The following is a 56,192-nucleotide window of genomic DNA, read 5'->3' as shown; positions in this document are numbered from 1 at the left end:
AGATGTAGTAATCGCGGTTGTAATTGAAGGTGTGGATGATGACTGCAGCCAGCATCGCGACGAAGCCGAGACCGGCCACCAGCCACATTTGCCAGATCAGCGCAAAACCACAGGCCGCAGCCAGCGCAGCGATGATGAATCCGGCACTGGTGTTCTTCGGCATATGGATCGCCACAAAGCCAGCTTGCGGCCGGGTGTAACCCTGGCTCTTCATGTCAGTCCAGGCGTCGTTGTCGTACACCTTCGGCGTGAAGGCGAAGTTGTAATCCGGCGGCGGCGACGAAGTCGACCATTCCAGAGTACGCGCACCCCATGGGTCGCCGGTGGTATCGCGCAGTGCATCGCGGCGGCGGTAGCTGACGATCAGCTGCACCACGAACGAGGCGATGCCAAGTGCGATCAATACTGCGCCAACCGCGGCGATCTGGAACCAGATCTGCAGCGACGGATCTTCGAAGTGGCCGAGACGGCGGGTCACGCCCATCAGGCCCAGCACGTAGAGCGGCATGAAGGCGACGTAGAAACCGATGGTCCAGAACCAGAAGCAGCACTTGCCCCAGAAATCATCCAGCTTGTAGCCAAAGGCTTTCGGGAACCAGAAATTAATCCCGGCAAACATGCCGAACAGCACGCCGCCGATGATCACGTTATGGAAGTGAGCGATCAGGAACAAGCTGTTGTGCAAGACGAAGTCGGCTGGCGGCACTGCCAGCAGCACGCCCGTCATGCCGCCGATGACGAAGGTGATCATGAAACCGATGGTCCACAGCATCGGCAGTTCGAAGCGGATGCGGCCGCGATACATGGTGAACAGCCAGTTGAAAATCTTGGCGCCGGTCGGGATCGAGATGATCATCGTGGTGATGCCGAAGAAGGAATTGACACTGGCGCCGGAACCCATGGTGAAGAAGTGATGCAGCCACACCAGGTAGGACAGGATGGTGATCACCACGGTGGCGTAGACCATCGAGGTGTAACCGAACAGGCGCTTGCTGCTGAACGTCGAGACCACTTCCGAGAAGATGCCGAACGCTGGCAGAATCAGGATGTATACCTCTGGGTGACCCCAGATCCAGATCAGGTTGACATACATCATGGCGTTGCCGCCCATGTCATTGGTGAAGAAGTTGGTGCCGACGATACGGTCCAGCGACAGCATCGCGAGCACCGCCGTCAGTACCGGGAATGCGGCAACGATCAAGACGTTGGTGCACAAGGCGGTCCAGGTGAATACCGGCATCTTCATCATGTTCATGCCGGGCGCGCGCATCTTGACGATGGTCGCAATCAGGTTGATGCCGGACAGCAGCGTCCCTACCCCGGCAATCTGCAAGGCCCAGATATAGTAATCGACCCCCACATCCGGGCTGGCAAGGATGCCTGACAGCGGCGGATAAGCCAGCCAGCCGGTGCGCGCGAATTCACCGACGAACAGCGAGGCCATGACCAGGCCGCCGCCGAAGGTAGTCATCCAGAAACTGAAGTTATTCAAGAATGGGAAGGCAACGTCGCGCGCGCCGATCTGTAGCGGCACCACGTAGTTCATCAGGCCGGTAACCAATGGCATGGCGACGAAGAAGATCATGATCACGCCATGCGCGGTAAAGATCTGGTCGTAGTGATGCGGCGGCAGGAAGCCGGCCGAATCGCCGAAAGCGAAGGCTTGCTGGGCGCGCATCATCAAGGCGTCGGCGAAACCGCGCAGCAGCATCACGAGGCCGAGCACGACGTACATGATGCCGATCTTCTTGTGATCGATACTGGTGAACCAGTCGCGCCACAATGTGCCCCACAGGCGGAAATGGGTCAGCGCCCACAGCACGGCGATGCCGCCGATCGCCACCATGGCGAAGGTCGCCAGCAGGATCGGTTCGTGATAGGGAATCGCTTCCCAGGTGAGACGGCCGAAGATCAGCTTGGTCAGATCAATATGGTCTAGCATCGTTACTTTCCGGTGAAAAAGTGAAACGCGACGCTTACAGCAGCGTCACTGCAGGCAGAACGGAGCGCTGCCGGCTCTTGTTGCAAGCAATTATTCATGGTGCGCGTCATGGTGCTGGGCCTTGTGTTCAGACTGCTCTTCAGCCATGTTCATGCTGTGGCCGCCGTCGGCAGCCATCATCTGGTCCATGCACATCTGGCCCGGCTCGATGCAGCGATTCAGGATGGCGTGGTACAGGCTTGGGTCAACCGCGCCGTAGTAGCGTACCGGTTCCTTCTGGCTAGGCTTTTCCAGCTGCAGGTAATCGGCGCGCTCCAGTTTCCCGCTTGCCGCCTTGGCGGTTTGCACCCAGTGCTCGAAATTCTCTGCGGTCATGCCGTGGAATTTGAACTTCATGTCCGAGAACCCGGCGCCACTGTAGTTGGCCGAGAAACCGTCGAATTCACCAGGCCGGTTGATCACCGCATTCAACGAAGTCTGCATGCCTGGCATGGCGTAAATCTGGCCGGCCAATGCCGGAATGAAGAACGAATTCATGATCGCCGATGAGGTGATCTTGAAGCGGATCGGCACATCGACCGGCGCTGCCAGCTCATTCACGGTAGCAATACCTTGTTCGGGATAGATGAACAGCCATTTCCAGTCCAGCGCCACGACTTCAACCGTGAGCGTCTTGGTATCGGCAGGAATCGGACGATTTGCATCCAGGCGCGACAGCGGCCGATATGGATCCAGGGTATGGGTGCTGATCCAGGTTATCAGGCCGAGGGCGATGATGATGAGCAGCGGCGCACCCCAGATCACCAGTTCGAGCTGGGTCGAGTGATCCCAATCCGGTTCGTAACGTGCTGCGGTATTATTTTTACGGTAGCGCCAGGCAAACCAAATGGTCAGTGCAATCACCGGAACGATGATCAGCAACATCAAAATAGTGGAAACAACGATCAGATGGCCCTGCTGCGAGGCGACGTCGCCAGACGGATTCATGAGCACCGTATCGCAGCCAGCCAGCAAAATGAGGGGGAGAAGGAGCAGTCCGCGCCGAAATATGAGTGAAACCATGGAGGAAAAGTCCCGTCGAAACTATCAGATCGTGATAATGTACACGCACTGGTATGCGTTGGCGATTGGACGTTTTGTCCTACCCTTGCCACTGTAGTGCTCCGTGCGTAATGGAGCGTCAGGATTTGCGAAGCACTACACTTTATCATTGGGAAGGGTTCGACACGGCCGGTTGGCATGGCCATTAATTAGAAACCCACTAAGAGACAAAATTATGATGACCAGCACTCATAGCCACAATGGCGGACTTTCCACCAATTTATCGTCGCATTCGGGCGTCAATGATGCTCGAAACGCCAAATCGGATCATAAAAAAATCGCCCCGGGCGAGATCGCTATCGGCGTAGTTATCGGCCGCGCGTCTGAATATTTCGATTTCTTCGTCTACGCCATGGCCTCCGTGCTGGTGTTTCCCTCCGTATTCTTTCCGTTCGAGCAACAACTGGAGGGGACGCTTTACGCATTCGTGATTTTTTCCTTTGCTTTTCTGGCAAGACCTTTCGGCACCGTGCTGTTCATGGCGCTCCAGAAACGCTTCGGGCGCGAGGTTAAACTGACTGCGGCTCTCTTCATCCTGGGGATTTCAACCGCCGGCATTGCCTTCCTGCCAACCTTCCAGCATCTCGGTTTTGCCGCGATCGTTTTGCTCTCCCTATTGCGCATCGGCCAGGGCATAGCGCTGGGTGGCTCGTGGGACGGCCTGCCCTCGCTGCTGGCGCTGAATGCGCCGCAGAACAAGCGCGGCTGGTACGCCATGCTGGGCCAGTTGGGGGCGCCGGTGGGTTTCATGATTGCCGGCGGCCTGTTCGCCTACCTGCTGTCGAACCTGACCACCGAAGACTTCCTTGACTGGGGCTGGCGCTATCCGTTCTACGTAGCCTTTGCCATCAACGTGGTGGCGCTGTTCGCCCGCTTGCGCCTGGTGTCGACCCCGGAATACGCCCATCTGCTCGATGAGCGCGAACTGGAACCAACCAACGCCCTCGAAATGACCCGCTCGCAAGGGCGTAACGTCATCATCGGCGCCTTGGCGGCATTGGCCAGCTACGCCCTGTTCCATCTGGTTACCGTATTTCCGCTGTCCTGGATCACCCTGTATTCGATGCGCTCGCTGAGCGATTTCCTGGTCATCCAGGTAATCGGCGCCGGGCTCATGGCGCTCGGCGTGATCGCCTCCGGCCTGATTGCCGATCGGTTTGGCCGCCGCACCACCCTCGGCAGCTGCGCTATCCTGATCGCCGTGCTCAGCGCCTTTGTGCCGACCTTGATGAACGGTGGCGAGTTTGGGCAGAATTTGTTCATCCTGCTGGGCTTCAGCTTGCTTGGGCTGTCTTATGGCCAAGCGGCGGGCGCTGTCACCGCCAATTTCCCGGCAAAGTATCGCTATACCGGCGCCGCTCTCACCTCTGATCTGTCGTGGCTGGTTGGCGCCGGCTTCGCGCCGCTGGTGGCGCTTGGTCTCTCCGCCCATTTCGGCCTGGCCTATGTCAGCTTTTACCTGCTGTCCGGCGCAGCTTGCTCGCTGGCCGCGCTGAGCCTCAATCGCGCCTTGGAAATTCGCGACTGATACACAGATCCCGCTCCGCGCGTCAGGCAGTATTTGACTGGGGAATCTGGCTGGAGAACATGGCGCGGACAGCGCGGGCGGTTTGCCATTGATAACAAAATGCCTGTTTTCGTATGAAAACAGGCATTTTTATTTGTGCTTAATTCGCAACTCATTCGCAACTCATTTGCAACCTCATTTGCAACCTCATTTGCAACTTATCGGGCTATTTCCATACAGTTTCCAGATACCAGCCAAAGTAACTAGTCCACTCCGCCGTCCACCCGGTTACCACGAATAACCCACCCCCGCATTGAACAGACTATGGCTACCGGGAGTGGTGCTGACCCCTAATTTGACAACGGTATCGCGGCTCACATGCGCACTTGCGCCGATTGCCAGTGCTGTATAACCGGCGTAACTGCCGATACCTGCGCCCAAGGAGAACGTTTTGCCAGCCTCGACTTGCGGCAGGCCAGACAGCGCCCCGGCCATCGCCACCCCGCTATACGCCAGGCGCTGAACATCGCCGACTTGCGAGGCAACTTGCCGCAATTGCGAAACGTTGACCGCATCGGTCGGATTGACCCCGGCAGCGACATTCGTGATACGACGTTCGTTGCCTGCAGAGCCGACTGAAACCGTATTGGCCTGATCGGCCACAGAATTAGCGCCCAACGCCACCGAATTATTGCCGGTCGCTTGCGTCCCGGCGCCCAAGGCCACGGCGTCATTGCCCGAGGCCAGCGCGTTATTGCCAATCGCCACCGTCGGATCACCTGTCGCCCGCGCGTTATAGCCAATCGCCACGGAACCAGCTTGCGAAGCCAGGGCGCGGAAGCCCACTGCCGTGGTGTTGGTATCGGTCGCTTGCGCATTCGAACCCAAAGCCGTTGCGCCATCCTTGGTCGCCTGGGCGCACAGGCCGGAACCGCTAGCATCCACGCCATGGACGCTAGCGCAGGTAGCGGCGTTCACGTTGTTGATGACCGTGCCGCTGGTGCCGCGTGTCTGCACCGTACCGTCGCTGTTGGCGCCGCCTATGGTCGTCGCTCCGATGGTTGCGCCATTGGCGGCAGCAGCATTTGCCCCATCCACCAATGGTTTCAGCGACGTCGACAACGAAGCTGTACCGGTAGTGATGCCCTGCAAGCCTGACGACAGCGACGTCACCTGGCTCAAACTGGTCGACAAGGACGCAATTCCGGTCGATGCCGAGGTAGAGAGCGATGCCGCATTGCTATTGGTCGTCGACAGTCCGGTCGACAGCGAGTTCACGTTTGAGGTATTGATCGAGAGGCCGGTCGACAGCGAATTGATGCTGCTGGTATTGCTGGACAAGCCGCTAGAGGTTGAGGTCGACAGCGAATTCACATTGCTATTCGTTGTGCTTAAGCCGGTCGAAGTCGAGGTCGACAACGACGCAACGCTGGACGAGGTCGAGGTAGACAACAACGTCAATTGCCCGACATTCACTGCATCTGTGGCTGCAGTACCTGCCGCAAGATTCGCCATTTTCTGACCACTGTTGTTGATGCCGTTGGTGGTAGTCAAGCCGGTGACGGTAAGTGCTCCCGTGGTAATCCCGGTCGAAAGTGAATTGATCGTTGTGCTGAGGCCGGTAGACAGCGATGCAACTCCGATTTGAGCGGCTCTGATGCCGGTTGATGCAGAAGTGGACAAGGAAGTCACGTTGCTGGTGGCCGTGCTGGTGGCCGTACTCAGCCCCGTCGACAACGAACCAATATTGCTGGCGTTGGTGCTGATGCCGGTCGAAGTTGAAGTCGACAGCAACGTCACATTACTACTGGCCGTGCTCAGGCCAGTCGAAGTTGAGACGGATAAGGAATTTAACTGGCTGACATTGACAGCATCTGTATTTGCGGTACCCGCAGCCACGCCTGTCAGTTTTTGGTTCGCTAGATCCAATCCGTTAATGACAGATCCCTTGCTATTAACGTTGATCGTCCCGCCAACGGAAATATTTGTAGGATCTTGAGCGCCTGCGCCTGATTGGTAAAAGAGAATATGGTTAGTCTGCGTCGTTGCAGTACTGCGATTGCAGTTCGCACTTGTTCCCCCTGTAGTTCCCCCATCTGTAACGTGGGCGCAAGTGTTGTCGTTATTATCGTTGACATAGATCCCCCCACCCGCGTACGCAACGCCAGATAACATCGTCCCGCCCCATACAAGCGATACAGCTATTGCTGTGGCCGTTTTTGTGCTGCTTCGTTTGCCACGCGCCTTGGTGTTTTCGGAGACAGCAACCCTGGCGCCAAGCGTTTCGTTGTAAACGGTGCGGTAGGCTCTATTCATGATTGGTCTTATATAAATTGACGGTGACTTGCCGTAAGGGATTACTTGATGGCGTGGACAAAACGGAAAACTAAGCGGGAAGCAGCTAGCAAATGGCAGAGAGCAAGGGTTCCGCATTGCCTGAAGAAAACACTATGCTTAGTGCAGTAACAAAGCCGGGCTGGCAAGAGTGAGTACTTTTTCTTGTGCGACGTTAAAGTCGCATGTCAGCTTGACGGCCATCATCCGAAAATTCAGATTGAATATCAATCAGCCAATCCCCAAAAGCCTGTAGGGATTTGCCTACAGCAACAGTAATTCATCATTACCGGTCTTGTTCCGGGGCTTATTCCGAGTTTTATTCCGAGTTTTATTCCGAGTTTTATTCCGAACTCGATTTAGCAGCCTGCCAACCACGACAACTCCCCACCTCTAGCACCCAAGCTCCCCCTCTTGAGCAGATCGAGCAACCAATCTTTCATACCAATGTGATTGTTGGTAATTATTGAATAGTGTTAGCACTTTTAGCCAGTTTATCCATTCAGAATTAACCGTCATGATGCATTCACTGCCCGGCACACTAATTCCCCGGAAATCAAGGGCGGCTACTTAAACAACGATAACAACGTTGACAGCGCTCACACCAACCTCAAGGAGCTTCAAATGAATCAAGCAAAAGTAAGCATCGTCACCGGATCCTCACGCGGCATCGGCGCAGCGGTAGCGCAACGGCTGGCCGGCGATGGTTTTGCCGTCGTCGTCAACTATGCCGGTAGCGCCGCAGCTGCCGAGGCCTTGGTGCAACAACTGATTAAACAAGGCAGCCAGGCTATCGCAGTCCAAGCCGACGTCAGCGATCCGGCAGCGGTGCGCGCCATGTTCGATGCGGCAGAACAGGCGTTCGGCGGGGTCGACGTGCTGGTCAATAATGCCGGCATCATGCTCAACGCCACGATCGGCGACACCGACGACGCCAGTTTCGAGCGCCAGGTCGCCATCAATCTCAAGGGCAGCTTCAACACCCTGCGCGAAGCCGCCAAACGGCTGCGCAATGGCGGCCGCATCGTCAACTTCTCGTCCAGCGTGGTCGGCATGCTGCAACCCACTTATGGCGTGTATGCCGCTACCAAGGCAGCGGTGGAAGCAATGACCAGCATCCTGGCCAAAGAGCTGCGCGGTAAAAACATCACGGTCAACGCCGTTGCCCCAGGGCCGACCGCTACCGAGCTGTTCCTCAACGGCAAACCGCAAGAAGTGGTTGATCGCCTGGCCAAGCTGGCGCCGCTTGAGCGCCTCGGCCAGCCGCAGGATATCGCCGCCACTGTTGCCTTCCTGGCAGGCGCCGACGGCGGCTGGATCAACGGTCAGGTCTTGCGCGCCAACGGCGGCATCATCTGATCATCCGCAAACCTGACAGCACATCACTTTTCGACATCAGCGAAAGGAAAACATCATGCAACAAGTCATTGTCATTACTGGCGCCTCCAGCGGCTTCGGCGCCCTCGCCGCCCGCGCACTTGCCGACGCCGGCCATACCGTCTATGCCAGCATGCGCGAGACCCAAGGCCGTAACGCGCCCCAAGTTGCCGCAGTGGCGCGTTACGGCGCCGAGCACAAGGTCGATCTGCGCAGCGTCGAGCTCGACGTCGCCAGCAGTGCATCGGTCGACGCCGGCATTGCCAGGATCATTGCCGACTGCGGCCGGCTCGATGTGGTGATCCACAACGCCGGTCACATGTCCTTCGGCCCGGCCGAAGCGTTTACGCCAGAGCAGTTCGCCCAGCTCTACGACATCAATGTGCTGAGCACCCAGCGCGTCAATCGCGCCGCCCTGCCGCAACTGCGCAAACAAGGCAAAGGTCTGGTCGTGTGGATTTCTTCCAGCAGCGCACGCGGCGGCACGCCGCCTTATCTGTCGCCCTACTTCGCGGCCAAGGCAGCCATGGATTCGCTAGCGGGGTCGTATGCCGGGGAACTGGCGCGCTGGGGTATTGAGACGTCGATCATCGTGCCTGGCGCCTTCACCAAGGGCACCAATCACTTCGCTCATTCCGGCGCACCGGCTGATATGGCGCGTGCCGCTGAGTATGACGATGGCCCGTATGCCGGCGTGCCGCAGCAGGCGCTGCAAGGTTTGGCGGCGCTAGAGCCCGCCGACGCCGATGCGGCAAGCGTCGCTGACGCCATCGTCGCGGTCATCGGCATGCCCTTCGGCAGCCGTCCTTTCCGCACCCACGTCGATCCTTCGCAAGACGGCTGCGAGATCGTCAACGGCGTCGCCGATCGTGTGCGTAGCGAGATGTTTCGACGCATCGGGCTGGAAGATTTGCTCAGTCCACGGGTGAACGCTTGAGTGCGGCCCTGCAAGCAATCCAGCAACCGCCCCCACAGCTGACAGCGGCGGCCAGCCCGAAAGCCGCTGCGTTACAAGGAGGCAGCATGAAGCCATCCATCACCTATCTGCACCTGCTAGCCAAGACACCGTTCTTTACCGGCCTCAACCGCAAGCAGCTGCAATGGGTCATCGACCACTCGAAGGAATGGCAAGCCGCCAAAGGCAATCTTATCGCCCGCAGCGATAGCGACGCCGGCAGTTTCTGGGTACTGCTTGACGGCAGCTGGCAAATCGAGACCGGCAGCCGCGAGTACCGCGTAGGGCATGCAGATCCCGGAAAATGGTATGGCGCCGACACAGTGCATGCGGCGACAGTCGCCTCGCGCCTGGTGGCGGCCACCGAGAGTTACGTGATGGAGATCCGGCTGGCAGACTTCAATGAAATGCTGAAGCAGGGATTCGACTTCAACTTACACCTGCGACAGGGCGTTGAATATTATCAGGCCATCCTGAAACCCTAGCAGCCGAGTCGCCAAGACTAACTTAAGGCGGCCTCGAATAACTCCTGTTGCACCATTCCCGCGTTCGCGGGGTTGACAGAGTTTGTAGAGCCAGCCTTAAGCGACCTTGCCCCAGGCCTTGCGCGCCCGCTCCCGCACCAGCATCCTGACGCTGTCAGGCACCGGCGTGCGCTGCTCAAGCTGCTCGGCGCTGGACCAGACGCTCTGCTCAAAATGCGTCAGCATGGCATTGGTGATGAAGCGGGTACGGTTGGCGTACACATGACGATCGCCGCCGGCGCTTTGCTGTTTAATGTAGAAACGTTGCGGCACCACCAGGTGCAAATGCTGCCTGGCGCGCGTCATGGCAACGTACAGCAGGCGCCGCTCCTCTTCGATGTCGCCATTGCTGCCGGTGCTCAAATCGGAGGGGATGCAGCCATCCACCACATTCAACAGATGCACCGATTGCCATTCCTGGCCCTTGCTGGAATGGATGGTGGAGAGAATCAGGTAATCTTCATCGCGCAATGGCGGGCCGGAGCGGTCGCTGGTGGCCTGCGGCGGATCCAGCGTGATCTCGGTCAGGAAGCGTTCGCGTGAACCGTAAGCGCCTGCCAGCTGCGCCAGTTGGCTGATGTCTTGAGCCCGCACTTCGGCGTCTTCATGCAAGCGTTCCAGCTGCGGCAGATACCAGTCGCGCACCAGCTCGATATCGGCGGGCCACACCGGCTCCGTCCGCAAGGCGCGGTACAACACCACAAAATCCGACCAGGCGGCAGCGGCGCTGGACGGCGCCTGAAACGCTTCGATCGCGGCTAGCGGATCGGCAGCAGCGCTGATGCTATCGAGGATTTTTGCCGCCGTCGCCGGCCCGACGCCTGCAATCAATTGCATCGTCCGAAACCCCGCCAGACGGCCGCCGGGGTTTTGCGCAAAGCGCAAAATCGCTAACAAATCCTTCACGTGCGAGGCTTCCAGGAATTTCAAGCCGCCGAACTTCACATAGGGAATATTCCGTCTTACCAATTCCAGTTCCAGCGCCGCACTGTGGCTGGCGGCGCGAAACAGCACTGCCTGCGATTTCAGCGCCAGGCCGCCCTCGCGATGCTCCAGGACTTTATTCAGCACCCATTGCGCCTGCTGCGCCTCGTCCGAAATCAATACCAGTTGCGGCTTGCCGGCGCCGCTGCGATCGGTCCATAAATTCTTTGCGTAACGTTCAACCGCCGCAGAAATGACGGCGTTGGAAGCATCCAGAATCGCTTGCGTAGAGCGGTAATTGCGGTCCAGGGTGACCACCGTGGCAGCCTGGCTGAACTGTTGCGGAAAATCGAGGATATTGCGCACCGTGGCGCCGCGAAAGGAATAGATGGCCTGGGCATCATCGCCCACCACGCACACGCCTTGGCCGTCCGGCTTCATGCCGGCCAGGATCGCGGCCTGCAAGCGATTGGTGTCTTGATATTCGTCGACCAGGATGTAATCGAAACGCGCCCCTACTTCAGCGCCCAGCTCGGCGTCGGCCGCCAGCTCGGCCCAGAACAGCAGCAGATCGTCGTAATCGAGCACGTTTTGCGCTTGCTTGGCGTCGACGTAGGCAGCGAACAGGGCATTCAGTTGCGGCTCCCACTCGGCGCACCAGGGAAAGATGTTCTGCAACACGGCCCCGAGCGAATCCTGGCTGTTGACTACCCGCGAATAAATCGCCAGGCAGGTGCCCTTCATCGGGAAGCGTTTGTGGCTGTTGCTGAAGCCCAGTTCATGGCGCACCAGTCCCAGCATGTCTTCAGAATCGCCGCGATCATGGATGGTGAACGACGGCTCCAGCCCGATGCGGCCGGCGTATTCGCGCAACAGCCTGGCGCCGATGCTGTGGAAGGTGCCGGCCCAGGGCAAGCTGGTGATCTGCAAGCCGCCTGCCCGGCCCTGGGTTTTCAGTACGCGGCTCAGCACCTGGCCGGCGCACCGCTCCATTTCCTGCGCCGCGCGCCGCGAAAAACTCAGCAGCATGATGCGTTGCGGATCGGCGCCGTTGATGATCAGGCGCGCCACCCGGTGCGCCAGCGTATTGGTCTTGCCGGAACCGGCGCCAGCGATAATCAGCAAGGGTCGCACGGCATGCGGCGCCAGCCCGCTATCGTGTTCTACCGCACTGCGCTGCTGCGCATTGAGCCCGGCAAAGGGATCGCTGCCGGCGTCGTCGGCGCCACTGAGCGCAGGACTGGAAGCGGGATTATCGAGGATGGTTGAACTTGGCATGGCGGATAAGTGGCAGCGACGCATAACTGTACATTTATCCAGTGCTTGCCGGCAAGCGGATTTTCATAATTCACACTTGCCATTTTGCCAATAATTACTTTGAATCAGCACCTCTGGTTTAATAACCCGACGAATCCACCTGACCAGATAACGCGGACTGGATACGTTTGTGAGTGACAGGGTTGGTCCCGCCAGAGCATTCCACTGCCAGGATGCGATCGCTTTTTTGTGCCAACCACTGCACAAATTCGTCCATTGTAACGAAGCACTTTTCGGAATCAGTCCATGACGAACCGTCGTCGTATCGGCGATACAAAACGCTGCCATCCGGCATGAATTCAAAACCCATGCAACTGGAATCCCGATGGCTGATATAAAACCGCTTATTGATTGCCAGCCATTCGCCGAAACGGGTCGCCAGTTCCAGGCCATATTTCTGATGCGCGCCGATCTGAGGTAGTGTGACTACCGCCTCCTTGACTTTCGAGGCGATCACGAGATGCAAATCCACCTTGGTGCACGCGCCGCTCTGATCGCAATACACCCGTTCCGCGCCAAGCCATTTGCAACAGACTAGAGCCGTGAGAGTGATGAGGCTGGCTTCGACACCCCAAAGCCATAGCATGTTCTCTGACGTTGCTTCCGCAACCTGACTAGAAACTCGGCGCGCAAGCGTCAGATGATGGTGGCGAGACATATCCTGCAAAGCATCGCCCCACGTGACGGGCCCAGCCAGCAACAACCGCCTGGCCAGATCGCCGCCGCCATCGACAGTGAGCGTGATCCAGGTCAGCCAATGCACCCATAGGGCAAACAACACTAAGGTCGAGGTTGCAAAAAAATCGAAATATATCGAACGCGATTTACCGTCCTCCGCCACCATTGAAGCCATGAAGGCCACGCTGACACCGAATAAGACAGTGGCAATACACGACAAATAAATGAACGGATTGTAACGAATGACCAGCGTATAAATCGCCGCCAGCACCGCCGTCGGCAGCGCCCCTAGCCACAGCAACCGGAATGGCGCTGCAACGGCAATTCGTCCAGAGGCTTTGTAACACCTGCGCGGGAATGTGCTCATGCAATCTATGCTTGTTATGAATTTGCTGCGGTTGTGGAATTTTCGGGAGAGGCTAATTTTCTGTCAAGCGGCACATTGCGCTCCACGTACGCCATCAGCCTCTTGACGCTCGTCGGAACATCTTCACGGGTTGTATCGATAACAAGTTGCGGCTGCTCGGGTGTTTCATAGGGTGCGCTGACCCCGGTAAATTCCCGCAATTCGCCGCAACGCGCTTTCTTGTATAAACCCTTAGGATCCCGCGATTCACAGGTCGCCAGATCGGCGGAGATATGAATTTCATGAAACCCCTCCCCGCAGGATTGCCGGGCACGCGCGCGATCGGCGCGATAAGGGGAAATGAAAGCGGTAATACAGATCAGGCCGGCATCGGCAAACAATGCGGCGACCTCGCCCACACGCCGGATATTCTCGGTTCTATCCTCGGGGCTGAAACCGAGATTCGCATTCAGGCCCTTGCGTATATTGTCGCCATCCAGCACGTAGCAGGAATATCCCAGTCCCGTCAGCGCATGCTCAAGCGCCATCGCTAGAGAGGATTTACCGGAGGCCGGCAAACCAGTCAGCCACATGACGGCGCCACGATGGCCGTGGTGCGCCGCGCGTTGCGACAGATTCACTGCATGAGGTACGCCAGTCAGGTTTTTATCCATTGCAAACTCCGCACAGTACAGTGTCATTTGACGGCCACGCATCAGGATACATGATGTCTCAATCCGCGCGGGACGCAATGATTCAGATTTTTCGTGCAAGCGTTAGTCATGCATTTCTCTTCACGGCCCCGTACTTGAAACAGTGGCTGCATGGCCGCCGGATACGGTAATATCTGCCGAACAGTTTGCCAATATCGCGACCTGTGCAAAACATGTCTGGCAACCATCCAATTTGACAGCAAAGGCCATTCTGATGATTCCATCGTTCGTCGGCGTAACAGGCTTGCCCAGGGCAGGTTCCACGCTGCTGTGCCAGCTATTGGGGCAGCATCCGGAAATTCATTGCGAAGGACATAGTTCGCCTCTTTGCAATACCTTGCTGGGGATCCGTCGCATGATCAGCGACGACACTTTTTTCCTGTCGCAGCTCGATACGCAATTCGACCGAAGTTATGCCCATTTGACAGCGGCGATGCAGGGTTTTCTGCGCGGCTGGCATCATGATTGCGACAAGCAGGTGGTGGTGGACAAGAACCGCGCATGGCTGCATGCGATAGAACTGCTGCTGCATATCGAGCCGAACGCCAAGCTGATCGTGTGCCTGCGCGAGCTGGGACAAATCTACGGATCGATCGAGGCGCAGCACCAGCGCACGATCCTGGTCGATTTCATCGATCACCTGGCCGATTTCGACCGCTTCGGGCGAGCCGACATGCTGTTCGCCAAAGACAAGGCCATCGGCGCGCCGCTGATATCGCTGCATGCAGTTCCCGATTTGCCGAAGCAGGTGCAGGAACGTCTGTATTTCATTCGTTTCGAAGACTTGATGGAGCGGCCGTCGGCCTGTATGACGCATCTCTATTCCTGGCTAGGATTGTCGCCGTTCGACATCGATCCCGATCACCTGACGATAGGCGTCCAGGAAAGCGACAGCCATTACCACATGAAATACAGCCACAAGCAGGCGCAGCAGATAAGCAAGCCGAAACGGCATGACATCCCGCCGCGCATACAGGCGCAAATCGAAAGCGCCTACTCCTGGTTTTACCAGCTCTACTATCCGCAGAAAATGTAAAGTTAAAACGCCTTGCCGATCTCGGTCCAGGCGCGCACCGATTTATTGCTGCCGACCAGTTGCGGGGTCGATCCCAGCGGCGCCGCAACATACAGTTTGGCGCGCCACTGATCGGTTCCGGTCCAATTCATGCCGACGCCTGCTCCGCTCAGCGTCGCGCCGTTTTCGCCCGGCAGCCACGGGCTCTTGTTGACCGTCACATGTTCACTGTCGACGAAAGCCAGCACCTGCCAGCGTCCGCTAGCGAACTGGCCGAGCTCGTGACGCAGTTCGAGCGAACCGTATACCCCCTTATCGCCGGACAGCACGCCGATGTCGTAAGCGCGAACCGTATAGGGGCCGCCTGCGATCATCTTTTCTGCGGGATCCAGGTTGCCGTTTGCCCATTGGCTGGATAGCGCAAAATAGAGGGAATCGTTCTGCGTCAGATTTTGCAGATGGGCGAAATTTGCGTTCCATTTCATGTAACTGCCTTGCGTTCTGGCGGTCACGGAATCGGCCAGTTGCGCCGCCAGATCGTCGAATCCGACGCGCCCCGCAGTCACGCCGATATTCCAGCTGCCGATGCCGCCGGCCAGCGCAGCGTTGCGCCAGTCGCCGTTCAGGCTCGCTACCCAGTTATCCAGGTGGCGATCGGTCTTGATGTTGCTGACGCCGATCCGATCGTTCAGCTGTTTGCGATCGAACTGGAGCTGGCCGTATACGTTGGCGCCGCGCGTGCGCATGAACGGATGTTTGAGCCAGATGCTTGCCACTTGTGCGGTGCCGTGGCCGTCGAGCGCGCTCAAGCTATCGCCGAGGATGTAATGCAGCGCTGAATAGGACGCGCCGATCCGCGTGCCCAGGCCGTTAAGCAAGGTTTCATAGGAAATGCTGCCGTAATTCATGTCTCTGCCGCTGGTCAGAGCGCCGATGCTAAGGACGTCGCCATGCCGTAGCGGATCAAAGATATTCACGGCTGCACCGAGACGGGTGCGCCCGGTGTAGCGGTTGCCGTAATTGTCCAGCGTGAGATTCGCCGCCACCCGCGCCGTTGGATCGGCTTGCACCAGCAGGTCGGAAGTACCGACCTCTTCACCCGGCTTCAGAATCGCGCTGGCGGCGACACCGGGGATATCGGAGACCAGCAGCAGCACGTGGTCGAGTCCGCCCTGGGTAACCACTTGCCCGGCTTGCAACGGGGATAAGGTTTGCTGCAGTAAGGCGTCGCTCACCCGGCTGCGATTGTCGAGCTTGACCTGGCCGTAGCGGGCCTCGATCACCGTAACCCGCACCACGCCGCCTTGCACGGTCTGGGCCGGGATGATGGCGCGCGCCAGCGGATAGCCGTGGTCATGGTAATAGTCGGTGATGCGGGAAACCACTGCGCCGAGCTGGCCCAAAGTGAAGCTCTTGCCTTCGGCGTCAGCCACCAGCGCGTGCAGGGTCGCCGTATCGAAAGCGGTATTGCCGGACAGTTGTATGCTGGTGACGTTGAAAGACGCGCTCGGCGGCAACTGAGCGCCGCCTTCCCGTTCGATAGTCAGGCCGGTTCCCGTTGGGGAAGGAGCGGCCGGCTTGAGCGGCTGGATTTGTTGCAGTATCGAACCGGCGCCGGGCGGGGTTACCGGGTCGGCGGCAAATGCTGCGAAAGATGGATAGCTGAGCAGCATGGCTGCAAGAATCGGCTTCATCGGGTGTAGAAATCCAGCGTTATTTTTCACTGAGGCTCGCTTATTCATCCGTACTCACAATATTGTCCGGCAGCTTGACACCGGTGCTCATGATTTTCACTTCCACACCGTTCATGCCGTTATCGCTCCCGCTGGGCGGATTGCTCGGCGCCTGAGTATTGAACTGAACCAGGTCGAGCGCCGCCAAATTAATGCCTGCATGCGAAGGAGCAAAAATATTATCCAGCGCCGCGATCACATTCTGCACAGATACGGGCGCCGTACCCGCCTTCAAGGTCAGCGCGGTGGCGTTGCCTGCCGCCTGCTGGAACACATAGTTCATCGCGCTCAAGCCGCCGCCGTCAATTGCATACAGTCCTGGCTGGCTGGTCGGCGTGGCGTTTGAAGTCCAGGTCAAGCTGCCCGTGGTAGCGTTGCTCAGCGTATCGCCCGTCACCAGCCCGCTCAGAGTTCCTGTCAGGCCGGACGGCGTTTGCCCGGCGACGATGCTTGCGGGAGCGGCATTGTAGGTCAGCGTCGCGGGGGTGATATTGGCGGTTGTCGTCGTCGTACTGCTCACCATATAGTTGCCAGCGTCAGCGCCGCTTGCGGTGACACCGGCTACCGAGACGGTCTTGCCGGCGCCGGCATTCTTGTCGGCAAAGTTGGCAGAGGTATCGCTAAACGTCACTGCATCACCGGCCAGCCCTCCGCTTAGCGTCACGCCTGCCAACGTATTGCCGTCATAGGTCTTGCTGGCGCCGGTGGCGACAGCGGTGATGGCGAGCGGCGTGATATCGGCAGTGGTCGTTGTGCCGGAATTGCTGACCTGGTAGTTGCCGGCATCCGCACCGCTTGCATTGATGCCTGAAACGCTAACCGTCTTGCCCGTGCCTGCATTTTTGTTGCCAAAGCTCGCCGAGGCATCGTTGAATGCAACCTGATCGCCGCTCATCAGGCCGCTGCCCGTCAATATGACCGAACCGGAAGTGCTTGCGTCATAGACCTTGTTCACGCCTGTTGCTACGACTGTGACCGACAATTTGTTGACCGTATAGTCGCCGGCAATGCTGCCCAACAGGTAGTTGCCGGCATCGGCGCCGCCCAAGGCGCCGCTTGCCGATTCGATGCCAATGTGGGTGCCGGCTGTCAGGTGGCCGCTGCTGCTGGTAAGCCCGGTCGTGTTCACGGACGTGCCGGGAGCGCTAACGCTGTCTCCCGCGATCACGTTCGATATGCTTACCGCGCCAGGCGTCAGGGCGGAACCGTAGATCGAGCTGCCGGCCGCAATCGAACCGGCCAGCGTCAGTGGATTCACGGTGTAATTACCGCTGGCGCCGGCAAAGGTGTAATTGCCGGCGTCGGTTCCACCCAAGGCAGTGCCGACTGCTTCAATTCCGCTATGGGTTCCGGCGATCAGGTGGCCGCTGCTGCTGGTCAAGCCCGTCGTATTCACCGTAATGGCGGCAGGCGTGACAAGGTCGCCAGCAACCAGATTCGTGAAATTTACCGCGCCCGGCGTCAGGATTGAGCCGTAGGTCGAGCCGCCCGCCGCAAGCGTGGCATTCAACGCCAAGGGGCTGACGCTGTAATCGCCCGTGACACCGGTAAAGGTGTAATTGCCGGCGCTGGCTCCGCTCAGCGCGCTGACCGCTTCAATTCCGGTATGGGCGCCGGCGATCAGGTGGCCGCTGCTGCTGGTGAGGCCGGCGGTGTTGACCGTTACCGTCGCCGTGCCGAGCACGTCGCCTGACACGACATTCGTGAAACTTGCCGCACCCGGCACCAGGGCTGAACCGTAGACCGAACTGCCAGCCCCGATCGAACCGGTCAAGGCTAGCGGGGTCACGGTGTAGTCGCCGCTAGCGCCGGCAAAAGTATAGTTGCCCGCATCCGCTCCGCCTAAAGCAGTGCCTAGCGCCTCGATTCCGTTATGGGTTCCGGCCTTCAAGTGTCCGCTAGCGCTGGTCAAGCCTGATGCATTCACGGTGACGGCAGCTGGCGTAACGAGGTCGCCTGCCACCGCATTCGTGAAACTCGCCGCACCCGGCGTCAGAGCCGAACCGTAGATCGAGCTGCCCGCCGCAAGTGTCGCGTTCAACGCCAACTGGTTGACGCTGTAGTCGCCAGTAACACCCGTAAAGGTGTAATTGCCGGCATCGGTCCCGCTCAGTGCGCTGACCCCTTCAATTCCGGTATGGGTTCCTGCGATCAAGTGGCCGCTGCTGCTGGTCAGGCCGCTGGTGTTGACCGTGACCGTCGCCGTGCCCAGCGCGTCGCCCGCCACCGCATTGGTGAAACTCGCTGCGCCCGGCGTCAGGACTGAACCGTAGGTCGAACCGCCGGTTCCGATCGAACCGGTCAAGGCCAACGGACTCACGGTGTAGTTGCCCGTGACACCTGCAAAGGTGTAGTTGCCGCCATCGATCCCGCTCAATGCAGTGACCGCTTCAATTCCGGTATGGCTTCCGGCGACCAAGTGGCCGCTGCTGCTGGTGAGGCCGCTGGTGTTGATCACCACCGTCGCCGTGTCCAGCACGTCACCTGCGACGGCATTGGTGAAACTCGCTGCGCCCGCTACCAGGCCCGCACCGTAGGTCGAGCTGCCGCTACCGATCGAACCGGTCAACGCCAACGGGGTCACGGTGTAGTTGCCGCTAGCGCCGGCAAAAGTATAGTTGCCCGCATCCGCTCCGCCCAAGGCAGTGCCTACCGCTTCGATTCCGCTATGGGTGCCAGCAATCAGGTGGCCGCTGCTGCTGGTCAGGCCTGTCGTATTCACCGTGGCGGCTGCAGGCGTGACGAGGTCACCTGCCACCGCATTCGTGAAACTCGCCACGCCCGGCGCCAGGGCCGAACCGTAGGTCGAACTGCCCGCCGCAAGTGTCGCGTTCAACGCCAGCTGGCTGACGCTGTAGTCGCCCGCGACACCTGCGAAGCTGTAATTGCCGCCATCGCTACCGCTCAGTGCACTGACTCCTTCAATTCCGGTATGCGTTCCGGCAATCAGGTGGCCGCTGCTGCTGGTGAGGCCTGCGGTATTCACCGTGACCGTGGCAGTGCCCAACGCATCGCCTGTAATTGCGCCGCTCAAACTTGCCGCTCCAGGCGTCAAGGCCGAGCCATAGGTCGAACTGCCGGCGCCGATCGAGCCGCTCAACACCAGCTTGTTCACGCTGTAGTCGCCCGCAACACCTGCAGAGGTGTAATTGCCGGCATCCGCTCCGCTCAGCGCGCTGACGGCTTCAATCCCTGCATGGGTTCCGGCGATCAAGTGGCCGCTACTGCTGGTGAGACCGCTGGTGTTGACCGTGACCGTCGCCGTACCCAGCGCGTCGCCCGCCACCGCATTCGTGAAACTCGCTGCACCCGGCGCCAGGACTGAACCGTAGGTCGAACTACCCGTCCCGATCGAACCGGTCAGGGCCAACTGGCTGACGCTGTAATCGCCAGTAACACCCGTAAAGGTGTAATTGCCGGCATCGGTCCCGCTCAGTGCACTGACTCCTTCAATTCCGGCATGGCTTCCTGCGATCAAGTGTCCGCTGCTGCTGGTCAGGCCGCTGGTGTTGATCGTGACCGTCGCCGTGCCCAGCGCATCGCCCGCCACCGCATTGGTGAAACTCGCTGCACCCGGCGTCAGGACTGAACCGTAGGTCGAACCGCCGGTTCCGATCGAACCGGTCAAGGTCAACGGACTCACGGTGTAGTTGCCCGTGACACCTGCAAAGGTGTAGTTGCCGCCATCGATCCCGCTCAATGCAGTGACCGCTTCAATTCCGGTATGGCTTCCGGCGATCAAGTGTCCGCTGCTGCTGGTGAGGCCGCTGGTGTTGATCACCACCGTCGCTGTGTCCAGCACGTCACCTGCTACGGCATTCGTGAAACTCGCTGCGCCCGCTGCCAGGCCCGCACCGTAGGTCGAGCTGCCGGCGCCTATCGAACCGGTCAAGGCCAACGGGGTCACGGTGTAGTTGCCGCTAGCGCCGGCAAAAGTATAGTTGCCCGCATCCGCTCCGCCCAAGGCAGTGCCTACCGCTTCGATTCCGCTGTGGGTGCCAGCAATCGGGTGGCCGCTGCTGCTGGTCAGGCCTGTCGTATTCACGGTGACGGCAGCTGGCGTGACGAGGTCGCCTGCCACCGCATTGGTGAAACTCGCCGCGCCCGGCGTCAACGCTGAACCGTAAGTCGAGCTGCCCGATGCCACGGTGGCGTTCAACGCCAGGGGATTCACCGTGTAGTTGCCCGTGAGTCCGGCATGCGTGTAGTTACCGGCATCGCTCCCGCTCAGCGCACTGATCGATTCAATCCCGCTATGGGTTCCGGCAATCAGGTGGCCGCTGCTGCTGGTGAGGCCGGTCGTGTTGATCGCGACCGTTGCCGTGCCCAGCGCGTCGCCGGCCACCGCATTCGTGAAACCCACCGCGCCCGGCGTCAGGGCTGAACCGTAGGTCGAACTGCCGGTCCCGATCGAACCCGTCAGGGCCAAGGGAGTGACGGTGTAGTTGCCAGTGGCGCCGGCAAAGGTGTAATTGCCCTTGACTGCATCGGCTCCGCTCAGGACACCGCTGACCGACTCAATTCCAGCGTGAGTGCCAGCGATCAGGTTGCCGCTAGTGCTGGTCAGGCCCGTTGTATTCACAGTAACCGGCGCCGCCGTGACTACGTGCCCCGCAACCATATTGCTGAAACTGACCGTGCCCGGCGTCAGGGTTGAGCCGTAGGTAGAGCTGCCGCTTGAGATCGAGCCGATCAGCGCCAGCGGATTGATCGTCAACGCGCCATTGACAAAGGTAATGTTGTAGCCCTGCTGGCCGGTGGAGGAAACGCCAGACGCTATGATCGAGTAAGTGCCGACGTCGACCGCAGTTTGCGATGAGCCGCTGTAACTTATGCTACCCAACAACCCGCTCGGTGTCCCGCTGTATCTGTAGCCATTGAGGCCGGTGTAAGTGACGCCGTTGTTGCTGGCATATGCCGCGCCATTGAAAATGCTGGTGGCGTTGTTGGCAGTGACGGTCAGTGCCGTCATGCCGCTGATCAATAGCGGATAGCTGCCGCCGGACATGCTCCAGGTGCCGGCGAAGTCCCACGCAGGATTCAGATTGCCGTTCGCGGCGGTGCTGGATGTGAAGTTGGCCTGATTCTGCATGTTTGCAGTCGTCATGCCCGTGCCGGCAGCGGAAGTAGCCTGGCCGGAGCTGGTTTTATCCCAGAAGCTGCCGGTGACGGTGCCGTTGCTATTATCTCCAACCAAGCCGCCAATCAAGCTCGAACCAGTTCCGGCGCTTACGAGGCCTGTCGAAAAGCTGTTGGTGACTGCACCGACGGTAAAAGTGCTGTCGTTGTTGCCGACCAGCCCGCCGATAAAGGTCGAACCGGCAGCACCGGTCACACTGCCTGTTGCATAACTGTTGTTAATCGCTGAGGCGCCGCTGCTGCTGGTCCCGGCGCCGTAATTATGACCAACCAGGCCGCCGACAGCGTTGTTACCGGAAACGCTGCCCTTCGCATAACTTTGGCTGATCGTACTCAAGCCGTAATTGGATCCAACCAACCCGCCTACGTATGACGCGCCGCTCACGGAGCCGGTGGCGTAGCTGTTGGTAATCGCGTTGGTAGCGCCGGTTGCACCGTAACTCCAGCCGATCAGTCCGCCGACACTGTTGCTGTTTCCGGTTACATTCCCGGTTGCATAACTATTACTGACCGTACCGCCTTGTATGCCGCCGAGCAAACCGCCAACGCTAATACTGTCAGCTGCATTGACCGTACCAGTTGCATAACTCCTGGAAATCGTGCCTCCCAGGTTCCACCCCACCAAACCGCCGACGTCATTGGAAGAGGCGCTGGCGCTCACGCTGCCTGTCGAATAACTATTGCTGATCGCACCGCTATTAAAACCCGCCAACTGGCCGGTATAGCTCGAAGCTGTTACGGCAACACTCCCCCCCACCAGGCCGACGTTGCGAATCACGCCGCTCGATTCGCCAAACAATCCGCGACCCGAGCCACTTGCGCTCGGGGTGATCGCGAGACCGCTGATCGTATGACCCAAGCCGTCGAACGTTCCAGTGAAAAGTGTGCTGCCCGTGCCTATCGGCGTGAAGCCTGCGCCGCTGTTCCAGGCTGAAGTGCCGGCGGCGTTGATGTCGCTGCCCAGCGCGTAGTAGCCCGCGAGGTTGCCCAGCGTCCCTTGCAAAGTGCCGTCGCCGCTGCTGGTTGCCGTACCCAGGGAGCTGATGACCGTATAAACATGATTGTTCATCGTCAGCACGCCACTGCCGCTGAAATTGACGCGCCCGTTAAACCCGGCGCTGCCTAAAGCGACATTGACATGGCCGCTGCCAGGCTCCAGATCCAGGCTGGCAGACCCGCTTGCCGTCATCGTGGCGTTGACGTTCACATCGTTGCTGGCGTTCAGGGTCAGCTTGTGGCCGCTCCAGCTTACCGTATCGTCAACGTTGACATTGCCGCTGCTGCCGCTGGCGCCGCCAGCCGAAGAAATCGTCACATTGCTCAAACCCAGTGCAGCGCTAAGCGTGGCGCCGGTCTGGTCGCCGCCGATGGGCGCGATCGTGAAATCAGTCGGATCGATCAGCCAGGTGCCGGCCAGGCCTAGCGCCGCAGCCGTGGTGATCCTGGCGTCGTTCGCCACCTTGACGTTGGCCGCGCTGGTCTCGATGAAGCCGCCGTTGCCGCCGTTGGGCGCACTGGCGTCTAGCGTGCCGCCGACATTGACAGTGCCTGCCGCCATGCCGCCCAGCAAGGTAATCGTGCCGCCCTGGTTTTCCACGGTGCGCGCTTCAATCACGCCGGTGTTATTGACGACGCTGGCCAGCAACGCATCTTTGGCGCCGGCAGTCATGATCACGCGGCCGCCGTCAGCCCGGATCAGTCCGCCGTTTTCGGCCAGGCTGTTCAACACGCTTTGGTCGACCTGGAGTTGCAGCAGGCTGTTGCCGCTGAATGTGAGAGTGACGGCGTTGCCGGCGCCGAGCGCCACCGCGCCCTGTTGGGCGTTGATCGAGCCCTGGTTGCTGACATGGTTGCCGAGCAAGGCGACGTAACCGCCGTTAGCCGCCGTAATCGATCCCTGGTTGACCACGCTGCCTGAGCCGCCGCCGCTGAAAACGCGGCTATTGCTGTTCAAGCTGGCGTCATGAAAATCCAGCGTGGAAGCCACCAGCCCGCCGACATTGACTTGCGCGCCCGCGCCGAACAAGATGCCGTTCGGATTGATCAGGAACACCTGGCCGTTGGCGTTCAAACGCCCGAGGATTTGTGTGCCGCTGGTATCGAATATACGGTTGACGGCAATCGCGCTGGCCGACGGTTGCACGAAATTCACCGTTTCTTGCGGCGCGATGTTGAAGCCGCTCCAATTCAAGGAGGCATTCTGGCTGGTCTGGCTGATCGTCGTAGTCGTTCCGGATTGCCTGATGCTGCCGGTGCCCGCAACAATCTGGCCGCCGGTCGGAGCCGCCTGAGCAGCGATAGCAGTAAGCGATAGTGCCGCCGCCACCAATTTGCGGCGCCCGCCCTTGCCGCGTCCGCGCGTCGTTTCCGCTACTGCTATCCAACCGTTGGCCACCGCGCTCCAGACCAGGCGGTAGATGTGGTTCATAGACCCGTGGCGTTTCATGAAATGAATTCCTGGTTGAACTTACATTCCTCGACCCAACGAAGTGCGCGGCTTGCCATCGACATCTTCACCCGCCCATTTCACGTATTCCGCTTCTCTGTTCCGTGCATGAAGCAACAACGCGGCATCGGCTTTGCCGCCGAAAATTCTGCAAAAAACGCGCCATGCAGAATCCTCTTAGTGCTCTCTAGCCGCCCGGCTCGCAGGAAAACGGCGATATGGCCGGACGGATTTTCACAACGAAAAAAACATGCCACAACGACAACGGATTCAAATGGATGTAACCGGCGCAAGGCGCGCCAAAATGAAATGAGGCTCTCATTCAAACAATGTCAGCCCAAGGGGGACTTAGTTGGTTTCCCTTATCCAACTTTCTTTTAGGCAAAATATTACACCTAGTGCCCGCATTGCACGCAAGTTAAATTTTGTTGCGAATTGTATATTGCGGTTTTTGCGCGATTCCGACATCGAATGGTTGTATGCAGGCTCTCGACGACGTAATTTTTATAGGCAGGTATTGCCGAATTCTCATTTTCCTGTTCAACTGCCAATTGCTGCAAGTCAACAAACAGTAATTCCGATCGGTATAAAAGCAAGCTACTCACTTTATGAGGATGCGATGAATATATTTCTCGGTAGCATCATGACTTTCGGTTTTCAGTTTCGCCCTAGCTGCCCCCTGGCGCTGAACTTCTGCATCGCATTGACTGGTCTTTTCCCTTCGCGCAATTGAACATCACTGCTCACCGTACCACCGCCGCTTCTTAAACCGCAGCACTCTCAAGGAGATTTCCATGGATGTATTTGTCGGTAGCATCATGACGTTCGGTTTTTCGTTTAACCCTGCCGGCTGGCAGTTCTGCAACGGACAAACACTCGCCATTTCGCAAAACCCTGCGTTATTTGCATTGCTGGGCACCACCTATGGCGGCAACGGTTCGTCAAACTTCATGTTGCCGAATTTGCAGGGAAGAATGCCAATTGGTCAGGGTAGCGGAAACGGATTAACACCACGCGTGATCGGCGAGGTTTCCGGCGCCGAGAATATGAACATACTGATCGAGAATTTACCGTCCCACACCCACACTGCCACATTTACTCCTTCGGGCAGCAGCGGCTACGCGGTATCGAGCAACACGGTCGGAAATCTGCTGGCGCCAAGCGACACTCATAACATTCTGTCCGGAACGCCGAGCGGCCCGTCAGGCGCAGCGATCTGGGGCTCGACGGCGCCAAACATTCCCTTGGGCGGCAGCAGCGGCAGCTCCGGTGGTACGGTCAGCAACGCCCTCACCGGCAACAATGCAGCCGTTGCAGTCATGAATCCGTTCCTGGCGCTGAACTTCAGCATCGCATTGACTGGTCTTTTCCCATCCCGCAATTAGAGCGCCCAAGCGGGCTGGCTGGCAATACCGTTGCACCAGCCAGCTTCGCCCAAGCTACTCACTGCCTTCCATTTTTACATTGCCGATAGAGTAAAACCGATGCTAGAACTTGTTGATGCCGCCTATTTCAGCCCGTCGACCGGAAAGGTCTGCGCCATGCAACTCCCTGACGGCAGCATGTTGCCGGTGCTGGTCGATAGCGTGAATGTGAAGTCGCAATATCGCAACCCGTATGCACCGGAACAGCAGCGCCTGCCGTTTATCGTTACCTTGACCGCACAACAAACCACCGCTTTTATCGAAGGCCCGTGTGCGATCGACCTGGAGCAGCGCGGCCGCCTGGAGGAGGTTTATGTATTGCGCGTGGCGCCGCTCGGACGCGATCCGGCCGGAGCGTATTTTCAGATCGTGTTCAGTTAGCCGGGTTTACCCGGATACCACACCATGCGGTCGGCCATCAATTGCGATTCCTCCACCTGGAAACCCAATTCGAGATAGATCCGCCTGGCGCCGGGGTTATTGTGCCAAACCACGACCGCGACCGGGCATTGCACCTTGGCCGCGGCTTGCTGCACGCCGCGCAGGACTGCCTTGCCGTAACCGAAACCGCGCGCAGCGAGAATGAAAGCGACGTAAATGACGCGCACTTCGTTGTGACCGAAATCGACCACCAGCGCACCGACGGCCGCTTGCGTTTTCTCGATAATGAAATGCATTGCGTTCGGATACTCTTCGCCGGTGCCTTGGGCATGCACGGCATATTGCTGCGCCACCACCGTCTCGACAAACTCCGGCGCGCCGTCGATAAATTGCAGGTCCGGGCGCGCAGAACGATACAGGGTTTGCAGAAAGGCTTGATCGCCGGCAGTGGCGGGACGCAGGGAAATGCCAGCCGGCATGGCAAAAGAAGAAGTGAGCATGCTGAGGTCTCGCAGGATTTGGAGTAATTACGGTGGCAGCCACATTGCTGGAGCAGCTTATAGCTTTTCCGCAATCAACGCATCAATTTGATTGAATCTAATCGCATGAATATATTTTTCAAATTACCGCTCCTTTTTGATCCGGACCGTTTGCTCCAGGATTTGCGGGCGTGCGAGGCAATGGATTGGTCGCAACATTTTCATACCAGCGACTATTCAGGCCAATGGTCCGGCCTGGCGCTGCGTTCTGCATCCGGAAAGGCTAGCGATATTTATTCTCACCCTGGCGGCACAGCCTATATCGATACACCTCTACTTGCGGTTTGCCCTTACATTGCCCATGTCCTCGACAGCTTCGAGTGCGAGAAAGAATCGGCACGCTTGCTGCGTCTGGCGCCCGGCGCGCAGATCAAGGAGCATCGGGATGTTCACACCGGATATCATTTTGATGTTTTTCGCGTCCACATTCCCATCGAGACCAGCAAACAGGTGCAATTCCGGGTTGGCGGGCATACTTTGGACATGCGGGAAGGTGAATGCTGGTATGCCGATTTCAGCCAGCCGCACAGTGTCGAGAATTGCGGCGCCACAGCGCGCGTCAATTTGATCCTGGACTGCAAAAGAAACGATTGGTCGGATAAATTGTTCGCACAAGCTGGCTACGATTTCGATGCGGAGGCGCGCAGCCGACGGCTTGATCGCGTGACTCGCGTCAAGGTCATTGCCGAATTATCCGAGATGAAAACCGCCGTGGCGGAGCAATTGATCAGGCAGCTGGAAGCGCAGGCGGATCTCGATGAATGACTCACTGAACCATCCGGTGCAGCCAGGCGCTGCGGCTGATTTGAGTGCGGACTGGATACCCTGCAAGCTGGTACAGCAAGAACAGCAATGGCTTTGTTCTTGGCTGAGTTTGGCAGGTAAGCGCATTGCCGAGCCGTTTTTTTCCGACACAATTCTGCGCTGCAAAGCCGATGCCGCCAACAACAAGCACAGCAGGCGATTTCCCAGTCTCAGCTCCTTGGAATATCTGACGGCATGCGCAACCGTTGCGGCCGATGTGGTTGCTCCCAGTGCGTTCATTTTCCATGTCTCTCGCTGCGGCTCGACCTTGCTATCGCAATTGCTTGGATTGAGCGAGAAAAATATTGTTCTTTCTGAAGTGCCACTGATCGATGAGCTGCTGCGCATGCCAATCAAAGGCGATCAGGCAGAGTCTCCAGCAGCGCAAGCTACGGAGGCTGCGGGAGCTGCTGGAGCTGCGTTAACGGCCAGCATTGCCTTGCTGGGGCGCCGCCGGTTCGGGCAGGAAAGGCATTTGTTCATCAAGCTCGATAGCTGGCATGTTTTTTTTGCTGGAACACTGAGAAGACTTTACCCAGACGTCCCTTTTATATTGCTGTATCGGGCGCCGGACGAAGTCATTTCTTCGCATCAAAAGCGGCGCGGAATGCAAGCGGTGCCAGGGCTGATCGAACCGGAATTGTTCGGCATGTCGCACGCTGAAGCGAGCAGCTGCGATGGCGATAGGTATATCGCCAAGGTGCTGGAATATTACTACTCTCAATTCCTGAACATCGCCAAAACGGATGAACGTTCAATGCTGCTCAATTACAGTCAAGGTGCGATCGGAATGGTGCGTCGGCTGGCTGATTTTGTGCACATCAACCTGGATGAAACAGAGATTGCAGGGATGGAAACCCGCTCACGCTTTCATGCGAAGTATCCGGAGCAGGGATTTTCCGAGGAAAAGAAAGCAGCTTGTGCCCTTGCATATCTGGCGCCAGCTCAAGCGCTATATGAACGCCTGGAGCAAGTACAAAAGAAAGCCGCCGGCTAGCGCACTTACACCGGATTTACGCCCGATGCTTGTGGCAGATGCAATGTCCCCAGCGATACAGATGCATATTGTGCAGCAGGTCCTTGGTCGCCGTCGGCACGCCGCTGAGCAAGATCTCCTTGGCGGTCAAGCCAAATACCGCCAGGCTGATCGAAGGCGCCAGCGAAACTACGGCGTGCCAGGTGCGCTTTGGAATGAATAAAGCATCGCCCTGCTCGACTCGTACATACAAGCCTTTGGCTTGCTCCAGCTGTTGCAACTGCTCCGGGTGTTCGTTGAAACGCGCAATGTTGATCGAGCTCAGAGTGGCGCCCCAATCATACTTTTTGGACGGTTTCATGAACCCCTCTTCCGATGGTGGGAACATGACGAATTCCTTGACCCCGCGCGCCTGGCAAAACCAGTTGTTGGGAACATCGCGATGCAGTCCGGTATGGGTATTCGCCGGCCCCATGAAGACCGACTCCCAGGTCCAGCGCCAGCCCGGCCACAAACTGCGGATATCGAAATCGCTACGCAACTGCGGAAAATCCTCCAGGATGCTCCACTGCGCCAGATAGTTGCGATGCGGCGTAAACGATTGCATGTGCGCCCAGTTGAGATGGAATTCCTCGCCCGACTGCAATTGCAAACGACGCCGGTTCGGCAGCAAGCCAACTTCGTCGCTGACGGGCTCGGTCGCCAAAGCCGCAAGTTCACGCAGATACGGCGCAATCGGCAGCAACGGCCGCTCCTGGGTTTCGCCCTGTTCGACCAGGCCATTCTGGAATTTCCTGGTCGGTTCCGAACCGTCTTTATTGCGTAACTCGGCCAGCTTCTCAAAGGACCAGTTCTGCTGCGCGGGCCAGTTCCGCATCGCCCCTTTCACCAGCAAGGGGCTGGTTCTGCTGCCAAAGCCGCCAACTTGCGCCAGTTGCGATACATCGATTTCATCCACCAGCTTGAATGCGGGGCCTAATATCTGTGTCATGTCTTTATTGTCTGCGATGTAATTGGAGAACCAAGTGGGGACTAAGGAGCTAAATTATCGTTTTCAGTGATAGGAAGATAGCGGCGCTCACCGCTGTCCGGGCTGTACCAGACGCTCATCACCCGCCCCGATTCCGGATCGACAAAGCGCTCTCCGGTTTCCTGCCAAGGCCCGTCATCAGGTTTGGGAGCATGCACATAACGCCAGCGCTCCAGCAACACCGCTACCAGCAGAAACAGCCCCCAGGCAGTGAACGGCACAGCACCGGCAGCGCCGACGATGATGCAACCGAGACCAATCAGCGTCAGCAGAATGGCAAAACCAAGCAGCGCCAGGCGCAGCATGATTACGCCGCTACCGGCTCAACCACCACCGCCGTGCCGTACGCCACGATTTCACTCATGGTCTGTCCCATTTCAGAAGAATCGAAACGCATCATCACCACCGCATTAGCGCCCATGCTATGCGCGTTCTTCACCATGCGATCCACCGCATGGCGGCGCGCTTCCTCAAGCAATTGCGTATATTCGGTGATTTCGCCGCCGACGATCGCGCGCAAGCCAGCCATGATATTACCCGCCAGGCCGCGGCTGCGTACCACCAGTCCGAACACCTGGCCTTTGACTTCCTTAACCCGGTAACCTGAGATGTTTTCTGTAGTAACGACAAGCATATTTTCCCCTTAGAACATTGCCACGAATCAATCGTGAATTGTAATTCAGTACGCCTGCCGCTACCGAGATTTTACGGACTATATTGTCAGACCCGCACCAGCAACTTGCCGAGATTCTTGCCCTCGAAAAGACTGTTAAGCGCCTCCGGCAACTGCTCGAAACCATCGACATAAGTCTCTTGAAACACAATCTCGCCGTTCTTCACCCACGGCGCCACGATGGCCAGCATCTCATCCATCCGATGGGCGAAATCACGCGCCAGAATGCCCTGGATCGTAGCCCGTTGAAACAGCATGTGCTGTAGAAAGCGCGGGCCCAGGTCCGGCGTATCCAGGCCGCCGTCATACTGGCTGATAGCGCCGCAGATGATGATGCGGGCGCGGCGCTTGATCAGCGGGATAACCGCATCGGTAATAGGCCCGCCGACATTGTCAAAGTAGATGTCGACGCCGCCGGTAGCCACCTGGATGGCCGCGCTCAGCGCCGCTGGCGTGGTATGTGCACGATAGTCGATTGCACCGTCCAGCTTCAGCGTCTCGGTAAGGAATCTGCATTTTTCAGCACCACCCGCAATGCCGATCACCCGGCAGCCGGCGCGCTTGCCGAACTGCGCCACCAAAGACCCGACCGCACCCGCAGCCCCCGACACCAGCAAGGTATCGCCCGGCCGTGGCCGGCCAGCCTCGGTCAAGCCGAACCAGGCGGTGCGGCCCGGCATGCCAAGCACGCCCAGCGCGGTGGAAACCGGCGCCGCGCTCGGGTCAAGTTTGGTCAGTTCGCTATGATGGCAACGTGCATAAAGCTGCCAGCCGCTGTAGGCCGAAACCCAATCGCCCGCCTGGAACAACGGGCTGGCTGAGGCCACCACCTCGCCCACCACGCCGGCGCGCTGGACGATGCCCAAGGGATGCGGCACGTCATAGGTATTGCGCGCATGCTGCTGGATACGGATATAAGGATCAACGCTGACGATGCGCGCCCGCAAGATCACTTCATTGGCGGACAGATTGCCATCCAGCTCGCTTTCACGCAGCTCATAGTGTTCGTCGCTAACCCGCCCTTCAGGACGTTTAACGTAAAACCATTGCCGATTCTGATAGTTGTTTTGCATGTTCGCAGCTCGTTTGCTTTTGGCCTGACAGTGTAGCCAAATTGCGAGCTCCGCGTCGGCCTGGCTCGCAAATGAAGCGGCTGACGGCATCTCTTCATTGAGTGCTTATCAAAACTGCACGACAACCCGAACTGTGATTAAATATTGCAAAATAGAAATTACACCAACAGGGAAGCGGCATGAAAAATTTCATCAACATGGCGCTGTCGGTTGGCCTGGCAATCGCCATCGTTGGCGGCGGAATTTATCTCATGTCGAAGTCAAGCCAATGGGCGCCGGCCAAGGCGCCAACGCCAATACTGGGAAATGCCATGCCAGGAACTCAAATGAATCATCCTCAAACAGCCATGGCGCCGCAAACAACAGCGCAAGCAAGCGGCCAATCGCCAATAATAAAGTGCGTTGTGAATGGAAAAACCACCTACAGCGACCAGCCATGCGCGAACGGCATTCGACAGCAGCAGGTCGAGCTGCATGATTCCAACGGCATCGTCAGTCCCAACGCAGCCACGGTGCAAGCCGCTCGGCAAAGGATTCAAGCTGAAATGCAGACGGAAGCCACGGCTGTGAGCACCACATCAACCGGCAAACAAGCCGATCCGTTTATATGTTCCGCATTAAGCGCTGAAATCAACAGCATCGACGCCGCAACACGGAATCGGCTGGACGCCTATGAGATGCAACGGTTACGAATAAGACGGGAAGAAGTCAGGACTCAGCAGTTTCGATCAGGATGCTAGATGCAATTCGAATTTGATGTATCAATTAAAGGGATGTCATGTACTCAGCAACATTTATTTTTGGGGCCAAACAATTTGACGATGAGTTTCACCGGCTCGACGGGCTAATTGCCAAGGCTGCCAAGGAAAGCACCGGTTATATCGGAGAAGACGCCTGGGAAGATCCAAAAACCGGACGGATCGCCAATGTGTATTACTGGGAATCAGAACTCGGCCTGCAACAATTGATCGAACATCCAAGTCACATTGAAGCAAAGCGGCGCTACTCAGAATGGCTTGACGGCTACCAGGTCATCATTTCCAAGGTGATTCGCACATATGGCGACAACACGATGGAGCATATTGCTGAGTGCCCATAATTCAAATGCCTTTGCAAGCTCAGCCACACCCGTTATTTCACCTGTTGCAATTATGGCTTGACCTCAAGTGGACTTTAACTTGTATCCTGCGCAAGGACACAAGTTAGCGCAGCACTTAAGTCATTAGCTTAGGTGGCATGTTATTCGTACATCAAGAGTTTAAGGGGTCGATATGGAAGCAAGTTTTTGGCATAAAAAATGGGAACGAGGCGATATTAATTTTCATGAAAGTGAAGCAAACCCGTTACTGACAGAGCATTTTGAAAAATTAAATCCGGTAAGGGGCAGTCGTGTATTCCTGCCGTTGTGTGGCAAGACACGTGATATCGCATGGCTGCTTGCCTCCGGCTATCGAGTGGTTGGCGCAGAATTGAGCGAACATGCCATTAACGCGTTGTTTAACGAACTTGGCTTGGAGCCGACTATATCCAAAGCTGCGGAATTAGTCCGCTACAGCGCTAAAGATATCGACATATTAGTAGGTGATATTTTTGATGTGTCCGCTGAATATCTTGGGCCCGTAAATGCGATATACGACCGCGCTGCTTTAGTTGCCCTGCCCGCTCTCACGCGGGAGCAATATGTGTCGCACCTGATGAAAATAACCGACGCCGCGCCGCAGTTGCTGATCTCTTATGAATACAATCAACTGCTAATGGATGGTCCACCGTTTTCGGTTAACCAGGACGAAGTAAAGCAGCATTATGGAGCTACTTACCAAGTGAAGTCTGTTGAAAGCAGGAATGTCGTGGGCGGATTGAAGGGGAAAGTTGCGTCAACGGAGACCACTTGGTTGCTCCAGAAAGCCAATAAATAGCGCGGTGAATCGTAGTCGATGCGCGTAGTCGATGCGCGTAGTCGATGCGCGTAGTCGTTGCGCGTAGTCGGTGCGGCAATAAGCGAAGCGCATTGCTCCGTATGCTACCGCAGAGCAGTAGCTGGAATGCTACTCAATCCTAGGCAGGCGAGCCGGCATAACCGCCGGCTCCGGCAAACTCAAAATCAACTGACCGAACTCACACGCTGCCGGCGTCTTGCCGCCGCTGCTCCAGATCAGCATGAAATCGATGTCCGGCAACGGCGGCAAGCCGTATAAGCCGTCGACCACTTTCATCCCCGGCTCCAGATCGCTGCGCGTCAGCACCGTGATGGCCAGTCCCGCCAGCATGGCCGCACGCAGACCCTGCTGGCTGGCCGACGTGAAGACGACGTGCCATTTAACAGCCGTGCCGTCCAGCGCCGCCAGCGCAACCTGGCGGGTGATGCATGGCGCCGGAAAGAACGCCAGCGGCAACGACGCGCCCTGCGGCAGCTCGAATGTTTCGGCGGCAACCCACACAAATTTCGTCTGCGACAGCACCGTGCCTTGCACGCTGCCGGGCATTGCCAGCACCACCGCCAGATCGAGATCGTCAGCCTCGACCATCGCCCGCAGATCGAGACATATGCTGACGCTCACATCCAGCCGCACGGCGGGAAACGCGCGGGCGAACTGGCACAGCAGCGGCGGCAGCCGTTCGCCCATGAAATTCTCCGACACCCCAAAGCGCACTACGCCCGATACCGGCGAAGGCCGAAAGCGCTGAGCCAAAGCATCGAGCGTCTGCAAAATCTGCTCGGCGTAGCGCAGGAAATCCTCGCCATCCTCTGTCAGGGTCAGCTTGCGTGTCGTGCGATGCAGCAGCGGCCGCCCGACCAACTCTTCAAGCCGGCGGATCTGGTGGCTGACCGCGGATTGCGTCAGATGCAGCCGCTGCGCCGCGCGGGTGAAGCCGCCGGTTTCCTTGACGGCGACAAAAGCACGCAAAAGTGTCGGTTCGAAGTCCATAGCCCTGGATAGATGATGATTATTCATGAATCATACAAAATTAAATCATTTCTGTCATAGACGAAACTTGCCCACAATGTTTGCTGTGATCCACGACAACCTCGGGTCGATGCGAGGGCGACAACCTCGCGCCCGGATTGCGACAACCAAACTCGGAAAGAACTAGTAACGATGCTCTCTCACGCCAGCAGAAATAGAATCGCATTAACCGCCATTTGCCTGGCTTCGCTGATGTTCGGTCTGGAGATTTCCAGTGTGCCGGTAATATTGCCCACCCTGGAACAAGTGCTGCACGGCAGTTTCAAGGACATGCAATGGATCATGAACGCCTACACCATCGCCTGCACCACCGTCCTGATGGCGGCAGGAACGCTGGCCGACCGCTATGGCCGCAGGCGCATTTTCATCATCAGCCTGGCCTTGTTCGGCGTCACCTCCTTGATTTGCGGCCTGGTGCAAAGCGCGTCCGTCCTGATCGTCAGCCGCTTTCTTCAAGGCATGAGCGGCGGCGCCATGCTGATTTGCCAGATAGCGATTCTTTCGCATCAGTTTCAAGAAGGGCAAGAACGCAGCAAAGCCTTTGCCGCCTGGGGGATCATCTTCGGCGTCGGCCTGGGTTTCGGCCCCATCATCGGCAGCACGATAGTGGTTTTATCAAACTGGCATTGGGTGTTCCTGGTCCACGTTCCGCTCACCATCCTGGCGCTGTTCCTGGTTTTCAGCAGCGTCGAGGAATCCAGCGATCCTCAGGCGGAAAAACTGGATATCCTGGGCGTCATCACGCTGTCTCTATCGGTTTTTGGCCTGACCTACTTTATTACACAAGGACCGGATCTTGGCTTTACCAGCAGCACTGCCATCAGCATCGTCATTGCGGCTGCCTTAGGTTTCATCATTTTCATATTCGTGGAAAAGATCAATCCGCATCCCATGTTTGATTTCTCCGTATTCAAGATACGCAATTTCTCAGGCGCCATCGTTGGCTCGATCGGCATGAACTTCAGTTTTTGGCCCTTCATGATTTATCTGCCGATTTATTTTCAAGGCGGCCTTGGTTACGGCATCGTGGCCGCCGGCCTGTCCCTGCTGGCGTACACGCTCCCTACCCTGTTGATACCGCCTCTGGCGGAGCGTCTTTCGCTGCGCCATCAGCCACGCATAGTCATCCCTTCGGGATTGTTCACGATCGGCGTTGGCTTCATCTTGATGAAATATGGCAGCAGCGCCGGTCATGCCAGTTGGCTGACCATGCTTCCCGGTTCGCTGTTGGCTGGTATCGGACTGGGCTTGACCAACACCCCTGTGACCAATACAACCACCGGCTCGGTTCCCGCTGCTCGGGCTGGCATGGCCTCCGGCATAGACATGAGCGCCAGATTGATTACCCTGGCCGTCAACATCGCTCTGATGGGATTCATACTGCTAGAAGGAATTTTGTCTTATCTGAAGAATGCTTTTCCCGGATCTCTCGATGCATTGCAACTGCGTTCTTTGGCGGAAAAAATAGCCTCCGGCAGCTTCGCATCCATTGAACAGAGCTTTCCGCAGCTGTACCAGCTGGATACATCAGGAGCGGTGATTCATGCTGCGTTTATCCACGGCTTTGGTCTGGTAATGCTATACGGCGGGATCGGCGTTTGGCTTTTGGCCGTGATCAGTTTTATGGCTTTTGGTCCTGAGAAGGCGTTACCGCATAAATCTAGCGTAAAGATTGAGGAGTCGCTGTCACGGTCCGCTGAGCAGTAAGATATGTTTTTAAGTTGTATACGTATGGGCGGCATGGGCGCCAATGGAAGTCCGATATGGTTACCGCAAGCTTTCGTTTCTACGAGGAATTAAACACTTTCCTGCCCATCGAACGACGCAAGCGCGCATTCGATGCCGTGTACGCGCGCGCTGCCACCACCAAGCACATGATCGAGGCGCTTGGGGTGCCGCATACCGAGGTCGAACTGGTGCTGGTCAATGGCGAGACTGCCGGCTTCGACCGCCTGCTGCAAGACGGCGACCGGGTTTCCGTATACCCCAAGTTCGAGACGCTTGATATCACCCCGCTGTTGCGTGTGCGCGACCGTCCGCTGCGTAGCAGCCGTTTCATCGCCGACGCCCATCTGGGCGGCCTCGCCCATTTGCTGCGCATGGCTGGCTTCGACACGCTCTACGACAATAATTTCCTCGACAGCGCGATCGCCGCCATCGCCGAAAAGGAGAGCCGGATCGTGCTCACTCGCGACCGTGAACTCCTCAAGCGCCGCATCATCACGCATGGATGCTATGTGCATGCGCTCAAGTCAACACAGCAGCTGAAGGAAATCTTCGAGCGCCTGGACCTGGCGCGCAGCGCACGGCCCTTCACGCTATGCCTGGATTGCAATGCGCCTTTGCGGAGCATCGACAAAGCGCTGGTGGAACAGCGCTTGCCGCCGAAGGTGCGCGCGAATTTTGAGCGCTTCAGCACATGCGATCTCTGCCAGCGTGTGTTCTGGGAAGGAACGCACTGGCGCAGCATGCAAGCCTTATTGACTCAGCTCATGGCGGCAAACGACGCCAATCCTTGACTTGCAGGCCCAATCGCAATCGCTTACCTTGTCATAACAATCAAACACGGAGGAGATACATGATGAGTACAGACATGATGAGCGCAATTCGGCCTGCATTGCTGCTTGCGGCCAGCCTTCTGGCGCTACCAGCTTATGTGCATGCCCAAGACTCCACAGCGCGAACGGAATTGAAACGCACGGATCTGACTGGAGCGCCCGGCATGGAAGTAATCAACTCCATCGTCGAAATCAAGCCCGGAGAGGAATCTGCGAAGCACTTCCATCATGGTGTCGAATCGGCTTACGTTCTTCAGGGGACGATGATTCAAGCCCCGGGCAAGGAAGCTACGATGCTGGAAACCGGAACGCCTATCTTGAATCTTCGAGACGTTCCTCATGGCGGCTTCAAGGTTGTCGGCAACAAGTCGCTCAAACTGTTTACCGTGCATGTCGTCGATAAAGACAAGCCTTTATACGACTACGTGAAATAGAGCCTGGATTTGCCGACACACATGCGACGAAAGAGCCAGCGCCCGCCGCTGGCTCTCTCCGCCTCGCATCAGACTTATCTGGAAGGTTGTTTAGAGCAGGCGACGTCGTACTGGGCGACGCTTGTGGGATTCCGTGAATTCTGTGGCTGTTGCCCGGCGTAAACCGATCCGGCCTGGCCGTCTGGATTGAATGCAGATCCTGGCGCCGTCATCGCGTTACCCGGTGTATTGGGGGCTGTCGCACTACCGCAAGATTGGTTAGGTTGGCCCGTCTGTTTGGTCACGGTGGCAGCCGGCTTTACTGTGGTCGTCGTCGCAGTCGATGTAGTGGCCGGGTGCGGAGCTGCCCTGCCGAGGCCGCCCGCCGCGCCGGCTCCAGTTGCTACGATGAGCGACAGCGCAGCAATCGCGGCGTAAGTGATGGCATGTTTCATTGCACTACTCCTTTCTCAATTCGCGCTCTTCATACGGAGCGCCTCGTGGTAAAGAAGGATTCGTTGAATTCGACACAGCCCCAAAGCAAATTTGATCTCGCAGCATCTATATTGCGCCTCTTGAACGCCGCTAGCAATGCGTGCGCTGCCGGGGGTCTAAGCGGCAATCGAATGGGAAACCATCAGGCATTCTCCGACACCAAGTTTTGCGGCGGCATCTTGTGTGGCGCGCACGTCGTCGGCGTCGAGATCGCCGCGATTCAATCTATAGGCTTCCGCGTAAATGTTGGCGTCAAACACTTCTCCAGCTTTTACGTAGTACTGGAATGCTACGAAAGAATCGGGATCCGTAACTACCGCGTATGTCAGATTGATTGTGCCCATCATGTTTCTCCTCTGGAACCAGTCGGGAGCCGCAGCACGACGCCGGTGAGGCGTCTCGCTGAATCCTCCCCGAATCCCCGTTCACTTTATCGGGCCGCGCCGTCAATCCGGTCGGTTCCAGTGGGCGGAAGCGCCATCGTTATGGACTGCCCCGCATTGATATTCAACATAAGAACTCACTGCCGCGGCAACTATCAAGGCGACGGCTATAACGCCCCAAAATACCGGCTTCATATCGGCCAATCTTTCGTCCTGTTGGATACTACATATTACGTCTTCCCGATTGAATTTGCGCGACAGGTTGTGGAGCCGTCGGTACCTTTCGTCGGCTCGGATTCGGCCGCCAGCCGTCTTTTTAAAGAGTTAGCGCTGCGGACGCCGGACAGCCCGCGCGACGGCTTGCCTGGCCGTCATCGAACTTGAATTGACCTATCACGCAACCTAAAATGACTTATTCCTTGCCGCTGTAAACTGCGGCGACAAGTCCGTGTTGACGTGACTGCTGCGGAGGTTGGTATGAGCTATCACCTGGAAGGTCGTCTGCTTGAGGTGTGCAATTGCAACGTCCTGTGCCCTTGCTGGATCGGCGAGGACCCTGACAACGGCACCTGCGACACTATCGTCGCCTGGCGCATAGACAAAGGAACGATCGAAGGCGTCGATGTCAGCGGCAACACCATCGCGGCCGTGGCGCACGTACCTGGCAATATTCTGCTAGGCAACTGGACTGCCGCCATCTATGTCGACGACCAGGCCTCCAAGGCGCAGGAGGAGGCGTTGCTGAAGGTCTACACCGGCAAGGCGGGCGGGCCGATCGCAGAACTCGCCGCACTGATCGGCGAAGTGGTATCGGTAGAACGGGCGCCGATACGCTTCACCGTGGTCGCGGGCAAGGGTGAACTCGAGATCGGCAAGAACTATTACGCTGAACTCGAACCGTATCTCGGCGCGACCGGCGGCCAGACTACCCTGTCCGACACCGTATTCTCAACGGTGCCGGGAGCGCCGGTGTTTGTCGGCAAGGCCCCGACCTATCGATCCAAGAATGCGGCCTTGGGCATTGATCTCAACATCAAGAACCACAACGCCTTGCAAAGCACCTTCGTGTTCGACGCATGAGCGCTTCGGCAGGCCCGCTGCCGTCCGGCAACTCCCGTCGCCACCGGGTATTCCTGCCGGTCCTGGCCGCGTTGATCGGACTCGCGTGGCTGTCGCTATGGGCATGGGCGCGCAGTCCGTACGGACGCTATCTTGAGCACGGCGACTGGACCGCCTCAGGACCGGCGGCGTTTCTGTGCCGGGTGGTTCCCGCCGGCGCTGTGGTCGTACCCATGGCGCTCTACGCCGCCGCCTGGATACTCATGACGGCAGCCATGATGCTGCCGACCACCCTGCCCTTGTTCAACACCTTCGACCGCCTGACCGCTGGCCGTCCGGACCATGGACGCCTCCTGACGCTGCTCGGCCTGGGCTACATGACGGTGTGGGGTGCATTTGGGCTGCTGGCGCACGCACTGCATGGCGCAATGCTGTACCTGCTTGCCAGCGTGCCCGCATTGGCCTGGCATGGCTGGCTGATCGGCGCCGCGACCATTGCGCTGGCCGGCGCCTTTCAGTTCAGCCGGCTCAAGTACCAGTGCCTGGAAAAGTGTCGCACGCCTTTGAGTTTCGTTATCCAGCGCTGGCGCGGGCAGGCGCACGCCTGGCACGCGTTTGCGCTTGGCGTGCAGCACGGCCTGTTCTGCGTCGGCTGCTGCTGGGCGCTGATGCTGCTGATGTTCGCGCTCGGCGCCGGCAGTCTCGGCTGGATGCTGCTGCTGGCGGCTGTGATGGCGATCGAAAAGAACGTTCGCTGGGGCCAGCGTCTCAGCGCGCCGCTGGGTGTCGCGCTGCTGTCTTGGGCTGTGGTCCTGGTGGCGACTCATGCATGAAGAGCGCAACGGCCTGCCCGCCTTGCGGACGATAGCCCTCACCGCGGCGGCGATGCTCGCCTTCGCGGCCAATTCCCTATTGTGCCGGCTGGCGCTGCAGCAAGGCGGCATCGATCCGGCCAGCTTCGCCAGCATCAGGCTGGTTTCCGGAGCGATCACGCTGGCCGCGATCGTGCGCTTCAGGACGGCACGCTCCTCGCCCGGCCATGCCGACTGGCTCGCTGCGGCCATGCTGTTTGCCTATGTCGCGCTGTTCTCCTTCGCCTATCTCACCTTGCCCGCGGGCACTGGCGCCTTGATTCTGTTCGGCGCGGTGCAATTGACGATGTTCATCGTCGGCCTGCGCTCGGGCGAGATGTTCGGAGCAATAGCATGGCTAGGCCTGGCGCTGGCTGTCGCCGGGCTAGTCTACCTGCTGTCGCCGGGGGTCGCTGCGCCGCCGTTCCTCGGCGCCGCGTCGATGGCGCTTGCCGGCGTCGCGTGGGGCGTGTACTCGCTGCGCGGGCGCGGCATCCTGGACCCCTTAGCCGCCACGGCGGGTAACTTCGCGCGGGCGGCGCCGCTGGCTATCGTGGTGAGCTTGCTTTCCGTGGCCAACGCTTACGCAAATGCGGCCGGAGTCATCCTGGCGATTGCCTCCGGCGCACTTACGTCCGGGCTCGGGTATGTCATCTGGTATGCCGCACTGAGCAGGCTTTCCGCCATGCGCGCCGCCACGGTACAGTTGTCGGTGCCGCTGATCGCCGCATTTGGCGGCGTAGCGTTCCTCTCGGAAGCGATCACGCCGCGCCTGGCAGCTGCCTCCGCAGCGATATTGGGCGGCATTGCGCTGGTGCTGACCAACAAGCAGAACAAGCCGCGCCGGTAGCGGCCTGCGGTTTGAACAAATCGTCAGCCTGAAACTTGCCATGTCCAATGATCGACTACCTCTCCGTCCCGATCAATCGAGGTGCGCCCCTTTGAGAACCCTAGTCGGCCAACCACCTTCGACGACGCTACGTTCCTCGGGAGTATGCGTGCAACGACCTGCTGCACGACGCCGTCGGCGGCAGCAAATTGCAATAGCTGTCGCACCGCTGCAGTCGCTATGCCGCGGCCCCTCTGACTGCTGGCCACGCCATATCCGATCTCTACGCAGCCGTCAATCGGCGCGGACTGGAACCCACAGCCGCCAACAATTGCGTCGCCGGACTTCGAAACGATCAGGTACGGAACACACCACGCAGGGGGCGTGCCGGCATCCAGCTGAGCTAGTGCGCGAATAGCGACGTGGGGCGGGGGCAGCCCGCCCTCAAACACCACTTTAGTCGCAAAATCAACGGGCTCAGAGACGGCCAGACGTCGAAGATTGGGGAGGTCAATCTGTACCAATTCAATCTCTACTAATTCAGTCATCTCTGGCGTCGAAACCTGCGGCATGTGAATCCCCATCAAATATATCCCTGATAAATAGATATCACCGACAAAAAAGCGGTGAAATGAAGCGGCGTAAGTTGAGGCCATGATGGCATGAACAGAATTGCCTCGCAACAACATTACGGTGAGGTCAACGCCATCTCAATCGCGGCGTCGCAATGCAACTGCGTTGTATCAAAAATCGGCAGTGAGACGTCGGTGGATTTGATGAGAAGCATGATTTCGGTGCACCCAAGAATCACCCCTTCAGCGCCGTCAGCCTGAAGCGAGGCGATTATGCGCTGATACTCCTTTCGATCACTCTCGTGTATCTGGCCATGACAAAGTTTGTCGTAAATAATCGTGTGAACAAGCAACCGGTCCGCTTCGTTCGGAGTGATGACATCGAGGCCGAATTTCTCTTTTAGACGTCCCTTGTAGAAATCTTGCTCCATGGTGAAAGCGGTTCCCAGCAATCCCACACGCTGGATCCCGGCACGTTGGATAGCAGCCCCGGTAGCATCGGCAATATGCAGCAACGGAATCGTGACTGCGCTGTCAATCGCGGCGGCCACTTTGTGCATTGTATTCGTGCACAGCACAACGAAATCAGCACCGCCCGCTGCGAGTTGACAGGCGGCCGCCGCCATCAGATTTCCCGCAGCATCCCAACGGCCATCATGTTGCAACTCTTTTATCTCTTGAAAATTCACAGTCACCATCAAGCTCCTGGCGTTGTTGTGCGCGCCGAGTCGGGTTTTCATTCCCTCGTTGATCAGGCGGTAATATTCTGCCGACGATTCCCAACTCATTCCCCCGATAAGGCCGATCGTTTTCATGTCCGTTTCCTTTCAATTAAGAGCTGCTAGTATGTATGCTTTCTTTTAGCGATTGTCTGCATGACAAACTGGCTGCCTGACCTCAGGAAATCCACCGGCCCGGTGTACCTCGCGATTGCCGAGGCGATCGCAGTTGCCGTTCGCTCCGGGCGTCTGCGCAGCGGTGACGCCCTCCCCACACAAAGATTGCTGGCGGATTTTCTGGGCGTCAACCTGAGTACGGTGACGCGTGCCTATCGCGAGGCAGAAAAGCGCGGCCTGATTGATGGCAACACACGTCGCGGGACGGTGGTGCTGGCCCGCGCTGAAGTGGTGACATTGTTTGGATTGCCGTATCGCGACGACAACAGCCTGATCGATCTGTCGACCAACACGCCAGCACACGACCCGCACGACCGATCGGTGCAAAACATCGTCGGGGAATTGCAGCGCGACGGTTGCCTCGATCATTTGATGCGTTATCAAAAAGCCAGCGACTGGGAATTATTGCGCGAATCGGCTGCAAAATGGCTGCAGATCAGTGGCGTGCCAACAGCACCTGAAAACATTGTTTTGTGTGCGGGTGCACAGCATGCTTTGGCCGTGGCCTTGTCTGTAGCGGTAGAGCGGATGGAGATCGGAGTCGAATGTTTTACGTATCCCGGAATGAAAGCGCTAGCGCGGGAACGCGGCTATCAACTGCATCCTCTGGATATGGATAACCAGGGCGTGACACCGACGGCAATATTAAAAGCCAGCAAGAAAGGCTTACGTGTCTTGGTAATTTCACCCACCTTGCAAAATCCCACCGGCGCCACGATGTCGCTTGCCCGTCGTCAGGAAATTGCCGATATCGCGGTGTCCAGGAATCTGACCATCATTGAAGAAGATGTCTACGGCTTGCTATTGCCGGCATCCCCGCCGCCGCTGGCAACGCTTGCGCCGCATCACACTTATTACATTACGTCCTTATCCAAAACCGTGATCCCGGGATTGCGGTTTGGGATACTGGTGCCGCCGCCCAGGCATGCGGCGCGCTTTACGGATTCGCTGCACACAACGAGCTGGTACTTAAGTCCGCTAACAGCCGAAATCGCCAATCGTTTAATCCGCTCCGGCGCCGCGACAAAACGGTTAGCCTGGCAGCGGCGCGAAATGGGAATACGAAATCAGCTGTTTGATAAGGTGTTTGATGAACTGTCTGATGCTGCGATGGATACCGCATTGGATTGTGCCGAGAATAAACCGGCATGTGCGCCGCATCGCTGGCTGGCGTTACCACCGCCGCTGAGCGCCATGGAAGTCGTTACAGCGCTTAACGCCAGCGGGATCCGCGTGGTTGCCGGGGCAGGCTTTGCGATTGGTATGGCAGCGCAACGAGATCAGCACATCCGCATTGCGCTTGGCGCTGCAGTTAATCGCAAAACCCTTGAACACGCTGCGGTAGTAATGCGCAATGGTTTAATGAACTGCTGGCAGATCAATACCAAGTAGCCGCTTGTCGCCAACGGCCTTCCGTTGTTCATTGCAGTAGTCGTGGTCGCAAGCTTGCCAGGTGTTCTGGCTGCAGTGATTTGGTTCGCGTCTTGGCGCGACATTTTTAATACTGCCTATCATTTCGACAACATCGATCCTACAATAGACCAATCCCCTAGCCAGAGTTACCCGCAGCGAACCAATCCAAAGAGGTGGCAAAATGACACGTCTATTTTGTATATCAACGTTAATTGCAGCCATTGCCCTTGGCGGATGTGCGAACTTATCATCGAATGAATTGAAATTCGTTGCTGTCCCCGGCGCTCCAAAAGCAGTCGGCCCTTATTCGCAAGGCGTGGTCTCAAACGGAATGCTTTTTACAGCGGGATATACTCCGCGTGATCCTGTAACCGGCAAGCTGATCGAGGGCGATATAGTCGCGGCAACAAATCGTGTTATCGATAACCTTGAGGCTGTGTTGCTCGGTGCCGGCTGCTCGCTAAAAGACGTGGTCAAAGTAACCGTCTACATGACAGATCTCGCCGACTTTGCAAAGATGAATGAGGCGATGGCAGCAAAATTCGGAAGCCATAAGCCTGCGAGAACAACTATTCAAGTCGAAAAAATACCTGGGGGCGCAACTCTCGCAATGGACTTTATTGCACGCGTGCCGCAATAGCGGGGGCGATTCACGACCGCTTGATTCCGAAGCGGTCCATCTTGGCCGGCTGCGGACCTCGCGACTGGCAGGGCGTCAGATAGAGAAGAAGCAGGCCCACATCAGGAATGTATGGGGCTATTGCTTGCCGCGCGCCTCCGTCAGCGCAATGGTCAAATGCTGCACCTTCTTTTTCAATTGATTGCGCTCTTCAGTCAGTTCAACCACCAATAGCATCAAACGATGTATTTCGATTTGCTCGGGTGTGGCGTCGTGCGGCGGCTCATCCGGTTCGGACTTGGGCGGCAGCCGGGCCTCACGCACCTGCCTTGCGGCTTGGCGCAGCTCCTTCTTGCCGCCGGCGACAGCTGCTATCTGCTCCTCGCTAGGCAAGGAAGCCACCGCTGCCGCAGCATTTATAGAAATCACGCCCGACTTTACGGCGCCGACCAGCTCAGGCGCAGCCGTCTTCTGGATTTTCTCGATTTGCCCCAAGGTCGCGCTGCTCACCCTCGCGGCGCGCGCCACCGCCTGCCGAGTCCACGGCGGCTCGCCCTCGGACTTGACCGAGGCGTCCGTTCCCGCTGGCTCTGCCGACGAGCGCTGGGCTTGCTGGGTTTGCGTCTGTGCCACCCGCGCCGATACGATCTCTTTCTTGCGTAGTGCGAGCACGCCGCGTTGAAAATCCGACACGCTACGCCGCCCAAGATGGTTATCGATCATCCACAGGTGTACATCGTCCATGGATTGGAAGCTGTGGTTCTGCATGGTGTTGAAAGGGATCTTGTGCTTTTGGCAGATACCGTAGCGGTTGTGTCCATCCACCAGAAGATCGCCCCACAACACCAGGGCATCGCGGCAGCCTTCCGTCAGCAGGCTGCGTTCAAGCGCAGCGAATTCGTCCTCGGTCAAGGGATCGATATAGGCGCGCAGGTCTTCATTGATAGTGATGGTCATGGTTCAAACGAAATAGATTGATAGCGCGGCTAGTGTACGCAACGCCGCCGTTCTACGCTACACGGCAACCGTGCATTTCTAGGGATTGGTGCAATGGCCCAGTGAAAACCTGCTCACGATATTTGGCTACCCAATTTACGGGCATCTTCACTCCCCATTAAAATGTTGCTCGTAGACAATTATTGTTGACTACTATACGATAAGGCCATGGTTGAAAATATAGAAAACAAGTGATGCCTGGTCTTGCCCATCTTCGCAATCATTTTGCCGGATTGCGCATGTCGTTCCCACTCCACAGAATCTTTCGCCGGCTTGTGGTTTCTCAGGCCAGAGCGGCTGCTCACCGTAAAAGTCCGATGGTTTTTGCGCCGCGCTTTTCAGGTTGATTAGACATTCTCTTTAACATCAAAGAACATAATGAAATTACAGCAAATGTATTTGTCTTTCTTGATGGCTATTTGCCTCGTGATCTCAATTCCAGGGCACTGCGATGAGCTGTCGGAGCGGGCGTCAATGAATAAATATGTGAGACGCCTGCTGCACACACAAAACGTAAACGAGCTGGAGGCCCTCTCTTCCGATTACTTGAGTACCCAAGCAAGAACATCCAGCGGAATCTGGAAACTGACGGTGTTTAACATTGCCATTAGCCAGGCCTTCGACACGCGCCACAAGGATCCGTCTTATTGGGTCGTGGCAGAGATATGGGCCAGGAATTGGGTTGAGCGCTACCCTGAATCACCCGCCGCCCACATTGCATACGCACAAATGTTGATCAATCACGGATGGAGCTTCCGGGGCAACGGCTACGCAAAGGATGTAGAGCCTCAGAATTGGGCGCCTTTCGCGGAGTACACCCAACAGGCGCGAACCTATCTTGAAACCCATAAAACAATTGCGGCGAAAGATCCAAGCTGGTACGAACTCATGGCGGTCATCGCTAAACAGCAAAGCTGGCCAGAGCGTGAATTCTCCGAGTTAATTAACGAAGGCCTGGAACGATATCCTGCCTTTTATCAAATTTACTTTGCCGCCATCGGATACTACGGACCGAAATGGGGAGGCGACGCAGAGTCGATCGAGAAATTCGCGCAAGCAGCACTCAGGCGAACTCAGTCGTCTGAAGGGTTTGGCATGTATGCGCGTATTTATTGGGTGGCGTCGCAAAACCACTACGACGATAGATTATTTTCCGATTCTCTTGTTGATTGGCCGCTGATGAAAAAGGGTATTGATGACGTATTGAGGAAATATCCGGATAACTGGAATATCAATAACTTCGCGAGATTCGCCTGCCTGTCTGGCGACAAGGCAAAAACGGCAGAGTTAATCAGTCGCATGGATACTCCGCCTTTGATGGCGGCATGGGATCAGATGTCGGACTTCCAGCAATGCAAGGATTGGGCGTATGCAGAGCAGGCGACATCCGACAAATCGCTGCATACGGATGCCCAGTGAACCGGCGCCGATGAACTCGGTATTTTGTCCACATAAAGTCCTCCCGGTCTACACATTGTCTGGCATCAAGCGATATCTCAAGCTCTTTTGAAGGTCTGCTACTGGCCGAAGTCGCGGGCACAAGCTTCAATACAAACCGTGCAGAAGAATGGCGGCTGGATGCTTGGATTGGGCACTCGCTGGGAAAACCGTCACTTCCAGTTCACGTTCGCTGGTCTGCAATGATTGATGATTTCCTGCAATGGCCCAGTTGGGCGAAAAAGAGAGCAAAAACAAATAGCAAATTGCCGAAAATTTTAACAAGTACTGCTCCCAATTGTGCCAAGAAATCCCATTTACGCCGAGCCGCCCTGCTTAGGAAATGCTTCTGCCCGGTTTGACGTTACCGGCCCATTTGTATCGCCATTCGAATACATCCTCGCACGCAATTCCATGAATGGTGTTTCGACCAATCGAAACAGCAGCCATCCTCCAAAGAGACTTACGGTCATGATGATGCCGACTCCCAAAATCGAATCGGTATCGATACCCATTTTGGTTAATGGTGAAATTGCCAATTTAAATATTGGCTTGTGTGCCAGGTAAATTGCATATGACCACAAGGCAATGCTGGCTGCACCTGGCACACGTATCCGATGCAATATGGAGTTTGTGCTCAGTGCCGAAAGCGTCAGAATTGCAAAGCTTGTCGCCAGTAACGGATAACCGAACGTGGTCATGCAAAATCCAAATCCATAACCAGCTATCTCAAGAAAATGCGAAAACAAATATAACATTGTCCCGACCGCCGCCAAACCGGCGACAAACAGGACGTTCCCCTTTCGCATGATTTTTGAATAGGTGGCGCCATGAAAATTCTTCAGCATGGCGATTGCTACGCCGGGCAGTAGTTCATCGAAACGCGCAAAGCTCGAATAGTAGATATGCTCGTAGTAATCATAAATGCTAATTGCATTGTGACCATACCGAAGCCAAGCCGTACCTCTGACGGTCATGCCTGCAATGACAGCAGCGCCAATTGCAATCCACCCCAACCTCCTGGAACCTTTGAAACTGGCAATCAGCAACGCGACAGCCGGCAAAATAAGATAGAACTGTTCTTCAATGCACAGCGACCATGAGTGGGTAAAGGTCTGGCCGGGACGAAGGCCAAAATTTTGTGTAAATATCAAAAACTGCCATGCCGGCGCCGTCTCTTTTCCTCCCAATGCGAGCGGAAAAATAAAGTACATTGCCAAGATAAAGTAATAGTTTGGCAAAGTGCGAAGCAATCGCTTGATATAGAACGTTTTCAGAGAAAAACTGCGGCCCTGTGCAAGCGGCGAGAGTATCTGGTTCCCAATCAAATACCCACTCAACACAAAGAACAGGTCGACGCCCGCCCATCCGATTTCAGTCATAAAGCCAAATGTATTTTTCCCGCTTACTACCACCATGTAGTGGTATGCCAATACCAGGACAATCGCAGCAGCGCGCAGCGTGTCAAGCCCATTTAGGCGAGCCGCCGTCTTATTTTCAGTCATGTTGCGGCATTCCTTCTTAACGGTTTCCCACGCAGATATCTAGCGCAATGTCTTCATTCAGAATCATCCTCGCAATTGATCGTCACGCGAAAATTCGTAGGCGCATGTTGCCATATTGAAATTGGCATTGCAACATCAAATTGAAGGCTTGCATTGAGGTTCGCTTCTGGCCGACAGCTCGCGGTGGTTATCGCCAGACCAATTGCAGCGAGATACCAATTTCATCGTTGTTGCGCTGCATCAAGCTGTAGCATCTGGCCCATCAATTCGTGAATTTTGTTGACAGCCTTTAGCGGGCGGATCATCACCTTAAAGTGCGTAATCAGGCCTTCGTCGTTCCACGTGATCATGTCCACACCGTTGATCAGGATGCCGTCGCAGCTTGATTGGAATTCCAATACTGCGGAATGAGGGCCGAGCCATTCATTCAAGTATTGGAACGTGCTGTTATTCAAGACATGCAAGGCGGCGCCAAGGTATTTGATTGTGATCGCCTTGCCAGTTTGGGGCGTGTGAACAACCGGTGATTCGAAAACCACATCATCGGCGAGCAATGCTTTCAAGGAAGTGATGTCGCGCGACTTGACAATCTGGTGCCAAGCTTCAATTGTGGAACGTGCCATGGCTACTCCTTCAGTATCTTGAACAGCGGTTTGTGGTTAAAGGCGCAGGATTTACAAGCTACAGACATCTTTCCCGTCACCGACAGCAGGCAACACTTTAGCCCAAGCGCAAGCGGCAAAGTGTTTTTCTTCAAACGCTTCTATCTGCGGCAGCAACTGCAACGTCGCCCCCACCATATCAAGCCCCTCGACGATCATCTTTCTATGCCGCGCACCCAGCGAAAAACTGAACACTTGTGACACAGAACGTAGTTCCATCTTTTCCAGATCGATGGACAGATGCTTGTCGCCGGCCAGATCTTGCAGCAGCATGCCGATCTTGTCTGATTCCAGCACAATCAGCAGCAAGCGGTTGTTCAAGGCATTGCTGAAAAAGATTTCGCCGTAACTGGGCGCAATCACCGCTTCAATCCCCAGCTGCTGCAACCCCCAAACCGCATGTTCACGGCTGGAGCCGCAGCCGAAATTGGCACCGCCGATCAGGATGTTTGCGTTCTTGTACTCGGCCCGGTTCAGCACAAACCCGGGCCTGGGCCGGCCATCCGGATCAAACCGCAAGTCAAACAACACACCCTGGTCCAGCCCCTCTTTGGTAATGGTGCGCAGGAATTGCTTGGGCATGATCTGATCGGTATCGAGGTTGTCGATCAGCAGCGGCGCTGCGATACCGCTTATGTTTATTTGCTCATGCATGGTGCGGCTCCAGTACGCGGGCGTCGCTGATGCAGCCGCTGATCGCGGCGGCCGCCGCCATGGCCGGGCTCATCAGGTGGGTGCGTCCGCCCCTGCCCTGACGCCCTTCGAAATTACGGTTGGTGGTTGAGGCGCAGCGTTCGCCGGGCGCCAGCACGTCGTCGTTCATGGCGAGGCACATGGAACATCCCGGCTGGCGCCATTCAAACCCGGCGTCGATGAAAATTTTCGCCAAACCCTCTTGTTCAGCCTGACGCCGTACCTGGCCGGAGCCTGGAACCACCATGGCCCGGACCGTTGGCGCGACATGGCGGCCGCTGACGATCGCTGCGGCGGCGCGCAAATCCTCGATGCGGCCATTGGTGCACGATCCTATGAAAACCCGGTCAACCGGCAAGCCAAGCAATGCCTCACCAGCAGCCAAACCCATGTATTTCAACGCTTGGGAGATGGCGGCGCTGGCTTGTTCATCGCCTGCTTGCGCCGGATCCGGGATCAATCCGTTGACCGCTATCGCCTGATCCGGGCTGGTGCCCCAGGTCACGAACGGGACGACTTCCGCTGCCAAAAAAACATGTTCGATGTCAAACATGACGGCCTCATCGGAATATAACTTTTCCCAATCGGCAAGCGCCTGCATGAATTCCTGTTCGGCCAGGTCAGCGGCTTTGTCCCGGATGTAGGCAAAGGTAGTCTGATCGGGTCGGATCAGCGCCGCTCTGGCGCCCGCCTCCACCGCCATATTGCACATGGTCATCCGGGCCTCGGCTGACAGCGCCGCAATCGTCGAACCGGAAAACTCCACCGCATAACCGCGTGCGCCTTGCGCACCTATGCGGGCGATGATCAGCAGGATCAGATCTTTGACCGAGGCGCCGGCAGGCAGTGCGCCGTCGACCCTGATGCGCATGTCCTGCGCTAGCCGGTAAACCAGGGTTTGGGTGGCCAGGATATGCTCCACTTCAGAGGTACCGACGCCAAAACCCAGCGCCCCCAGAGCGCCATAGGTGGTGGTGTGGCTATCGCCGCACAACACCACCATGCCGGGACGGATCCAGCCGTGTTCGGGCGCGATGATGTGCTCTATGCCTTGTTGTTCATGATTGGTATCGAACAATTTGATGCCGAAATCGCTGCAATTGCGCTTCAGGTTACTGGCTTGCAGCGCCGATGGCGGATCGATGATGACGCGCTGGGCGGCGCTGACTGGATGGGTCGGAATGATATGCGACACCACCGCCAGCTGTTGCTGTGGCCTTAGCACGCTGCGGTTTTTCTGGCGCAGGCTGCTGAAGGCTTGCGGGCTGGTGTATTCGTTCATGATGTGCAGATCGGCGTACAGCAGCACGTGCTGCTCGTCGAGCTGGGCGACGGTGTGCGAATCCACCAGTTTTTTATACAGCGTGCGTGGCGAGATGTGCTTATAGATGTGCTTATGCATGGCCGAGGTTCTTTCGTTGGCGGCCGCTCAGGCGGCAAAAAATGGAAGAACTTCAGCCAGCAAAGCATCGGGGGCTTCCTCGGGAATATAGTGGCCGCAGGCCAAAGCCTTGCCGCTTAGCCTGCTGACCAGACGCCGCCATTCCTGCAGGGGCTGGAAACATTTCTCGATGACGCCTTGCGCACCCCACAGGACCAGGGTCTCGCACTGTATCTTGTTGCCTAGCGCCAGATCGTGGCGCTCATGCTCCAGATCGATGCCGGCGCTGGCGCGGTAGTCTTCGCAGATGCCGTGGATGGTGGCCGGATCGCTGAGGCAGCGCAGATACTCGGCGTAGGCTTGCGGGGTAAACGGCGCCAGGCCGGCGCTGCGGCCGCCTATGGTGTGCTGCAGGTATGCCTCGGGATGGCTGCCGATCAGCAATTCCGGGAAAGGCGCTGGCCGGATCAGGAAGAACCAATGGTAATAGGCGGTGGCGAAAGCCATACTGGTCTGTTCATACATGGCCAGGGTCGGCGCGATATCGAGCAACACCAGCTTGCGGACCGCGTGCGGGTGATCCAGCGCCATGCGATAGGCGACCCGGCCGCCGCGGTCGTGTCCCATCAGCAGGAATTGCGGATGGCCCAGTTGCGCCATCAGCGCGATCTGATCCTGCCCCATGGTGCGCTTGGAGTAATTGCTGTGATCGTCTAATCCAGCTGGTTTGCCGCTATCGCCGTAGCCACGCAGATCGGCCGCGATCACCGTGAAGCTGCTGGCTAGCCGTTCGGCGACCTTATGCCAGATCACATGGGTTTGCGGATGGCCGTGCAGCAACAGCAATGCCGGACCGTTGCCGCCGCGCAGATAGTTGATCCGGGTGCCGTTGACCTCGGCAATTCCATGCTCGAATCCAGAAAACATTTGCCGCTCTCCTGCTGTGCTGCGCTGTTGATGACGATGTTGATGATGAGCGATTGTATAACCGGTCTCAGGATTTATAATTCATTGAAATTAACTCTATTATTTCTTTAAATTTAATAATGAACACAATCTCGGACCTCGCCTTTTTTGCCATTCTGGTCAAAGCCGGCAGCTTGGCGGCGCTGGCGCGCGAACTTGGCGTTACCCCGCCGGCGGTGACGAAACGGCTGGCGAATCTGGAACACAGGCTGGGCGTGCGTTTGCTGAACCGCACCACCAGGACCATGAGCGTGACCCATGAGGGCGAAATTTACCTGGCTGACGGCAGCCGGATATTGGCTGATATCGAGGCGCTGGAGCGTAGCGTCAGCAATAGCCGGGCGCTGCCCAAAGGGCTGTTGCGGATCAACGCCAGTTTCGGCTTCGGCCGCAAACATATCGGGCCGGCGGTTGCGGCGTTCAGCAAGCGCTATCCGGAGGTGGAAGTCCAGTTACAGTTATCAGACCGCCCCTTGAATCTGGCGGATCAAGCCTTCGATATCGGCATCCGCATAGGTGAAATGCCGGACGCCCGCATCATCGCCCGCAAGATCGCGTCCAACCGCCGGCTGTTATGCGCAGCGCCCGCCTATCTGAATCAGCACCCCGCTCCAACTACCCCGCGCGATCTGCAAAAACACACATGCATCGTGCTGAGAGAAAACGATGCGGCTTACGGCAGCTGGCATTTGAGCAAGGGCAAGCGCCACGAAACCGTCAAGGTACGCGGCGTCCTCAGCAGCAACGATGGCGAGATAGCACTGGAATGGGCGCTGGAAGGACACGGCATACTGATGCGTTCCGAGTGGGACTTGGCGCCGTATTTGCGCTCAGGGCGTCTGCGCCAGGTGCTGGGCGACTGGGCATTGCCCTCGTCCGACATCTTTGCGGTTTATCCGGAGCGCCTGAATCTGTCGGCCAAAGTCACGGCGTTTGTGGAGTTCATTGCGCAACGCTTCAAGTCGCATCTGGTCCCGCAAAAAGACTTGCCTAGCAGTTGGTGATAGTAGGTGATAGTCGGCGATAACGGGACATGCCCAGCCCTCATATCGTGTTTAAGGTTCACCGCCAACGCCAGCTGCGCTTGAGTGCAAATGATGCCTGCGTCATTGCAATGTGACTTTATAATCGCTAGCTAAAGAATGAAGCCTGAGGAAAATCGATTGAAAACAGTGGTGTTAGGAGGATATGGAAATTTTGGCGCACGGATATGCCGTGCGCTGGCTGACTCCCACGATATTGAACTAGTCGTTGCCGGTCGAAATGCAATGCGAGCCGCCAATCTTGCTGCCAAGTTGGGAAATCGTGCAAGCGCCCTGCATCTCGATCTGGCTCAGGATAATTTGGCGCAGACCTTACGCAACATTGGCGCCGAACTTGTCATCCATACCGCCGGGCCGTTTCAAGAACAGGGTTATGACGTACCGTTGGCAGTTGCTGCAGCCAACGCACACTACATCGATCTGGCAGACGGCAGAAGATTCGTATGCGACTTCCCGCAAGCCTTAGATGCAGCTTTCCGTCGTAGCGGGCGAATCGCCATCACTGGCGCCAGCACCGTACCGGCTCTTTCATCCGCTGTCGTCAACCACCTTTCCCAAGGCTGGGAAAATGTGGAATCCATCGATATTTGCATAGCCCCCGCCCAGACTGCTCCGCGGGGCACAGCTACTCTGGCGGCGGTATTGAATTACTGTGGCGCGCCGATTCTGGTCTGGCGGGATGGGAATTGGGTGACTCGCTACGGCTGGAGCAATCCAGCGCAGATAGAATTTGCACGCCTTCGTCCACGCATCGGCGCTTTGTGCGACATTCCGGATCTTGAACTTTTCCCCGCCCACTACAAAAATGTACATTCCGTCATGTTCCGCGCCGCACTGGAAATCGGGCTCAGTCAGCGCGCGCTTTCAGTCCTGGCCTGGTTACGCAAGACGGGTCTTGTCAGGCATCCCGAGCGTTTTGCGAAGTTGCTCAACATTACGGCAAAGGGCCTGGATTTTATGGGAACGTCGCTCGGCGGCATGGTTGTCCGTGTTCAAGGAATTGATGCCGATGGTGTACAGGTCCACCGCGCATGGCACATTGCTGCGGACAATGATTTCGGACCGGAAATTCCCTGCATGGCAGCGATTCTTCTGGCACGACGCTTGGCTCGAAAAGAAATGCAGGAAGTGGGCGCCTATACCAGCATGGGATGTTTGAATTTATCGGATTTCGAGCCCGAATTTTCGAAATGGGGCATGCATACCGACGCCATTGTGGAGCGCGACAATCCTGTTTCAATGGCCGCGACATGAAATCGTCCGACCTGCGCTTGATGCGCATAGTGCTCGCGACTATCTGGCTAGTGACGGGAATACTCAGTCTTTGCACAAAACAAGAAGGCTTAAACCTGCTCAGCCGTATTGGCTTGTATGGATTTACCGCTCTTGCAGCTCTCTACCTGGCCGCAGTATTGGATATTTTACTTGGCCTGTTTACCTTGGTTTGGCATGGCAAGCTGCTGTGGATAATCCAGGCTTGCCTGATCGTCGCTTACACAGTCATTATTTCTATCTGGCTCCCCGAATACCTATTGCATCCGTTCGGCCCAATACTCAAAAATCTTCCGATACTATTGATGTTGTGGCTACTACATAAGAGTGCAAATCAAACACCATGAATATTTATTTGATGCTGAAGTGGGTACATATCATGTCCAGTGTTCTGCTGGTAGGAACAGGCTTTGGCAGCGCGTTCTATCTCTATTTCATACATCGCACCCGTAACCCGGAGGCGATTGCAGAAGTTATTCGTTTAGTTGTACGCGCAGATTTCTGGTTCACCACACCGGCAATCTTCATTCAGCCGCTGACGGGCTATGCCATGCTTTCCTTATCTGGTTATCCGATCACTCAGAACTGGCTGCTTTGGACGTTTTTCTTGTACGCATTGGCAGGAGCTTGCTGGCTACCGGTAGTCTGGTTGCAAATACAAATGTCAAAAATAGCTGCCGCTTCTGCCCAAAACAATGTGCAGCTTCCCGCACATTATTGGCAATATGCACGTTATTGGGAATGGCTCGGATATCCGGCATTTATCGCGATGCTGGTGATTTATGGATTGATGGTATTCAAACCCAATTGATCAAGCGCTACGCCGGGCGAAGGTGCGAACCGTTCGTTCACTGGGCAGCGACGACTGTCCCTTGTGCGATCGCGCATAGCTTCTCTTCACCATCGTCGACTGCGTAGATCTGGCACTGGCATACGGCCTGCCGCTTGCCGACGCTTATCGCATTAGCCCGCGCAATCAGCAATGATCCGACTGCGGGCTTCAGATAATTGATCTTGAATTCCGAAGTGAGCGCATTGCCGCCCAGCGCCAAACCACCGGCGAAGGTGATCGAGTTATCGGCCAGATAACTGATCACTCCACCGTGGACGAAGCCATGCTGCTGCTTCAGATAGTCGACGATCGGGATGCTCAATTCTGCACTTTGAGGCCCTGAGTTGGTGAGCCGGGCGCCGATGAACCGGCTGAAAGGTTGAGACTCGAACACTTGACGCGCAAATTCTTGCAGCTTGTCCATTCCACACTCCTTGTAATCTGCATCGATTTCGTAAAATATCAGCATTATCCAGCGGGCCTGGCAGCACTATACCTTGGACCAAATTGGGGTTACCGCCAAGCACTCAACCTAGAATGCCATTTCATTTTTCATCCTGCCGCCTATACTTGTTCGGTAGCCACGCCGCTAACTTTGATCAACATACTTAAGGTGACGACCATGAGTAAGGAATTGAATCAGGAAGGCCTCGATCTTTTATTTTTCAATGCGCGCACCCACAATGCCTGGCTCGACAAACCGGTCAGCGACGATCTCCTGCGCCGCCTCTACGATGTGATGAAATGGGGACCGACCAGCGCCAATTGTTCGCCGGCGCGCATCCTGTTCTTGCGCACGCCGGAAGCCAAGGAGCGCCTGAAGCCGGCCTTGGCGCCGGGAAATGTCGACAAGACCATGGCGGCGCCGGTGACGGCCATCATCGGCTACGATGGCAAATTCTTTGAGCAATTGCCAAAACTGTTTCCCCATGCCGACGCCCGCTCCTGGTTCGCCGACACCCCCGAGCTGGCCGGAGTCACCGCCCGCCGCAACAGCTCCCTGCAGGGAGCCTACTTCATGCTGGCGGCGCGCGCCCTTGGCCTGGACTGCGGGCCGATGTCCGGCTTCGACCAGCAGAAAGTCGACCATGAATTTTTCCCCGAAAGCAAGACGCCGGACTTCAAGTATGAGTACTTTCCCGACAGCCACATCAAGACCAACTTCCTTTGCAACCTGGGCTACGGCGATCCCGCTGCGCTTTTCCCGCGCAGCCCGCGCCTCGATTTCGACGAGGCTTGCAAACTGCTTTGAGCCGGGAGCTAGTGTAGTGCTTCGTAAGTAATGGAACTTCAGAAATGGTGGATTTTCGTGTCAGGCTAGGCGCAAACCGGAGCGATAGCTAGACTATCGCGAGGATTTGCAACGACGCATGGCGCGAAAAGACGCCGTTTATGAAGGT

General features: G+C 57.2%; 54 protein-coding genes and 1 pseudogene (1 of these 55 running past the window's edge). 28 read left to right on the top strand and 27 right to left on the bottom strand.

From position 1 onward, the window contains the following. On the bottom strand, positions 1-1,942 hold the 5' portion of the coding sequence (gene cyoB / locus VNZ60_RS05260) for a cytochrome o ubiquinol oxidase subunit I (RefSeq protein WP_325657367.1). Its footprint begins 62 nt before the window's first position; the window shows 1,942 of its 2,004 coding nt (coding positions 1-1,942); the start codon lies at positions 1,940-1,942; its stop codon lies off the left edge, out of view. 90 nt (positions 1,943-2,032) lie between these two features. Continuing rightward, complete coding sequence (gene cyoA, locus VNZ60_RS05255; protein WP_325657366.1) at positions 2,033-3,004, bottom strand: ubiquinol oxidase subunit II; 972 nt, start codon at positions 3,002-3,004, stop codon at positions 2,033-2,035. Between the two features lie 214 nt (positions 3,005-3,218). Between cyoA and VNZ60_RS05250 the strand changes: the two genes are divergently transcribed. Beyond that, complete coding sequence (locus tag VNZ60_RS05250) at positions 3,219-4,571, top strand: MFS transporter (RefSeq protein ID WP_414648779.1); 1,353 nt, start codon at positions 3,219-3,221, stop codon at positions 4,569-4,571. Positions 4,572-4,838: 267 nt separating this feature from the next. Here VNZ60_RS05250 and VNZ60_RS05245 read toward each other — a convergent pair whose 3' ends face one another. Then, positions 4,839-5,648, bottom strand: coding sequence for a YadA family autotransporter adhesin (locus tag VNZ60_RS05245; RefSeq protein WP_325657410.1), 810 nt, complete (start codon positions 5,646-5,648; stop codon positions 4,839-4,841). On the opposite strand from VNZ60_RS05245, the gene VNZ60_RS05240 reads away from it, so the two are divergent. After that, a complete protein-coding gene (locus VNZ60_RS05240) occupies positions 5,593-6,072 on the top strand; it encodes a hypothetical protein (protein ID WP_325657412.1) in 480 nt (159 codons plus the stop codon). The two genes, VNZ60_RS05245 and VNZ60_RS05240, sit on opposite strands and share 56 nt — an antisense overlap. On the opposite strand, the pseudogene VNZ60_RS05235 reads toward VNZ60_RS05240, so the two are convergent. Continuing rightward, positions 6,003-6,866 (bottom strand): annotated as a pseudogene (locus tag VNZ60_RS05235) (ESPR domain-containing protein); the annotation flags it as partial. The gene VNZ60_RS05240 and the pseudogene VNZ60_RS05235 sit on opposite strands and share 70 nt — an antisense overlap. A gap of 642 nt (positions 6,867-7,508) precedes the next feature. Here VNZ60_RS05235 and VNZ60_RS05230 point away from each other — a divergent pair. The 3 genes from VNZ60_RS05230 (at position 7,509) to VNZ60_RS05220 (ending at position 9,701) form a co-directional block, all read left to right on the top strand. Continuing rightward, complete coding sequence (locus VNZ60_RS05230; protein ID WP_325657365.1) at positions 7,509-8,243, top strand: SDR family oxidoreductase; 735 nt, start codon at positions 7,509-7,511, stop codon at positions 8,241-8,243. A gap of 55 nt (positions 8,244-8,298) precedes the next feature. After that, entirely contained in the window at positions 8,299-9,198 is a 900-nt protein-coding gene (locus tag VNZ60_RS05225) for an SDR family oxidoreductase (protein WP_325657364.1), read from the top strand. 86 nt (positions 9,199-9,284) lie between these two features. Then, positions 9,285-9,701, top strand: a complete 417-nt coding sequence (locus VNZ60_RS05220; protein WP_325657363.1) for a cyclic nucleotide-binding domain-containing protein — start codon at positions 9,285-9,287, stop codon at positions 9,699-9,701. Positions 9,702-9,797: 96 nt separating this feature from the next. Here the strand turns inward: VNZ60_RS05220 and VNZ60_RS05215 are convergent, their stop codons facing one another. The 3 genes from VNZ60_RS05215 to cysC all read right to left on the bottom strand — a co-directional run bounded on the left by VNZ60_RS05215 (position 9,798) and on the right by cysC (position 13,679). Next, positions 9,798-11,942, bottom strand: coding sequence for an ATP-dependent helicase (locus tag VNZ60_RS05215; RefSeq protein ID WP_325657362.1), 2,145 nt, complete (start codon positions 11,940-11,942; stop codon positions 9,798-9,800). A gap of 118 nt (positions 11,943-12,060) precedes the next feature. Further along, positions 12,061-13,026 carry a hypothetical protein gene (locus VNZ60_RS05210; protein ID WP_325657361.1) on the bottom strand — a complete coding sequence of 322 codons (966 nt, stop codon included), beginning with the start codon at positions 13,024-13,026 and terminating at the stop codon, positions 12,061-12,063. A 14-nt stretch (positions 13,027-13,040) separates the two neighbouring features. Continuing rightward, complete coding sequence (gene cysC, locus VNZ60_RS05205; protein ID WP_325657360.1) at positions 13,041-13,679, bottom strand: adenylyl-sulfate kinase; 639 nt, start codon at positions 13,677-13,679, stop codon at positions 13,041-13,043. Positions 13,680-13,932: 253 nt separating this feature from the next. On the opposite strand from cysC, the gene VNZ60_RS05200 reads away from it, so the two are divergent. Continuing rightward, complete coding sequence (locus VNZ60_RS05200) at positions 13,933-14,754, top strand: sulfotransferase family protein (protein WP_325657359.1); 822 nt, start codon at positions 13,933-13,935, stop codon at positions 14,752-14,754. A gap of 2 nt (positions 14,755-14,756) precedes the next feature. Here the strand turns inward: VNZ60_RS05200 and VNZ60_RS05195 are convergent, their stop codons facing one another. Together VNZ60_RS05195 and VNZ60_RS05190 are read right to left on the bottom strand one after the other, a co-directional pair. Further along, a complete protein-coding gene (locus VNZ60_RS05195) occupies positions 14,757-16,427 on the bottom strand; it encodes a ShlB/FhaC/HecB family hemolysin secretion/activation protein (RefSeq protein ID WP_325657358.1) in 1,671 nt (556 codons plus the stop codon). Between the two features lie 40 nt (positions 16,428-16,467). After that, positions 16,468-24,051: a two-partner secretion domain-containing protein gene (locus VNZ60_RS05190; protein WP_325657357.1), complete on the bottom strand. Its 7,584-nt coding sequence runs from the start codon at positions 24,049-24,051 to the stop codon at positions 16,468-16,470. 352 nt (positions 24,052-24,403) lie between these two features. On the opposite strand from VNZ60_RS05190, the gene VNZ60_RS05185 reads away from it, so the two are divergent. The 3 genes from VNZ60_RS05185 (at position 24,404) to VNZ60_RS05175 (ending at position 25,856) form a co-directional block, all read left to right on the top strand. Beyond that, positions 24,404-24,784 carry a hypothetical protein gene (locus tag VNZ60_RS05185; RefSeq protein ID WP_325657356.1) on the top strand — a complete coding sequence of 127 codons (381 nt, stop codon included), beginning with the start codon at positions 24,404-24,406 and terminating at the stop codon, positions 24,782-24,784. 61 nt (positions 24,785-24,845) lie between these two features. Continuing rightward, positions 24,846-25,436: a phage tail protein gene (locus VNZ60_RS05180; protein WP_325657355.1), complete on the top strand. Its 591-nt coding sequence runs from the start codon at positions 24,846-24,848 to the stop codon at positions 25,434-25,436. 99 nt (positions 25,437-25,535) lie between these two features. Next, entirely contained in the window at positions 25,536-25,856 is a 321-nt protein-coding gene (locus VNZ60_RS05175; protein ID WP_325657354.1) for a DUF6916 family protein, read from the top strand. On the opposite strand, the gene VNZ60_RS05170 is transcribed toward VNZ60_RS05175, so the two are convergent. Beyond that, positions 25,853-26,356 carry a GNAT family N-acetyltransferase gene (locus VNZ60_RS05170; RefSeq protein WP_325657353.1) on the bottom strand — a complete coding sequence of 168 codons (504 nt, stop codon included), beginning with the start codon at positions 26,354-26,356 and terminating at the stop codon, positions 25,853-25,855. The two genes, VNZ60_RS05175 and VNZ60_RS05170, sit on opposite strands and share 4 nt — an antisense overlap. Before the next feature lie 180 nt (positions 26,357-26,536). Between VNZ60_RS05170 and VNZ60_RS05165 the strand changes: the two genes are divergently transcribed. Next, a complete protein-coding gene (locus VNZ60_RS05165) occupies positions 26,537-27,160 on the top strand; it encodes an aspartyl/asparaginyl beta-hydroxylase domain-containing protein (protein WP_325657352.1) in 624 nt (207 codons plus the stop codon). A gap of 40 nt (positions 27,161-27,200) precedes the next feature. Further along, positions 27,201-28,196: a sulfotransferase gene (locus tag VNZ60_RS05160; RefSeq protein ID WP_325657351.1), complete on the top strand. Its 996-nt coding sequence runs from the start codon at positions 27,201-27,203 to the stop codon at positions 28,194-28,196. 16 nt (positions 28,197-28,212) lie between these two features. On the opposite strand, the gene VNZ60_RS05155 is transcribed toward VNZ60_RS05160, so the two are convergent. The 4 genes from VNZ60_RS05155 to VNZ60_RS05140 all read right to left on the bottom strand — a co-directional run bounded on the left by VNZ60_RS05155 (position 28,213) and on the right by VNZ60_RS05140 (position 30,951). Continuing rightward, complete coding sequence (locus VNZ60_RS05155) at positions 28,213-29,166, bottom strand: cupin-like domain-containing protein (protein ID WP_325657350.1); 954 nt, start codon at positions 29,164-29,166, stop codon at positions 28,213-28,215. 41 nt (positions 29,167-29,207) lie between these two features. Further along, a complete protein-coding gene (locus tag VNZ60_RS05150; protein WP_325657349.1) occupies positions 29,208-29,510 on the bottom strand; it encodes a hypothetical protein in 303 nt (100 codons plus the stop codon). A gap of 2 nt (positions 29,511-29,512) precedes the next feature. Beyond that, positions 29,513-29,839, bottom strand: a complete 327-nt coding sequence (locus VNZ60_RS05145; protein ID WP_325657348.1) for a YbjQ family protein — start codon at positions 29,837-29,839, stop codon at positions 29,513-29,515. A gap of 86 nt (positions 29,840-29,925) precedes the next feature. Further along, positions 29,926-30,951: an NADP-dependent oxidoreductase gene (locus VNZ60_RS05140; RefSeq protein ID WP_325657347.1), complete on the bottom strand. Its 1,026-nt coding sequence runs from the start codon at positions 30,949-30,951 to the stop codon at positions 29,926-29,928. A gap of 179 nt (positions 30,952-31,130) precedes the next feature. On the opposite strand from VNZ60_RS05140, the gene VNZ60_RS05135 reads away from it, so the two are divergent. The 3 genes from VNZ60_RS05135 to tmpT all read left to right on the top strand — a co-directional run bounded on the left by VNZ60_RS05135 (position 31,131) and on the right by tmpT (position 32,867). Beyond that, complete coding sequence (locus VNZ60_RS05135; protein WP_325657346.1) at positions 31,131-31,691, top strand: DUF4124 domain-containing protein; 561 nt, start codon at positions 31,131-31,133, stop codon at positions 31,689-31,691. 38 nt (positions 31,692-31,729) lie between these two features. Further along, positions 31,730-32,050, top strand: a complete 321-nt coding sequence (locus VNZ60_RS05130) for an antibiotic biosynthesis monooxygenase family protein (protein WP_325657345.1) — start codon at positions 31,730-31,732, stop codon at positions 32,048-32,050. Positions 32,051-32,222: 172 nt separating this feature from the next. Further along, entirely contained in the window at positions 32,223-32,867 is a 645-nt protein-coding gene (tmpT, locus tag VNZ60_RS05125; RefSeq protein WP_325657344.1) for a thiopurine S-methyltransferase, read from the top strand. A 129-nt stretch (positions 32,868-32,996) separates the two neighbouring features. Here tmpT and VNZ60_RS05120 read toward each other — a convergent pair whose 3' ends face one another. After that, complete coding sequence (locus VNZ60_RS05120; protein WP_325657343.1) at positions 32,997-33,905, bottom strand: LysR family transcriptional regulator; 909 nt, start codon at positions 33,903-33,905, stop codon at positions 32,997-32,999. A 144-nt stretch (positions 33,906-34,049) separates the two neighbouring features. Here VNZ60_RS05120 and VNZ60_RS05115 point away from each other — a divergent pair, with 144 nt between their 5' ends. Genes VNZ60_RS05115 through VNZ60_RS05105 form a run of 3 tightly spaced genes read left to right on the top strand, consistent with a single transcriptional unit; the run spans position 34,050 to position 36,909 of the window. Beyond that, positions 34,050-35,624, top strand: a complete 1,575-nt coding sequence (locus VNZ60_RS05115; protein ID WP_325657342.1) for an MFS transporter — start codon at positions 34,050-34,052, stop codon at positions 35,622-35,624. Between the two features lie 56 nt (positions 35,625-35,680). After that, positions 35,681-36,436, top strand: coding sequence for a Mut7-C RNAse domain-containing protein (locus tag VNZ60_RS05110; RefSeq protein ID WP_325657341.1), 756 nt, complete (start codon positions 35,681-35,683; stop codon positions 36,434-36,436). 59 nt (positions 36,437-36,495) lie between these two features. Beyond that, a complete protein-coding gene (locus VNZ60_RS05105; RefSeq protein ID WP_325657340.1) occupies positions 36,496-36,909 on the top strand; it encodes a cupin domain-containing protein in 414 nt (137 codons plus the stop codon). A gap of 74 nt (positions 36,910-36,983) precedes the next feature. On the opposite strand, the gene VNZ60_RS05100 is transcribed toward VNZ60_RS05105, so the two are convergent. Together VNZ60_RS05100 and VNZ60_RS05095 are read right to left on the bottom strand one after the other, a co-directional pair. Then, positions 36,984-37,343: a hypothetical protein gene (locus VNZ60_RS05100; protein ID WP_325657339.1), complete on the bottom strand. Its 360-nt coding sequence runs from the start codon at positions 37,341-37,343 to the stop codon at positions 36,984-36,986. Positions 37,344-37,499: 156 nt separating this feature from the next. After that, positions 37,500-37,730 carry a hypothetical protein gene (locus VNZ60_RS05095; protein WP_325657338.1) on the bottom strand — a complete coding sequence of 77 codons (231 nt, stop codon included), beginning with the start codon at positions 37,728-37,730 and terminating at the stop codon, positions 37,500-37,502. A gap of 513 nt (positions 37,731-38,243) precedes the next feature. Here VNZ60_RS05095 and VNZ60_RS05090 point away from each other — a divergent pair. From VNZ60_RS05090 to VNZ60_RS05080, 3 genes are read left to right on the top strand one after another with little or no spacing between them, the layout of a single operon-like run. Continuing rightward, entirely contained in the window at positions 38,244-38,846 is a 603-nt protein-coding gene (locus VNZ60_RS05090; RefSeq protein WP_325657337.1) for a DUF1326 domain-containing protein, read from the top strand. Then, positions 38,843-39,658, top strand: a complete 816-nt coding sequence (locus tag VNZ60_RS05085; RefSeq protein ID WP_325657336.1) for a DUF2182 domain-containing protein — start codon at positions 38,843-38,845, stop codon at positions 39,656-39,658. Before VNZ60_RS05090 ends, VNZ60_RS05085 begins: the two co-directional genes overlap by 4 nt. Beyond that, positions 39,651-40,526, top strand: a complete 876-nt coding sequence (locus tag VNZ60_RS05080; RefSeq protein WP_325657335.1) for a DMT family transporter — start codon at positions 39,651-39,653, stop codon at positions 40,524-40,526. The genes VNZ60_RS05085 and VNZ60_RS05080 overlap by 8 nt, the downstream gene beginning before the upstream one ends. Positions 40,527-40,549: 23 nt before the next feature. Here VNZ60_RS05080 and VNZ60_RS05075 read toward each other — a convergent pair whose 3' ends face one another. Together VNZ60_RS05075 and VNZ60_RS05070 are read right to left on the bottom strand one after the other, a co-directional pair. Further along, positions 40,550-41,194, bottom strand: a complete 645-nt coding sequence (locus VNZ60_RS05075; RefSeq protein ID WP_325657334.1) for a GNAT family N-acetyltransferase — start codon at positions 41,192-41,194, stop codon at positions 40,550-40,552. Then, a complete protein-coding gene (locus VNZ60_RS05070; RefSeq protein WP_325657333.1) occupies positions 41,194-41,892 on the bottom strand; it encodes an aspartate/glutamate racemase family protein in 699 nt (232 codons plus the stop codon). Before VNZ60_RS05070 ends, VNZ60_RS05075 begins: the two co-directional genes overlap by 1 nt. A 60-nt stretch (positions 41,893-41,952) precedes the next feature. On the opposite strand from VNZ60_RS05070, the gene VNZ60_RS05065 reads away from it, so the two are divergent. Together VNZ60_RS05065 and VNZ60_RS05060 are read left to right on the top strand one after the other, a co-directional pair. Beyond that, a complete protein-coding gene (locus VNZ60_RS05065) occupies positions 41,953-43,365 on the top strand; it encodes an aminotransferase-like domain-containing protein (protein WP_325657332.1) in 1,413 nt (470 codons plus the stop codon). Between the two features lie 202 nt (positions 43,366-43,567). Then, positions 43,568-44,026, top strand: a complete 459-nt coding sequence (locus VNZ60_RS05060; RefSeq protein WP_325657331.1) for a Rid family detoxifying hydrolase — start codon at positions 43,568-43,570, stop codon at positions 44,024-44,026. A 117-nt stretch (positions 44,027-44,143) separates the two neighbouring features. Here VNZ60_RS05060 and VNZ60_RS05055 read toward each other — a convergent pair whose 3' ends face one another. Next, positions 44,144-44,962, bottom strand: coding sequence for a ParB N-terminal domain-containing protein (locus VNZ60_RS05055; protein WP_325657330.1), 819 nt, complete (start codon positions 44,960-44,962; stop codon positions 44,144-44,146). Between the two features lie 417 nt (positions 44,963-45,379). Between VNZ60_RS05055 and VNZ60_RS05050 the strand changes: the two genes are divergently transcribed. Continuing rightward, positions 45,380-46,420: a hypothetical protein gene (locus VNZ60_RS05050; protein WP_325657329.1), complete on the top strand. Its 1,041-nt coding sequence runs from the start codon at positions 45,380-45,382 to the stop codon at positions 46,418-46,420. Positions 46,421-46,546: 126 nt separating this feature from the next. Here VNZ60_RS05050 and VNZ60_RS05045 read toward each other — a convergent pair whose 3' ends face one another. The 6 genes from VNZ60_RS05045 to VNZ60_RS05020 all read right to left on the bottom strand — a co-directional run bounded on the left by VNZ60_RS05045 (position 46,547) and on the right by VNZ60_RS05020 (position 51,606). Further along, positions 46,547-46,723, bottom strand: a complete 177-nt coding sequence (locus VNZ60_RS05045) for a hypothetical protein (RefSeq protein WP_325657328.1) — start codon at positions 46,721-46,723, stop codon at positions 46,547-46,549. Between the two features lie 32 nt (positions 46,724-46,755). After that, positions 46,756-47,943 carry an acyltransferase family protein gene (locus VNZ60_RS05040; RefSeq protein ID WP_325657327.1) on the bottom strand — a complete coding sequence of 396 codons (1,188 nt, stop codon included), beginning with the start codon at positions 47,941-47,943 and terminating at the stop codon, positions 46,756-46,758. A gap of 221 nt (positions 47,944-48,164) precedes the next feature. Further along, entirely contained in the window at positions 48,165-48,566 is a 402-nt protein-coding gene (locus tag VNZ60_RS05035; RefSeq protein ID WP_325657326.1) for a nuclear transport factor 2 family protein, read from the bottom strand. A gap of 51 nt (positions 48,567-48,617) precedes the next feature. Then, on the bottom strand, positions 48,618-49,259 hold the full coding sequence (leuD, locus tag VNZ60_RS05030; protein ID WP_325657325.1) for a 3-isopropylmalate dehydratase small subunit: 642 nt from the start codon (positions 49,257-49,259) through the stop codon (positions 48,618-48,620). Next, complete coding sequence (leuC, locus tag VNZ60_RS05025) at positions 49,252-50,700, bottom strand: 3-isopropylmalate dehydratase large subunit (RefSeq protein ID WP_414648778.1); 1,449 nt, start codon at positions 50,698-50,700, stop codon at positions 49,252-49,254. The genes leuD and leuC overlap by 8 nt, the downstream gene beginning before the upstream one ends. Before the next feature lie 27 nt (positions 50,701-50,727). Further along, the gene (locus VNZ60_RS05020; protein ID WP_325657324.1) at positions 50,728-51,606 is read right to left on the bottom strand and encodes an alpha/beta fold hydrolase; all 879 of its coding nucleotides are present in this window, start codon (positions 51,604-51,606) and stop codon (positions 50,728-50,730) included. 119 nt (positions 51,607-51,725) lie between these two features. On the opposite strand from VNZ60_RS05020, the gene VNZ60_RS05015 reads away from it, so the two are divergent. From VNZ60_RS05015 to VNZ60_RS05000, 4 genes are all read left to right on the top strand, one after another. Next, a complete protein-coding gene (locus tag VNZ60_RS05015; protein WP_325657323.1) occupies positions 51,726-52,649 on the top strand; it encodes a LysR substrate-binding domain-containing protein in 924 nt (307 codons plus the stop codon). Between the two features lie 168 nt (positions 52,650-52,817). After that, a complete protein-coding gene (locus VNZ60_RS05010; RefSeq protein ID WP_325657408.1) occupies positions 52,818-53,942 on the top strand; it encodes a saccharopine dehydrogenase family protein in 1,125 nt (374 codons plus the stop codon). Then, complete coding sequence (locus VNZ60_RS05005; RefSeq protein WP_325657322.1) at positions 53,939-54,307, top strand: DoxX-like family protein; 369 nt, start codon at positions 53,939-53,941, stop codon at positions 54,305-54,307. The genes VNZ60_RS05010 and VNZ60_RS05005 overlap by 4 nt, the downstream gene beginning before the upstream one ends. Beyond that, positions 54,304-54,771: a DUF2269 family protein gene (locus tag VNZ60_RS05000; protein ID WP_325390775.1), complete on the top strand. Its 468-nt coding sequence runs from the start codon at positions 54,304-54,306 to the stop codon at positions 54,769-54,771. Before VNZ60_RS05005 ends, VNZ60_RS05000 begins: the two co-directional genes overlap by 4 nt. A gap of 37 nt (positions 54,772-54,808) precedes the next feature. Here the strand turns inward: VNZ60_RS05000 and VNZ60_RS04995 are convergent, their stop codons facing one another. After that, positions 54,809-55,216: a PaaI family thioesterase gene (locus tag VNZ60_RS04995; protein ID WP_325657321.1), complete on the bottom strand. Its 408-nt coding sequence runs from the start codon at positions 55,214-55,216 to the stop codon at positions 54,809-54,811. A gap of 198 nt (positions 55,217-55,414) precedes the next feature. On the opposite strand from VNZ60_RS04995, the gene VNZ60_RS04990 reads away from it, so the two are divergent. Further along, positions 55,415-56,044, top strand: a complete 630-nt coding sequence (locus tag VNZ60_RS04990; RefSeq protein WP_325390778.1) for a malonic semialdehyde reductase — start codon at positions 55,415-55,417, stop codon at positions 56,042-56,044. The last annotated feature ends 148 nt before the right edge of the window (positions 56,045-56,192 follow it).

Source organism: Collimonas sp., from assembly GCF_035566375.1.
Classification (GTDB): domain Bacteria; phylum Pseudomonadota; class Gammaproteobacteria; order Burkholderiales; family Burkholderiaceae_D; genus Collimonas.
Note: the sequence above shows the minus strand (reverse complement) of the source record. Positions and strands in the feature narration are given on the sequence as shown.

Bases quoted from the DNA above. Each gene is read 5' to 3' on its own strand.
- cyoA (WP_325657366.1), bottom strand. From the start codon at position 3,004: ATGGTTTCACTCATATTTCGGCGCGGACTGCTCCTTCTCCCCCTCATT.
- VNZ60_RS05250 (WP_414648779.1), top strand. From the start codon at position 3,219: ATGATGACCAGCACTCATAGCCACAATGGCGGACTTTCCACCAATTTA.
- VNZ60_RS05240 (WP_325657412.1), top strand. From the start codon at position 5,593: ATGGTCGTCGCTCCGATGGTTGCGCCATTGGCGGCAGCAGCATTTGCC.
- VNZ60_RS05230 (WP_325657365.1), top strand. From the start codon at position 7,509: ATGAATCAAGCAAAAGTAAGCATCGTCACCGGATCCTCACGCGGCATC.
- VNZ60_RS05225 (WP_325657364.1), top strand. From the start codon at position 8,299: ATGCAACAAGTCATTGTCATTACTGGCGCCTCCAGCGGCTTCGGCGCC.
- VNZ60_RS05220 (WP_325657363.1), top strand. From the start codon at position 9,285: ATGAAGCCATCCATCACCTATCTGCACCTGCTAGCCAAGACACCGTTC.
- VNZ60_RS05215 (WP_325657362.1), bottom strand. From the start codon at position 11,942: ATGCCAAGTTCAACCATCCTCGATAATCCCGCTTCCAGTCCTGCGCTC.
- VNZ60_RS05210 (WP_325657361.1), bottom strand. From the start codon at position 13,026: ATGAGCACATTCCCGCGCAGGTGTTACAAAGCCTCTGGACGAATTGCC.
- cysC (WP_325657360.1), bottom strand. From the start codon at position 13,679: ATGGATAAAAACCTGACTGGCGTACCTCATGCAGTGAATCTGTCGCAA.
- VNZ60_RS05200 (WP_325657359.1), top strand. From the start codon at position 13,933: ATGATTCCATCGTTCGTCGGCGTAACAGGCTTGCCCAGGGCAGGTTCC.
- VNZ60_RS05195 (WP_325657358.1), bottom strand. From the start codon at position 16,427: ATGAAGCCGATTCTTGCAGCCATGCTGCTCAGCTATCCATCTTTCGCA.
- VNZ60_RS05190 (WP_325657357.1), bottom strand. From the start codon at position 24,051: ATGAAACGCCACGGGTCTATGAACCACATCTACCGCCTGGTCTGGAGC.
- VNZ60_RS05180 (WP_325657355.1), top strand. From the start codon at position 24,846: ATGGATGTATTTGTCGGTAGCATCATGACGTTCGGTTTTTCGTTTAAC.
- VNZ60_RS05175 (WP_325657354.1), top strand. From the start codon at position 25,536: ATGCTAGAACTTGTTGATGCCGCCTATTTCAGCCCGTCGACCGGAAAG.
- VNZ60_RS05170 (WP_325657353.1), bottom strand. From the start codon at position 26,356: ATGCTCACTTCTTCTTTTGCCATGCCGGCTGGCATTTCCCTGCGTCCC.
- VNZ60_RS05165 (WP_325657352.1), top strand. From the start codon at position 26,537: ATGGATTGGTCGCAACATTTTCATACCAGCGACTATTCAGGCCAATGG.
- VNZ60_RS05155 (WP_325657350.1), bottom strand. From the start codon at position 29,166: ATGACACAGATATTAGGCCCCGCATTCAAGCTGGTGGATGAAATCGAT.
- VNZ60_RS05150 (WP_325657349.1), bottom strand. From the start codon at position 29,510: ATGCTGCGCCTGGCGCTGCTTGGTTTTGCCATTCTGCTGACGCTGATT.
- VNZ60_RS05145 (WP_325657348.1), bottom strand. From the start codon at position 29,839: ATGCTTGTCGTTACTACAGAAAACATCTCAGGTTACCGGGTTAAGGAA.
- VNZ60_RS05140 (WP_325657347.1), bottom strand. From the start codon at position 30,951: ATGCAAAACAACTATCAGAATCGGCAATGGTTTTACGTTAAACGTCCT.
- VNZ60_RS05135 (WP_325657346.1), top strand. From the start codon at position 31,131: ATGAAAAATTTCATCAACATGGCGCTGTCGGTTGGCCTGGCAATCGCC.
- VNZ60_RS05130 (WP_325657345.1), top strand. From the start codon at position 31,730: ATGTACTCAGCAACATTTATTTTTGGGGCCAAACAATTTGACGATGAG.
- tmpT (WP_325657344.1), top strand. From the start codon at position 32,223: ATGGAAGCAAGTTTTTGGCATAAAAAATGGGAACGAGGCGATATTAAT.
- VNZ60_RS05120 (WP_325657343.1), bottom strand. From the start codon at position 33,905: ATGAATAATCATCATCTATCCAGGGCTATGGACTTCGAACCGACACTT.
- VNZ60_RS05115 (WP_325657342.1), top strand. From the start codon at position 34,050: ATGCTCTCTCACGCCAGCAGAAATAGAATCGCATTAACCGCCATTTGC.
- VNZ60_RS05110 (WP_325657341.1), top strand. From the start codon at position 35,681: ATGGTTACCGCAAGCTTTCGTTTCTACGAGGAATTAAACACTTTCCTG.
- VNZ60_RS05105 (WP_325657340.1), top strand. From the start codon at position 36,496: ATGATGAGTACAGACATGATGAGCGCAATTCGGCCTGCATTGCTGCTT.
- VNZ60_RS05100 (WP_325657339.1), bottom strand. From the start codon at position 37,343: ATGAAACATGCCATCACTTACGCCGCGATTGCTGCGCTGTCGCTCATC.
- VNZ60_RS05095 (WP_325657338.1), bottom strand. From the start codon at position 37,730: ATGATGGGCACAATCAATCTGACATACGCGGTAGTTACGGATCCCGAT.
- VNZ60_RS05090 (WP_325657337.1), top strand. From the start codon at position 38,244: ATGAGCTATCACCTGGAAGGTCGTCTGCTTGAGGTGTGCAATTGCAAC.
- VNZ60_RS05085 (WP_325657336.1), top strand. From the start codon at position 38,843: ATGAGCGCTTCGGCAGGCCCGCTGCCGTCCGGCAACTCCCGTCGCCAC.
- VNZ60_RS05080 (WP_325657335.1), top strand. From the start codon at position 39,651: ATGCATGAAGAGCGCAACGGCCTGCCCGCCTTGCGGACGATAGCCCTC.
- VNZ60_RS05075 (WP_325657334.1), bottom strand. From the start codon at position 41,194: ATGTTGTTGCGAGGCAATTCTGTTCATGCCATCATGGCCTCAACTTAC.
- VNZ60_RS05070 (WP_325657333.1), bottom strand. From the start codon at position 41,892: ATGAAAACGATCGGCCTTATCGGGGGAATGAGTTGGGAATCGTCGGCA.
- VNZ60_RS05065 (WP_325657332.1), top strand. From the start codon at position 41,953: ATGACAAACTGGCTGCCTGACCTCAGGAAATCCACCGGCCCGGTGTAC.
- VNZ60_RS05060 (WP_325657331.1), top strand. From the start codon at position 43,568: ATGACACGTCTATTTTGTATATCAACGTTAATTGCAGCCATTGCCCTT.
- VNZ60_RS05055 (WP_325657330.1), bottom strand. From the start codon at position 44,962: ATGACCATCACTATCAATGAAGACCTGCGCGCCTATATCGATCCCTTG.
- VNZ60_RS05050 (WP_325657329.1), top strand. From the start codon at position 45,380: ATGAAATTACAGCAAATGTATTTGTCTTTCTTGATGGCTATTTGCCTC.
- VNZ60_RS05040 (WP_325657327.1), bottom strand. From the start codon at position 47,943: ATGACTGAAAATAAGACGGCGGCTCGCCTAAATGGGCTTGACACGCTG.
- VNZ60_RS05035 (WP_325657326.1), bottom strand. From the start codon at position 48,566: ATGGCACGTTCCACAATTGAAGCTTGGCACCAGATTGTCAAGTCGCGC.
- leuD (WP_325657325.1), bottom strand. From the start codon at position 49,259: ATGCATGAGCAAATAAACATAAGCGGTATCGCAGCGCCGCTGCTGATC.
- leuC (WP_414648778.1), bottom strand. From the start codon at position 50,700: ATGCATAAGCACATCTATAAGCACATCTCGCCACGCACGCTGTATAAA.
- VNZ60_RS05020 (WP_325657324.1), bottom strand. From the start codon at position 51,606: ATGTTTTCTGGATTCGAGCATGGAATTGCCGAGGTCAACGGCACCCGG.
- VNZ60_RS05015 (WP_325657323.1), top strand. From the start codon at position 51,726: ATGAACACAATCTCGGACCTCGCCTTTTTTGCCATTCTGGTCAAAGCC.
- VNZ60_RS05005 (WP_325657322.1), top strand. From the start codon at position 53,939: ATGAAATCGTCCGACCTGCGCTTGATGCGCATAGTGCTCGCGACTATC.
- VNZ60_RS05000 (WP_325390775.1), top strand. From the start codon at position 54,304: ATGAATATTTATTTGATGCTGAAGTGGGTACATATCATGTCCAGTGTT.
- VNZ60_RS04995 (WP_325657321.1), bottom strand. From the start codon at position 55,216: ATGGACAAGCTGCAAGAATTTGCGCGTCAAGTGTTCGAGTCTCAACCT.
- VNZ60_RS04990 (WP_325390778.1), top strand. From the start codon at position 55,415: ATGAGTAAGGAATTGAATCAGGAAGGCCTCGATCTTTTATTTTTCAAT.